This is a genomic window from Terriglobia bacterium, from assembly GCA_036496425.1.
In the GTDB taxonomy this organism is placed as follows: domain Bacteria; phylum Acidobacteriota; class Terriglobia; order 20CM-2-55-15; family 20CM-2-55-15; genus 20CM-2-55-15.
Window position 1 is genome coordinate 1 of sequence record DASXLG010000039.1, and the last position, 55,521, is coordinate 55,521.

The window sequence follows — 55,521 nt, forward strand, 5'->3', positions numbered from 1 at the left end:
TCACACGCCGTGTTGGGTTACAGGATGTGACGCCCTCCATCCACATGAATCATTTCACCTGTGATGTAATCGTTTTCAATCAGGAAAACGACCGCATTCACAATGTCCTGAGGTGAGCCGGGCCGCTTGAGCAAGGTACGTTCGACCGCGGAATTTTTCTGTTCTTCACTGTAGTACTCGGGGAACAGGACCGGACCCGGCGCGATCGCGTTGACTTGAATTTCCGGCGCGTAGGCTTTTGCCAGGCCGCGGTTGACGGCGATCAACGCGGCCTTCGAGACGCTATACGGTAAATATCCCGGCCAGATCACCTCTCCCGCCACATCCGCAATATTGATAATTTTCCCCGCGCCATTCCGGCGCATCAGCTTTGCCGCATGCTGCGCGATAAAGAACGGCGCCCTGGCGTTCGTGTTCATTTGCGCATCCCAGTGATCCGGAGTCGCATCATCCGCGGTGGCGGAAGAAAACACGGATGCGCTGTTGACAAGAATATCGAGCCCGCCGAACACCGCGTCGATGCCGCCGAACATTTTGCCGAGGGCCAGATCGTCCGTCAGTTCCGCCTGGAATATGGCTCCCGATTTTCCGGCCACACTCCGGGCTTCCGCTTCACCCGAGCGATAGTGAACAGCAACCCGGCCGCCCTTGCGTTGTAGTTCAAGCGCAATCTCCCGCCCAATGCGTTTTGCAGAACCTGTGATTAATGCTACCTTGCCTTCTATGTTCATGAATAAGGTTGCCATTATAACCGGCGCGAGCAGAGGAATCGGCCGCGCCATCGCCAGAAAACTCTACGACGGCGGCGCGAGCGTGGCCCTGTGCGCGCGAACCGGAATCGACGATTTCCCGCAGGATCGCTCCCTGATTGTTCCCATGGACGTGCGGGACCAGAAAAATGTCGATGCCGGTATTCGCCGCATCGTCGATCGTTTCGGAAAAATCGACATCGTGGTCAACAATGCGGGAATCTCCGCGGTTACTCCGGTTGACGCCGCAGATACTGCCCCCTGGCTGGACATCATTCAGACCAATGTGATGGGCAGTTATTTTGTAACACGTGCCGCAACACCCCATATTCCGGATGGCGGCCGCGTCATCATGATTTCGTCGGTGCTCGGGAAATTCGGCGTTCCCGGCTACACGGCTTACTGCACCGCCAAAACCGGCCTCATCGGCTTTACGCGCGCGCTCGCCCTGGAGCTCGCGCCGCGCAAGATCGCTGTGAACGCTCTGTGCCCGGGCTGGACAGACACAGAAATGGCGCGCTCGGGAATGCGCGATATTTCGAAAGATCTCGGCATCCCGGTCGAACAGTTCTACAAAGAGGCCATGTCCCGCGTCCCGCTGGGCGAAATGGTCGAACCGGCGGAAGTGGCCGATCTGGTTGCATTTTTGGCCGCCGAAACCGGCGGCAAGATCACCGGCCAGGCCATCAGCATCTGCGGAGGCTCAACCTACGCATAAACCTGGCCGGGAACCATTGCATCATTGCATCACTGCAAGTTTCTTCATTGCATCAACTTGAAGCAATGAAGAAACGTCGAAATGATACAACTTCAATTACGTTCCCTGCTCTGGCCTACTCGGGTACGTCCAATAGGGCGAGTGCGTACCACCTGCTGCGTCTGGTCAAAAACATCCAGATCACGCGGAGCGTCGTCGTTAGCGCATAGCGGCGGGGAGGGCCGCCTCGGGTCGTTCCCAATCTTGTCCCGTCCGCCCGCGTCAAATACCTGCGAGCCGCATCCTGGCCGAAAAAGCTGAGAATTTCCCGGACCTCGAATCCCGTTTCCGCAAAGAACTCGCGCTCCCTTTCATCAGGGATTCCGAAGATCCAGGGCTCTCCCCAATGCGTGGTGTAGTCGTGCTGCGACAAGTGCCTGAACTTTCCGAGCATGTCGATGATCGCCTGCTCGGCAAAATCCATCACCAGAGAGCTCCCGGAAGCTGAATTCTCAACAATCGTCCGCAGCGTCTGGCGCACCGCGCTCTCCGAAAGGTACATACTGACGCCTTCCCAGATGAAGAAAGTCTTCTCTTCCCGCCGATACCCTGCCTTTGCAAGCACGTCCTGAACCCGGTCGCGGCGGAAGTCGATTTCAGCCAGACGGACATTGGACGGCAGCGCGCCGATGGCTCCCTGCAACCTTCGTTTCTTTAATTCCTGAGTGGAACGATAGTCGACTTCGATGACCCGCTTGTTCGCCAATAGTTTTTCAAATCGATATGCCCGTGTATCGAAACCGGCGCCAAGAATGACGAGCTGGGTTGCACCATTTTCCAGCGCGCGTTGCAAGTGTTCGTCGATGAAACGCGTCCTTACGAGCAAGAGATTCGACATGCCTGCAACTTCTCTGTTCGCGCGGCCCTTTCGATAGTCTTCGCCGAACGCGCTTGAAATAGGATGCTCCGCGATTAGGCTCAAGTCTTCCGGCTTAACCAACCGTTCCGCGAGCCAGTCCGGATTTCGAACACTGGGATCCGGCTCGCGCGCACCGAAGGCGCGCAGCGCCGCCACGACAATCGAAGTGCGGGACGGCTGATCCGGTCCGAATTTGACTGTGGGACTGTTCATCGGCATAGTGTATGGAATTCAGTCAGGAGGCGCCATGATCAGTGCGTTGGCTCTGGGGTTTGCCGCCATACTCGCGCAGCAAAGCTCATGCGACAATTTGAAGACCGTTTCAGTCCCGAACACGAAAATCACTTCAGTCGAATTCGTGCCTGCCGGCCCATACCGCACGCAGGGCCGTGGAGGACAACAGCAGAGCGGTCCTCAACTGCCGGCGCATTGCCGCATCGCCGCAGTGCTTACTCCATCCGCGGACTCGCATATCGAAATGGAATTGTGGCTTCCGGCCGATGGGTGGAACGGGAAATTCCTGGCTGTCGGCAACGGTGGATGGGCCGGAAACATAGAGACCGGCGCAATGGCAACGGCTTTGAGCAGAGGTTATGCGACCGCCTCCAACGACACCGGGCACAAAGGCGGCAGCGCCTCGTTTGCGGTCGGACATCCGGACAAGATTATCGATTTCGGATACCGGTCGATGCATGAAATGACAGTGCAATCCAAGGCTCTCATTCAGGCGTTCTACAGCCGTGCGCCGCAGCTCTCCTACTACCAGGGCTGCTCGACGGGCGGGCGGCAGGGATTGATGGAGGCCCAGCGCTATCCCGAAGATTTCGATGCGATCATCGCCGGCGCCCCGGTGTATAACCAGGTACACCTCAACACCTCGCAGGTACCGTTGCAGGTCGAGATGCTGAAAGATCCATCCCACCTTGTGCCCCAGGCAAAGGTTGCGCTGTTTGCGAAGAGCGTGATGGCCGCCTGTGATGGGAAAGACGGAGTCAAAGACGGCATCGTCAGTGACCCGCAATCGTGCAAGTTCGACCCTGCTTCCCTGATCTGCAAGGAGGGCGATGGTCCGGACTGTCTGACTGCCGCGCAAGTCGAGTCTGCCAGAAAAGCCTACGCTCCGGTTAAAACCAGGACCGGCGAGCTCGTTTATCCCGGACATTCCCCGGGCTTCGAATCGGGCTGGCGGATTCCTGCGCCCGGCGTCGCGCTCAACCCGCTTTTCGGCGACATGCCGCGATACCTTGCGCGGCAGGATGCAAACTGGGATCTGATGTCGTTCGATCTCGACAAAGACCTCGCGCTTGCGCTTAAGAATGCCGGATTCATTGAATCGAATGATCCCGACCTCGCGAAATTCAAGGCGCGCGGCGGCAAGCTCCTTCTGTATCACGGCTGGGCAGATCCCGGACCGGCGCCCGAAAATACGATCGACTACTACTCCAAGGTCGTACAAAAGACCGGCAAAGCCGATGGTGCTCAGTCTCAGGACTGGATGCGGCTGTTTCTGCTCCCGGGCGTCGGGCATTGCGGCGGTGGTGTCGGTCCGGACCGCGCCGATTACCTTACCGCGCTCGAACAATGGCGCGAAAAAGGGACGGCGCCGAATCAGATCATCGCGTCCCGCAATCGTGGCGGGCAAGTGGATATGACGCGGCCGCTGTGTCCATATCCGCAGATCGCAAAGTGGAGTGGATCCGGCAGTACCGACGACGCGAAGAACTTCGTCTGTACTGCAAAATAGGGATTAGCCAAGAGGAGGAAACCCTATCTCAAATTGTATCAATTGACGTTTCTTCATTTCTTCAAGTGCAGCAATGAAGAAACGTCAATTGATGCAATGATCCAATGTTGTTAGTTGCCTGGCCTACTCCACTCCGTACTCGTACACCCCTTTACCGACTTTTTTGCCGAGCCGCCCGGCCTTGACGTATTTCACCAGCAACGGACAGGGACGATACTTTTCGCCCAGTGTTTGATGAAGGAACGTCAGGATGTTCAAACGGGTATCGAGCCCAACGAGGTCGATCATTTCGAACGGTCCCATCGGATGATTGAGACCGAGCTTTAACGCTTTATCGATGTCTCTGGCGCTGGCAATCCCTTCCTGCAACATGTAGAACGCTTCATTCCCGATCAGGGCGTTTACACGCGAGGTGACGAATCCGGGCGACTCCTGGACCTCCACCGTTTCCTTACCCATCTGTTTTGAGACGGTCTCGGCGATTTGAAATGTGCCGTCGCCCGTCTCCAGACCCCGGATGATCTCCACCAGTTTCATTTTGTGAACCGGATTGAAAAAGTGCATCCCGATAAAGCGTTGCGGCCTTTTCGTCGCCGACGCCATTTCCGTAATGCTCAGCGCAGAGGTATTTGACGCGAAAATCGTATGGTCCGGACAGGTCCGATCGAGACGCCCGAACAGGTCCAGCTTGAGGTCTATCTTTTCCGGCGCGGCTTCAATCACAAGATCCGCTTCACTCGTGGCGCGTCCCATCTCCCGTTGCAGCTTCAGCCGGCCGAGCGCAGCGCCAGCATCCGCCGCGGCTACTTTCCCAATCTCCACGCCTTTCTCGAGATCGATTTGAATCCTGGCGTGGGCCCGTTGGAGAAGTTCGTCGGATACATCGTTGAGGGTTGTCTGAAATCCTCCAACAGCCGCCACATGCGCAATCCCCCGCCCCATAATCCCGGCGCCGACGACGGTGATGTTTCGGATCTCCTTCAGTTCCGTCATGCTGATCCTCTTATGCGTTCCGGATTCGAATATATGTTCATCGATCGGCCGCGCAGGAATCCGACCGCTGTCATATTAAAGTCCGCTGCAAGTTCGACAGCAAGACTCGACGGTGCTGAAATCGACGCGACAATCGGGACGCCGGCAGCCACGGCCTTCTGCGCGATTTCAAAACCCAGCCGGCCGCTGACCATAAGAATCGCGTCGCTCACCTCCAGGCCTTCCGTCAATGCGGCACCGAGCACTTTGTCGACGGCATTGTGACGGCCGATGTCCTCGCGAAGTATTCTGAGCGTCCCTAACGCGTCGAACAGGCCTGCAGCATGGATTCCGCCGGTTCTTTCGAAATTGGCCTGGGCTTCCCGCAGGCGACCAGGAAGGGAACACAGAACATCTTCAGAGATGACCACGGTGCTTGAAACCGGCTTACATACCTTCCGAATCGAATCCAGCGTGGCTTTACCACAAAGGCCGCAGCTGGAGTTCGACCACAGCCGGCGGGATGATTCGAGTTTCCGCCTGCTATCCACAAGCACCACATTGACGATATTCTTCAGATCCGGTTGTTCTTCGTCCGGACAGTAGGCAATTGTCCCGATCTCCTCACGCGAGTTGATGATTTGTTCCGTCCAGAGAAATCCAACGGCCAGATCGAAATCGTGTCCGGGCGTTCTCATCGTGACCGATACACTCTCGCCGTTGACCCGGATTTCGAGCGGCTCTTCCATCACCAGGTCGTCATCGATGCGGCGGGGCTTCCGTTCTTCGATTTTCACGATGGAAACGCGCTTCGTGTCACGCACTGTCACGATTATATACGGTCAGTCGGCGCTGTATGTGATCTGAACCGATCGTACGAACCAACCCGAAACGGCAACCACAAGAACCGCGAAACCAAGAATCAAAGGCACGCCGATCAGGGGAGACACAGGATCGATGAGGATTGCTAACGGTCCACGATCGACTTTCACGGGCAGAATCGGCAGGAGGTAATACACGACGCTCATCCTCTGCAGAATCGGAGGGAGCGCAAAGCTGAGAGATTCCCAGCCCAGCAAAAACAGAATCGGGAGACCGGGATTTTTGAAGAGCAAGCCGATCAAGAGAAAGACGGCGCCATAAGCCATCGTGGCCAGAACCGCGACAGCGACATAGCGCGTGAGGTGAAACAGTCCGGGCCCCTCGAAAAAGAATGTATTGAAAACCCCGTTCTCCGAATACCGAAGCAGAAGGGATGCAGCGGTGGAACCCGCAAACAGGACCGAAACCAGGACAACCCCGGCAATGTATTTGCCGGCTGCAATAATTTCACGGCGGACCGGCGTCAAGAGGTACAGATGCAGCGTCTTTTCGAGAATGTCGCCGCGAAACACCTGGGTAAACACAACAGCGCAACTGATGAAAACTCCGAACTGCAGGATGAAGAGCTCAAAGAGAAACGAAAAGCTCTGCGTAGCGTCTGCCATGACATCCACGTCCCTCACCCTCATGCGCGACCGGATGTACATCAGCAGTACCGGCGCCAGAGCCATCACATAGATCCCGATCCAGCGGCGCGCCAGCAGAAACCGGCGCAACTCAAATCGCGCAACTGCCAGAGTCTGCCGCAACCAGTGGCCGATCATGACGTCAGTCCTCCTGCGTTTCCGAGCAGGTATTCGTAAACCGAATGGACGTTCTCATCGGCGGGAGCGACCGCCTCTACCGAAATGTTGTTATCGAGCACAATCCGATTAAAAAGACGGTAGAAGTTGTCGGCGTTCCGTGTCGCAACGAGCAGACCACCCCCATCGGCATGAATTTTTACCTCCACCACCGAATCCTGCTGAAAGATCAGGGCGGCAACCAGAGACGGATGGTCACATCGGATAAAGATCTGCATGGGATGATCTTCCATCTCGCTGCGCAGGCTCTGAATATCGCCTTCGGCCATGACATAGCCGCTGCTGAGCATGATAATGCGATCCGAAATCAGATCGACTTCATGCAGGATATGACTCGAAATGACGACGTGCATGCCCATATCCGCAAAGCCGCGAAACACTTCGATAACCTCGGCGCGAGCCATCGGATCGAGCCCGTTCAGCGGCTCATCCAGCACGAGAACCTTGGGATCGTGCGCAATCGCCAGCGCCAATTTGATCCGCTGCCGCATCCCTTTGCTGTATCCCGCAATGCGGCGATGCGCGGCATCCTTCATTCCGACCTTATCGATCACCGCGGAAGCGCGCTCCCGGGCCGTGAGGCGGTCATAACCGTGAACCGCCATCAGTGAGGCAATCAGTTCGTATCCGGTCACGCCCTTCGGAAAAGAATCGAACTGCGAACAGTACCCGACAATTCCATAGAAGAGCTCCGGCTGGGATGGCTTTATGCCGGTCACCCGAATACTGCCCTTGGTAGGCTGAAGCAATCCCGTCATCAAATTCATCAGCGTCGTCTTCCCGGCTCCATTCGGGCCGACAAGACTGGTAATGCCCGGCTCGATCGAGACGTTCACCCGATTGACGCCAAGGACCTCGCCATAGAACTTCGAAACGTTCTCAAAAATGATCAACCGGTCTTCAGCCGCCATCAGCGCACGACCTCGCAAGCCCGAATCTTTTTGATCAGAAGGCCGAGCGCCAGCACGCAAAAGAACAACAATGCGAGCGGACTGACCCAGGCAGGCACGTGAGAATCTGAAAGCCTGCCGCGCAGCGACGTCAGACCATATGTGGTTTGACCGATGAAGAGCCAGCTCCACAGAGTCTTCATCGTGGCATTCAAGTCAATAACGAGGCCGAACGCCGGATCCAGGTCCAGGATCGTATTGGCCATCCGGCCGAAAGCTCCGGTGATAAAGAAAATGCCGAACAGCGCAAAGATCGCCGCCGGCCGCATCTTGACCCAGGCTGAAAGAGCCAGCGCGATCAGAGAGATCGTCACAATCCAGATGAACGAGCCCGCCAGAACACCCGCCGGAATTCTCAAGTTATCCCCCAACCACGAGAGGCCGGCTTCATTGCTTTGAACGGCAATGAGCAGCAGTCCGGGTACCCAGGTAATCAGCGACGTCAGAATGAGCAGGACAGACAGTTTCCCGATGATGTACTCGCGTTTCGAAAATGGACGGCTTAAGTAAATCGGCAGCGCATTGTTCGCCAGATCGGGCGCAACCAGACCAGGGCCGACAAATGTGACCAGGAAGAGAGACAAGTAGGTTTCGGCTGTGAACAGACCGAGGAAAAAGCTCCCATCGATCTTCAGCAACTGAAGAAATCCGAGGTTCAAGCTGCTTAACGCGCCGGAGTTATATTTCAGGTAGATGAGTAATAAGGCAACCAGGTGCGGCAGAAAACAAAAGCTGAAGAACGTGATCATCAGTTTCGATTCGAGCACGGTTTGAAACGAATAGCGAGGCAGGATGGTAAATCGCCACATCTGGTCCGTCAATGGACCTTCGAATCTCTTGTAGTTCCTCTTATAGACGGCCATTTGAAGGCTCCGTCAATTCCATCGATTTGAGGAAGATGTCCTGCAACGAGTCACGCTTGTAGTCCAGACGCCGGATCTGAATGGCGTGCGCCTCGGCAACTTCATAGAGATTCCGAATTTCAATGCGCTGCGGCAGGATCATCTTGATGCGATGGGTTCGCGAATCCACCGCGCACTCGCACCCCAGTTGCTCGATAGCTTGCAGAAAGCCCTGGCTCTCACCGCGAATTTCAACCTGAAGGAACTTCCGGTTGGTTCGGCGCTGCTCCTCGAGATTGCAGTAATTGACGATACGTCCGTCTTTCATGATCATCACTTCGTCGCAGCATTCCTCGATATCCCGCAGAAGGTGCGACGAAATGATCAGCTGGACCTCGCCCGTATCGCGAATTTCCCGGATGAGCCGGATCATGCGCAACCTGCCCGGCGGATCCAATCCGTTGGTAGGCTCATCCAGAATCACCATGTGGGGACCGTGAACAACCGCGACGGCCAGTTTGGCCATCTGTTTCATGCCCAGCGAAAAGGTGCCCAGCTTGCGGTACCGCGCTTCGCCAAGGCCCACATAGAACAGCGTTTCATGCGCGCGCTCCATCGCGGCTTCAGGAGGCAGCCCGGCGAGTTCTGCCATCATCCGAATGAAGCGGATGGCGGTCATGCCGGCGATGTAGGAATCCGTTTCCGGCATGTATCCGATCTGGTGCCGCAGTTCCCGGATGTGCGTACGGACATCGAGATCAAAGATGCGTGCCGTGCCCTCCGAAGGATGATGAAAACCCAGCAGCGTCTGCAGCAGCGTCGTTTTTCCAGCTCCATTCGGACCAAGCAGGCCGATGCACCGTCCGGCAAAGGCGCCGCTCAAATCCTTCAGGATCGGGCGGCCGCCGAGCCGTACAGTCAGGCCTTCAAGTTGGATGAACGACATTCGTTATCTATTTCTGAATCCTGCGAAATCCAGCATGCCTGTCAGCCCGGCAATACTTCCCACATTGGTGCCGAGCGCGCCCTTGCTCGACATCACGATTTGATCGGGTTCGCCATAAAAAGCGACCAGCGAAGGAAGTGTATTCGCAGATTTGGTCAATGCCTGAACATTTTGATAAATGAACGCCGATGCATTGTCCCGTCCGTCCGCCGGAAGCTGGGACCGGAAAGACGCCGAGCGCGCGATGGAATTGCCGTTATCGTGATTCTGAATCGCTTCCAGGAGCATGGCCTGCGACGGAGCCACAATCATGTAACCGGACCAATACGTGTAATCGATTTCTACCGGCAGATTTCCGCCCTTGAGGGAATAGAACGTGTACCCGCCCGAGGTGCTGCTGGATAGCGTCAATACCGGCAACTGGCGGGCGGCGGTGGGGGCGGTGGCGGCCGCTTCGCGATTCATATCATTAATGGTCCATTCGATCGTATTCTGCAAACGCGCAGCATCATTGACTTCCACTACAATTCGCCAACCCGGCGTTGGCAGCACCGGACCGTCGATGGCGATCAAAAACTCATTTCCCAGGGCCGCCGCGAGGTCCCGGCGTATATCTACGCGATGTTCCGCCTGATAGTTCTGAAAATCCTGCCAGGTCTGCAAGTTTTTCTGCAGAACCGCGGCGACATCATCGAACATCGAAGCGGCGTCCTTGGTGACGGCTCCGGCAACGCCGTACGCCGCAGGTGAAATGAACTCGAGGGCGCCCATCGGCGCAGGTTCGGCAAGCCACGCCGCAATTCCAGTTCGCGGATGATTGAAGCCGACGGCAGCGCGATACTCTGCCCCACCCGCTCCGCTCTTTTGCTCGACCAGCAACTGGCTCACACCGGAAGGTGTATCTCCGACCAGCGACTGTAGATCGGCAGCCAGCAGCCAGGTGATGCCATCGTTATACGCCTGCACCAATTTCCCATACAGGGCTGTGGATAGAAACGGGTTCGCGGAGGGCTGCGAACGGAATTGCAGGCTGCGCAGAACCTGGCCTGCGTCGGTGGAAGCGATCATGAGCCCGTCGCCCACATAAAAGATGACTCCGGACGACGACGCCAGCGTCTGAACGTCCGCGGCGCTGCGCGCAACGCGGGCCTGGGCGCTGATCAGTAGTGCAGCCAGCTGGTCCGGATTGGCGGTATCGGCCAGTAATACCGGAGCTTCCGTTTTGGAATTCGCCGGAAATGCAAAGACCACTTCAGCGCCAAGAGCGCTGCCGACGGTTGCCAGGCGGTTCACGATCTGGTCCAGTATCGGCCCCAAACCCGAAGAATTGCCTTTTTGCTGCCACCAGCCGGCAAGCTCGGGATTCTGGGCAACGCGCTGTTTGAATAGTTCATAGGATGCGGCCAGGGGTTGTGAAATATTGGGCAGCGAGGCAAAAACCGCCGTATCGCCCGGAACCAGCGGGACAAGATCCGAGGTGTGCCGCGTCTCAATCGGGCTGGCGTTCTGCGCCGCATCCTGCACCGCATTCAAGAGCGCCGCGTAGGTGCCGACTTCCCGGCTCCAGTTGATTTCCTCCGCCGGCGTGACTGCGCCCATGGCCGCGCCCGCCGAAAATTGCTGGCCGGGCCGGAGCGACTTCGCCGTCGCACCCTGCTGAACCCGGACCTCTCCTTCGATGACCGTCACGCGCGATCCGCGAATTCCGGCAGTCACCTCAAAAACAGTGCCGACAACCGAAACACCGACATCCCTGGTCGCCGCGTATAAGTGGCCGCCGTGTTGTTTGGCAGCCGTCACGATGACCTTTCCGCGATTCACATTGATGCGAACGCCGTCCCGGGCGCTGTCGAGCCACAATTCCGAGTGCGCGTCCATTTCGATCCGTGAACCATCGGCAAGGTCGAGTACAGCCCTTGCCCCATCACCCGTACGAACGACCTGAGAGCGCTCGATCCGCTGTCCGGCCGCAACAGGCTGCACCGTTGGACCGGACGCCGTGTAGAGACCGCCTTCGGCGGTTTGCACCATCGCGTGAACGTCGATCGGCCAGAACAGGTTGTGTATGGGAGTTATCTGGAATGCGATCAAAACAACGGCAGCCATGGCCGCAAGCCCCACGACCCGGACCAGCCAGCGAAAATGGGGGCCTCGTGCGGTCTCGACATCCGAAATCGGGGCATCTCCCCGCTTTTGCGACTCAGCCAGCGCGCTCCGGCACGACACACACTCGTGAAGATGGTCTTCCATCAGAAGCATTCGAGAAGAGGTCAGGCTGGACGAAACATATCCGGGAATTAACGCCTGAAAATCCGCGCAACCGCTAAGACGATGGCTGCCGGCCCCATCCGCCTCCGGGTACGGCACAACTTTCGCGCATTCGGCGCGCAGGTGCTCGAGAACGCGGCCGGCCGAATCGGCGGCTTGAGCTTCCGGCGCCGTCCTGTCGCGCATCTGGCGGACCGCCGTGTCCAATATAACGTTTGGATTTTTCCGATCTTCATGCATGGCTTACTCCGTTTTCTTCAGCTGGCCGCGTATCGATTTCTTTAATCGCACGCGCGCCCGAAAAAGCAGGACCGCGACAACGCCTCGCGTGGTCCCGATCATTTTGGCGATCTCGCCGTTGTCATAGCCTTCAACGTGTTTCAATACGAACATCTCCGCCAGCTTCGGGGATAACCCGGCAAGGGCCGCTTCGACCATTTCGAGAATTCCCGCATTGTTGTGCCGGCTGTTCTGTCCTGGCGTGTGTTCGTCCGGAAGAACAGTCCGCTTGCGGAGGCGAACGATATCGAGGGCAATGTTGACGGCCGCCCGGTGCAGATAGCCTTTGGGATTGGCCTCCAGATCCAGAGGTTCGCTGCGCCGCAGCAGCCGCACAAAAAGCGTCTGGAGAACGTCTTCGGCATCTTCGGCGTTGCCGGTAATCCGGTAAGCGGCGCGATAGATAAGACCGTGGTGTTCGCGGAAGAGTTCCTCGAACCCCTCGGGAAGCGATCGGGCATTGGTTCGTTTCGCGGCTGCCGTCATATTGCTCCTCGTCTACAAAACGACCGGAAGAAGGGTACTATTAACACATCTGAAGTTTTTTCCAAGGAGACCTCATGTCGAAAACAGCCAGCGGCGATCTCAAGGCAGGCCAGAAAGCTCCGGATTTTACAGCACTGAATGACAAAGGGGAGAAGGTCAAACTGTCGGATTTAAAGGGCAAGAAAGTCGTCCTCTATTTCTACCCAAAGGACGATACGCCCGGGTGCACCAAAGAAGCCTGCGCCTTCCGGGACGGCATCGACGAGATCAAATCGCACGGGGCTGTCGTGCTGGGTGTGAGCGCGGACTCGGTCGACTCGCACAAGAAATTCAAAAGCAAGTTCGACCTGAATTTCCCGTTACTGGCGGATGACGACAAGAAAATGGTCGAAGCCTATGGCGTCTGGAAAGAAAAGTCGATGTATGGGAAGAAATATATGGGCATCGAGCGGACCACCTTCATCATCGATGAGAACAGCAAGATCGCGCATATTTTCCCCAAAGTAAAGGTCGACCAGCACTACGACGAGGTGCTCGCAGCGCTGGAAAACAAATAGCCACAGAAGCGGCAGCAAGCCGCAGATGACGCAGATTTCGCCGAAACATCGGCGTCGTCCGCGTCATCTGCGGCCAGGGTCAAACGGATCTAGATCGCGATCCGCGTGACGGATTCACTCCAGTCGGTATAACCGGCCTTCGTGACGGCACGGGCCTGAAAAGCGTAGGCCGTGCCCGGCGTCAACCCGCTGACCAGCGCCGGCGGACGTATCGTACCCACCGGCTGTTCGATCCAGGTGCCGGGCATTCCGCCCGGAGCGGCCGGCGCCCGGCGCAATACATAACTGAGCGCGTTCGCCTGGACCATGAGCGTTACCAGCATCTGGCCGCTGTTGGCGCCCGGAACGATCTTCCGGAACGAACCGGACAACGGCGTAGCCGGAACCCGCGTCGAAGAGACCGCGTTGTATCCGCTCTTCAGAAAAATCGTCATGTCGTCTTTGCAGTTCTCCTCGACGTAGTGTCCGATTTGACGCAACGACTTGCTGACAACTTCCCTTTGATGTTCCCGTTCGGCAATGGCTTTCCTGCCGCCGTCCAACGCCGCTGAAATGCCGGCCGACAGTGCGTCGGCTTGCGATTTCAGGGTCGCCTGATCGATGGGCGGATTCGGGTAGTCGCCCTTATCCGTGAATACCCCACCGAGGACCGCGTTTACACGCGCCAGGACATCCTGGGCTGAGGTTTGCTTGAAACCCAGCGAGGCTTTGATCGGTATTGTCTGTGTCATGGCTTCCTCCTTTCTGCGGGCCGCAGCCCGCGATTAAACTCCGTAACGAACGCGGTCCTATATCGCACGGGCGGTGCCATTCGATGGTTCGGACGCCATTCCTTACAAATCAACAATTTGCGAATTCGAGCGACGGGGTGGACGATGAAAAACGCAACCTATAGGTTGCGGTGCGCAACTTACAGGTTGCGGACGTCTCATCTGCGCGGGAGATTTCGCTGCTACGCAACAAATGCGGGACTAACACTGCTAAACGGTTTGCAACACTGCAATCGCCGAAGCAGCATTGCTGACTCATTTCCAGGCCTGCAATCGAAAGAGCAACGCTGCTCATCCAACTCCAAGGCTGGAATCCAAACAGCAGTACTGCTAATCCGGCTCCAAGGCTGGAACCGAAACAACAGCACTGCTAATTCAACTCCAAGGCTGGAGTCGAAACAGTAGTGCTACTAAATCGGCTGCAAGGCTGGAGCGGCAACACCAACACCGCTAATCCGGCTGCAACGCTGGAGCCCAAACAGGAGCGCTGCTAATCCGATTGCGACCCTGGAACCCAGTCAGCAGCACTGCTAAATGAACTCCAGAATTGGAATCGCGAGAGCAGCACTGCTGATTATTCAGCGTGCATCCCGCTCAAACCCAATAGTCGAATACGATAACGGCGCCGGGCTCAGCTCAGCAGAGCCGTTTCCCTGGGCTATACCGGCGGGAACCGGCGTTTCTTAAGGGCGGGTGAAGATGGACTTGTACTTGTCCCAGTAGGCGTATCCCAGGTATGCCGTCATTACAAAAACGATTCCACCGATCCACAGGAATGAAGGGATCAAACGCGCGTTAACAATAACGATCCCGATCACGTCCGGAGCAAGGAACAATGTCGCCAATGCAGGGAAAATACCGAACAGAAGCATGAAGCCGGCAACGATCTCCGTCACCTTGACCATCTGAAAAATGCCGGCCTGCCAGAACAGCTGTGTGAACGCTACCATTTGCGGCGGCACGCCTTGCGTCGAATTGCCCATCAACAGCCCGCTGACGCCGCTGGCCAGCATGACGAAACCCAGCAGCGTTCGAATTGTTGTGACCAGATAACGGTGGCGTAAGCTCATGACTCTAAGACTCTACTTCAAAATTAATCTAATTTACCGAAATCACATAAACGAAACCGTGAATAATCCTGAATTGCTTGCGGCAGCGATCATGGCAAGTGGCCCACGCGCCATGGGCGAAAAACTCTTGTGTACAGCATTTATCAGACTTATAAGTCGTAGAGATTCGTGTTCACAAACATCAATATGCGGTGATGTAGCAGATACGGTGACGGAGGTGAGCCGGATGAGCTTCTGGACATGTGTCATAGCTGTTATGAATTGCATTCAGTTGCAGTCAGCATATGCAGAGCCGCAAGCACCCCCGGCACGCCTCCAAGGTACAGTCGTCGATGCCGTTACAGATCAGCCGCTACAGAACCTTAATATTCGCCTGCGGGGCACGTTCCTTGAAGCGGTGACTGACTTCGACGGCCGGTTCGTTTTAGGAGGCATTCCTCCCGGCAGCTACATTCTCACCACCGAGCGCGCGGGATATATGCAGGTCAGAGCCGCCGGCCGTAAATTGCCCGAACGCACCGGGCTACCTCTCATTTTGGAAGATGGTGAATTGCGGCGCGAATCGATTCGCCTGTATCCCGCAGCAATCGTATCCGGCCGAATTTTCGATGACATGGGGAGTCCGATTCCAAACGCAGTCGTCGTTCCGTTTCGGCGGAGTTTTGATGAAGACGGTCGTCCGGCATTAAAATTCTTGGCCGCCGGAAAACCCGACGACCTGGGCCAGTTCCGCTTCAACACAGTCGAGGCTGGAGAGTACGGTTTCCGGATCACGCCGCCGTCTTCGAGCCGGCAGGATGCACTGACTCCAAGCCTGACTTTTTCGACCATTTACTATCCAAACGAAGCAGAGCCCAAGCAGGCAGCAATTATGAGGGTCGAGGCGGGACAGCAACTCCGGCTGGACGATGCATACATTCGCACGATGCGCGGCCACGTTGTACGGTATCACGTGGTTGACGAGACCTCGAAAGTGCTGTCCGTTCCGGCAGCCGTATCTCTTCGCCGAGTCGGCGACACGGAAATCATTCATGGCGCCGCAACAGGAGCGAGCGTGCTCGGGGAATTCAGCTAGGAATTGGTAGGAATTCAGACTCTGGAGGTTCTATTCACAATGCCGCAATTGAATCACATTTGTTTCGCGCCGCCGTCAGAAGCCATCCGGAATGTAAGAATTTTAAGGCAGGTGGCGCGGACGGAATGGGGCGGAAAAGTCCAAGCCGCAGCCGCGGATTGATCCGTACACGATAAGATACGTTTATGCTCTTCATTCTTTTCCGCGCCGCCAATGCGGTTTTTGCGGTCGTCGTCGCGATTTTGATCTCGACCCGGTTCGGCGAATCGGCCGCCGGAAAACTTCTTACCGTCGGCATCACCACCGGCGTCGTCGCGCTCTTCGAATGGCTCCTGATCTGGCTTCCCAAACATTCCACGAGAGCCCGGCGGTTCCTGGACCCTCGTTCCCTCTTCGCCGGCGTTTGGATACAAGACGTCAAGCGTGTCCATGGCAGTGAAGGCGTAAAGCTGGAATTTCCGAATCGCTTCGCCGTATTCACTATCCGCTATAGTTCGGAGGCCGATAACTACAAGGTTGAGGGAACCGCCTATACCCCGTCCGGCGAGGAGCACGCCCGATGGGATTCCACGGAGGTCGTTCATTTCGCAAAGGACGGGCGTTCGATGACCTATGAATGGTCCGGCTCCATCACCGACCCTGCGATCGGAGCTGAAGATCCGCTCCGCAAAGGCTTTGCCTACCTCGAACTGCCTTCCGATAAGGGAGGCCGAGGCCGCGTGGACCATGTGGCCTTGAACGTCGTTTTGATGTTCAACCTTTCTCGCGTTACATCGGAGTGGTTGGCTGCGAATCAACTGAGCGAATTCAAGCCCGCGGAACTGTACAGCCCGGAAGATCGCGATCGGTTCGCAAAGGCTTTCGTAAAGAGCTTCGCAATCCAGCAGTAAGCCCGGTCCGATGACTCCGCGAAGATCTCGATGCTTCGATGCTTCATCGGCCGAAAAACTCGCGTTTCCGGTCCTGCCGTTACCCTGAACCGATCACGTCCAAGCGGCGCGGTGTCGTTATTCGACGCGCAGATGCAGGAAGGATAAGTGATGCCTGTCGAATGTCGTCCGCTGTGCAATGGAGTTGTTTCGATAGCCCATCTACCCGCCAGCCTGCTTGTAAATTCTCCTGACTCATTCTATCGCGGCGAATGATAGGTACTCTGAGCGGGGTCGCCGTCGTTCCGGCAGAGCGTTTTCCGCGTAGAAGAGCCATTATGTAAACATAGCCCCCCGCGGCCAGAAAGCCGAAAAGTCACGCGAAACTCGAAATTGCCGCGAGGCCAGGTCACATTTCCATTCAATAGATTCAGAGCGGGGCGGCTAGGTACCACAGCTATAGATTCTTCGGTTCGCTACGTCGCATCTCCAGTTCCAGTTGGAGGACTGTGAAAGGAGTCATAAGTCACAGCTTGTATAATGTCGAAAGTGGCAATTTTCAACATCGCAGTTTTGCCGATTATCATCATCGTTTTCGGCGGCTTCGTGTGCTTTTTCCGCCCGCCGCGTGCGGTGAGGACCATAAGTTTCGGTGCCTTCGCTGCACTTGCGTTTGTTTACGGATACACGTATTGGACTGATCATTTCGGGCCACTGCTTCCCGTTGGACAGGATACGGTCGTATCAGAGCTTATTATTGGCGTCATCGCTGGAATTGTCAGCGCGCTATTGGTCTGGGTCTTTACAGTATTCTTTAAAGACAGCCTTTTGCCACGGTTTGAACAGCTTGTCTACCGTGGAATCGATATCAGCGGCGAGTGGTTCCTACAACCTGATACGAGACGTGACTCGAAATATGGGGAACTGGCGCAAAGTCAGGATCTACGGATCGATCAGCACGGGCACAAGTTGAGTGGCACCGCCCACCTGAGTCCAATGAGTGGAAATAAGCTTGAGCCACGCACTCTCGATCTGACAGCCGAGATTGCCGACCGCCTGGTGTCGGGCACGCTTCATTACAAGGATCATTCTCGAATCGGTCTGATCGCATTCCTCGGTCAGGTCGAGGGCGATGGCCGAAAAATCAGCGGTCAAATGGTCTTTTTCGATATCGCAGACAGCGAGATAACGGCGGACCCATTCGTTTGGGTAAAGCGATCCGACAAAAACTACGGTCTTATAGCTGAATAAAACGGATCGCCCAGATTGTCACCATCGTCGAAGTGGCGGCAGGACTTGTTCTCAAGGTGGGATATGCGATTGGATCTCATCACTACATTTCGATTTCCGTCAAATTCAAGATACTCCGTCGGACAAGGATCCCCGTGCCACGGGCAAAGGAGTTGCATTCTATTACCCAAACGTTTTGTGGCTCACCGATGAGCGCTAATTCATTTGTAGCTCATTTTTTGGCTTTTGTGAGCCACAACGCTGACATGCTTGACGCGGATTAATTTGCCAATTCCGCCAATTAATCCGTGGAATCAGCGGAATTTGCGGCTGTTTCCCGCGTTCGGCTGGGGAGTGCCGATCATGAGACCAATTCAGGAGCAGAATTCACACGTTCAGCGGGCCTGGAACGCCAATGCGGAGTTCTGGGATGGCTGAAGGAAACGACTTTCTCAATCTGCTGGTGTGGCCGGCTGTAGAAAGGTTGTTGCGGCCGCGGTCGGGCGAACGCCTGCTGGGTGTGGCATGCGGAAACGGAGTGACCTCACGGCGGCTGGCAAACGCCGGCGCGAGCAATCACTGCTTTTGATTTCTCAGAAGCGCTGATTCAACTCGCGAAGAAGCGGGGCTGCCAGACCATATCGACTATCGCGTCATCGACGCGACAAATCGCGCAGAGTTGCTTGGACTCGGAGCTGCTTCTTCGTTCGACGCGGTGCTTTGCAACATGGCGCTCATGGACATGGCGGACATCGATCCGCTGATGAATGCTCTACCCTCACTCCTTCGAACCAACGGATCGCTCCAGTCGGTGAAGAATGATAGGTATTCCGCGCTGAAAAAAGATCTCAGGTTGATGCCTTACCCATAAGCAGCAATAACTGGGTGATATGACTACCCAAGACCGAGACCGCTTAACTCTTCTCCAGGGACTCTCGATCTTTTAATACTCCGCACGCTGGTCCTCGGCCCTCAGCATGGCCAAGGTGTCGCGCGGGCGATTCAGGAGAACTCCGACAATGAATTACTGGTGGAACATGGAGCGCTCTATCCCGCACTGCAACGCCTTGAAGAACGGAAATGGATTGCGGCGGAGTGGGGAGTCTCAACCGGCGCGGCCCACTTTTACAAATTGACCAAAACCGGCCGCCATCATCTCGCCGAGGAGACTTCGCGCTGGAGACGGTTATCGTTGGCCATCGGCCGCATTCTTGGACCTGAGAAGGCGTGAGGCTCTGATGTTCGAAAAGCGGGATCCTGACGACTTTAATTTGAAAAGAAAGAAGGGGCCAATCACTTTGTCGTCTCGCGACAATTTTGGACGCTTCGCCTTCAGACGAAGGAAGGTTATTACGCATATTGACGCCGGTGTGCCATCCCGGATCTCCAATTTCCAACCTCCAATTTCGAATTTCCAATAGCCAGGAAAGTCGTAGATCCGTCACATCACTGTCACTCTTCTGTTACACACACTTGTTATTCAACGGAGGCGGGGTTTTTCAGACTCCGCTAATCTAAAAATCAGGAGTTTCAATGGTGCAAAACCGATTCTACATACGCTTGTGTGCGTTGTTCCTCGTTGGAACGTTGGGCAGCCTGAAGGCTTCCGCCTCCGATATCAAGAAGGTCTTCGTGATTGCCCTGGAGAATCACAACTGGACGCAGCCGGTCAGCAACCCCGGCGGGATCCAGCCGGTCTTTAACAATCCCATCAACGCGCCGTTCATCTACAGTCTCGTGAATGGGACGGCCACAGCGGTGATTAATGGCGCAACCGTTAACATCAGCCAGCAGACCTCCTATGCCAAGGCCTACTACAACGCCCTGGCCACTCCAACCGGAAACAATCCTTCGATTCATCCATCGGAGCCCAACTATCTGTGGGCCGAAGCCGGCACCAACTTCGGCGTTCTTAACGATAACGATCCCTTCGCGAGCAGTGGCGGGACGAATCAGAATACGGTACGGCACTTGAGCGGTTTTCTACAGGTCGCCGGCAGGACATGGAGATCGTACCAGGAAGACGCGGACCTGCTTACGACCGGCATGACGAATATGCCCGGGATGCTCACCAACACCCCTCTGCCCCGGGCAAGTTGGACCGTTCCTGCGACCAGCTTCTCCGGAAATTTTGTTTCTGGCTTCAATGCTTATAACGGATCAAGCCAGTACAACTATGCGACCAAACACAATCCCATGGCCTACTTCACAGATACGAACGGCGGCCCCAATTTTGGTCCCAGCAACCCGCTGTCCCAGAGCCACGCGCCTTTGCAACAGTTGCAGTTCGATCTTGCCAGTAATACGGTGGCCGACTACAACTGGATTACGCCGAACCAGTACAACGACATGCACACGGCGCTCAGCGCCAGCGCACCCATTAAGGGCACGGAAGTGATTGCAGGGTTCACCGGCGACGGGCTCCAGATCAAGCAGGGCGACGACTTCCTGAAACAGTTGGTTCCCATGATCATGGCATCACAGGCATACAGGGATCACGGCGTGATTATTATCTGGACGGACGAAACCGAACCCGCAGGCGCAGGCGACACACCGTCCCAGAACGACTTCCAGCACACGCTGGCCGAGATCGTCATCTCCGCGGACGCTCATGCCAACGTGAACGGCCTCCCCTACGGAAGCCCGGTGGTTTACACGCATTCTTCGGACTTGCTCACCATGCAGGAAATCTTCGGTGTGGGACCGGCTATCGGCGATGCAGCGAACGCCACCGATCTGTCAGACCTGTTCAATCCGGGCGTCATCTCGGATGACAACGTCAACGTCAAGGGAAACCTCACTATTTCTGCGGGTCAGTCCATAACCCTCAGTCAAGGCGCGGTCGTGAACGGCAACGTCATGGTGAACGGCGGCACGTTATTCCTGACCAACGGCTCGCGTATCGGCGGCAACCTGCAGGTTTCGAGCGGCGATGTTACGGTCACGAACAGCACGGTTGGCGGAAACGCGCAATTCAACGGCGGCTCCTTCTCGATCGGATCCGGCACCGTCATCCAGGGCAACCTCCAGGCTAATGGCCTGCCGGGTGGCAGCGCAATCCTCAATCTGGTGTGCGGCGCCTCGATCGGCGGCAACCTGCAGTATCAGAACAACGCCGGCGCGGCCGTGATTGGCGGCCCGACAGTGCTTGCCACGAGTACTTTCGCGAGTTGCCCCGGAAACGTCGTCAATGGAAATATGCAGGTCGACAACAACTCCAGCCAGATTCAGGTGTACAACAACAAAGTGAAGAACAACCTGCAATGCCAGCAGAATTCCTCCATCCAAGGCGGAGGTGATACAGCCAGGAACCAACAGGGGCAGTGCTCGGCGTTCTGATTCATTCCTCGTACTGACCTGTTCCCTCCGGGTCCGATGCCTTCAGGCATCGGACCCGGTCAGCGTTGACGGGACGCGGGCAGCACCGTCAGTTTTCCGAATTCACCATCGGACTCGCTGTTTGGACCCGCCGTGAAGTAGAGCGAATTCGCATCGCCGAGGCTGACGCCATTGCCGAACACCAATCCCCATATCCCGTCGATCTTGATCACATCGCCACGCTCGTCTCTCAGGTTGCCTGTGAAGTTGCCGGTTTTGGGATCGAAGGCGGCAATGGTTCCGTCACCGAAATTGGACACCAGGAGGTCACCGCCGAATTTGCCGAAGGCGGACGGCGCAATCGCCATGCCCCAAGGGGAGTTGAGCTTTCCCTGGTCTTTGAAATCCTTCACCAGAGTGCCATCCTCATTATATTCGACGACATGACCGTTGCCCGGGCCGTCCTTCTGTTCCATCCCTTCATCTCCGTCGGGATTAAACATGGCGTAAGCCACATACAAATGGCCGGCTATGCCGGCAATGTTGTATACGTGCAGTCCGCCAACGTCTTTAGGCGTCTGGAAGTGAAAGGACGAGGTGATGTCCCGCCACTGATTATTAAATACCTGGATGGCATTATTCCGGAAATCCGTTGCGAACAGGAGGTTTCCTCCCGCACGGGTGTAGGCCGGAGTGTTGTAAACATTAACGGTCATCGCCGCGCCGCTGAAAACGCAGTTGGCCTTGTAGGGGTAGTGGCCCGTCTTGGAATAGTCGATGATCACCGGCGCGCTGGTCATAGAGACTGCGGTACTCAAGCGCCAGGCATTGATGGCGCCATCTTCCGTGACGAAAGCAAATTTAGCCGCCCCGGATGTTCCCCCGGAAATGGGTTGGGGCGGGTTGGTGGAATAGTTGAGCGCCGGCCCGGAGACCGGGAATTCGATGGGCTGTCCCGGTATGTCGCTGGCTGCGTTATAAGCCAGGCCGGTGACGGTCGCAAATCCGTGATCGGTAAACCCAGGCGTATCGAGCGTCACGCTCTTTAAGCCATCCTGATGCAGGGGATTGCCCTCGACGTCCCCAATGTATTCCACCGAATTACCGGTTTTGGCGTTGTTGATCCAGAAATGGCCGCCCGCGCCCGGCGGACGGACGGCGATCCCCCAGGCATTGAGCATCGTCTTGTCCACCATCTTGGGCTTAAGAGCCGGATCGTTGGCAACAAGAATGGTCTGCGCAAACCGGTTGCCCTGCGCTGACGCCGGAATCCCAATGCTCTGTGCCAGTATCGTAAAGGCAACAACCTTTATTAGCGTTTTCATAATGTCGACCTCCGGGAAACAAATGAAAACTGCATTTTCTTAGACGCCGTATGTATTTTCTATGACAGATGAATGACTTTTCTGTGTAGGTGCGGTCTATTTGTTCTTCCACTGGGGAGGCCGCTTCTCAAGGAATGCCGTCATCCCCTCCGCCATATCTTCTGTCCGGATGAGGTCGCGCACATAAAGCTCGTGCGCGCGGTCCAGCGCGCTTTCGAAATGGCGGCCGGCGCCTTCGCGAAGGGCGCGTTTCGCTAAGGCAAGAGCAGCAGAGCTCTTCATGAGAAGCTTGTCGACGTAGGAGTCTATGGTTTCGGTCATCCGCTCGCGCGCGACAACCTTATTGACGAGGCCGAAACGTTCGGCGGCGGCGGCGCCGACGGGTTCGCCGAGCAGGATCATCTCCGAGGCGCGGTGGAACCCGATCGCACCCGGCAAATAGGCGACCGCAACCGGAGGATAGCAACCCAGTCCGATCTCGGGCTGGCCGATTTGCGCGTTATCCGCCGCGACAATTAGATCGCACATCATCGCCAGTTCGGCTCCGCCGCCGAGCGTGTGGCCGTGAATCGCGGCGATGCTGATGCAGTCCGATTTACGCATCCGGAGGATGAAATGGTGAAACTTCTCCAGAGCGCTTTCAATCCGGGCAGGCGCGTGATCGGCAACATCGACGCCGGCCGAGAACCCGCGATCGCCCGCCCCCGAAATAACAGCGACCTGGGCTTTCAAATCCTCGACTTCCGACCAAGCGGCGTTCAGCTCGTCCAGCATCTGAAGATTGATCACATTCAATGGAGGCCGATCGAGAACGATACTGGCAACGCGCGGCCCGGGATGAAACCGAATCGTCGAATATTCCATGCTATTTCGGCTGCTGGCCCGTTCCGAACGAAGAACCTCCCAGCGGGCCGAATGCCGACGACGTTGGCGTCTGGCCGGAGGACTGCCCGGTAATCGGATTCGGCGCCTGTCCTGGCGTCTGACTTGAAGTCTGAAACGGATTGGTTGATGTTTGCCCGTTTGCGGGAACTCCGCCTTGCGGATTCAACTGTTGCGGATTGAGCTGGCCCTGTTGTCCGAGAATGGCGACGAATTCCCACTCCCTGTATTTCTGGCGGTTGTTATAGATTTTGAGCGATGGCTTGTCGGAATCGGAGGCGACTCCGACAATTCCCCGGCTGACCCCGGTCGTCTGGCTCAGAGTGTTTGCTCCCTGAAGGCCTTGCCCCGGTTGCGTATTCGTCGATTGGCCCGGCTGCTGTGCGGATTGCTGCCCGAATCCCTGCTGTTGCCCGGCCGGTGCACTGAATCCCGGCGTGGTTGTGGACGAACTGTTGCCGGTTCCAAACCCGGTTCCAAAGCCTCCGCCGGGTTGCTGCGGGTTCTGCGTCTGGGACTGGAAGGGCTGTTGCCCGATTTGAGTTCCTGTCGAGGTGTTGCCGAACAGGGGCTGATTATTCATGTTCTGCTGAAGTATCGTGGAGCCGTTCAGACTCCCGTCGGGATTAAGCGTAATCAGCCGGAAATCTTTGCCCGTGATCGGGTCCTTGTACGCATGCCGCAAAAAACGCAAGCCGTTGGTTGAAAGGAGCTGATCGACGGAGGTCGGATACACTCCCAGCTTGCGCTGATATTTCTGTATGGCGCGAGTGTATTCACCGCCGCGGAAAATCAATTCTGCTTCCTGTTCCCGCTTCATCTGTGTCTGGTACGCAGGGATCGCCGCAGCGATGAAGATCGACGTGATGGTGGCAAACATCACAATTGCGGCAAGCGAAAAACCGGCGTCGCCGCGGTGAGTCTTCTTAGTCATTTCGCGAGGGGCAGCGATTGCCGGCGGTTGTACGCAAGATCTTCGACATCGACAACCTTGTCCGTAATCGCCAGAATCCGGTAGCGGCCCATCAATACTTCGCCAACCGTAACGTTGTAGTGTCTGGTGTCGTCGCCAATAACTGCGGTGAACCCGCCGGTCGGCGTATCCAGCGTCAGATAGCCCTGATACTTGAGAGGAATCGGCGGCGGCCCCGGCGGAGCAACCGGCGCCTGCTGGCGTATCCCGCCAGGAGGCACGCCAAAACCGCCCGGCTGCGAAGACCCGGGCGAAGAGAGCCCCCGCTGCACCGAAGGAGGTGGCGGCGGCTGCCTGTATTCGAAAATATTCTTCCTTCCGACGTCTGCATCTCCTTCGGACTTATCCAAAAGATTCATACGGATACTGGCGTCGCTCGGCGCCGGGGGATTCGCCGAGGTCTTTGTTTCCGGCGGCTGCACGGCAGCGGTCGTCGCCGGCTGATTCATCCAGTAACCCATCACGAGAATGAGCCCCAAAACAGCCAGAAGGACAACCAGAATGCTGAGTTTCCGCCGATCCTGTTTACTCATTGATAGAAGAACGTTTCCAGATTCAATGCCATTACCAGATCCCGGGTCGCGGTCTCCGAACCGCCTTGAACGTCGATAGAGTTGATAATGAAAAATGTCTGGGACTCTTCGAGCTCTTTGAGCAGGTTGACGACGTTTTGATAAGGTCCGGTCACCGGTAATCTTATTTTAACGGAATACAGTCCATATTGCGGAGCCTGATCGATGGTGTAATCCTGATGCAGATTTTTGACCCCGGTCTTTTGCACGGCCTCTTCCAGGAGCGGCAAAAGTTCGGACCAACCCGGGGTTCGCGGCAGAAAATGCATTGTGATCAGTTGAGCGCGGTCCTGCGCTGAGGTTTCGAGCTGCTTACTGAGTTTATCCAGCCGGTCGATCTTTTGCCGGCGGGTTGTCCCCTCGACCCGTGTTTTCTGAATCGAATCCTGCAGCCTGAAATACTCGGAGCGCACCGGACGATAAAGAATCACATAGAAGAGAATGTTCACGACGGCGATCGTCCCCAGCACCCCGGCGAACAGATAGTGTTGCCGCTGACGGCGATACGTTTTCATCGGACATCCCTCTGCGGGTAGTAGACGGCCGCCAAAGTGATGTCCACATCACTGGAAAGCGAGGGCTCCTTTTTTTCCTCTGCGGAAACAACGACATTTTCGAAAACGGGCGACTGCTCCAGGCGTTTTATGAATACAGTGACGTCGGCGACGGTCTTCGCCTTCACCCCAAGATGGAGAATGATCGAGCCATCGCCCCCGATATTCGGCGTCAGGTTGCTCAAGTGGACGTTATCCGGCACCATCTCCTCGAGAGTCGCGAACAGCCGGGTCCATGAAAAATCTCTGCGCAGGATCAGATGGTTCAGAAAGCCGATCTCATTCAGCTTTGCCGTCGACTCCGGCGTGTCCAGGCGTGATTCCAGTGCCGACATCTGTTGTTGCAGGGCTGCCGCGTCGACACGCAATTCCTGCTCTGTCCCGCGGATCGACCGCGCCCGGCGCGAATAGCGGAGGAACCCGTGCGCCTGCCAGGCGGAAACGACAATAAGAACGACCAGAATCGCCGCCAGCGCGATATTGGCTGCGCGGTAGGCCGGAAAGGGGCGGTTCGAAAGATTCAGGTCGAATTCGGCGCTCACAGAACGCTCTCCGGCTTGAGATGGACCGCGCCGAGCGCCGGCTTGAAAATGTCGTCGACACTCTTTGGCTCCATGCGCTGTGCGGCAAGTTCCAGTTTCTGCTGGATCTCCTCGACGGAGTTCTCCAAATCCGAGTCGTAACCGCACAGGACGAATTGTTCCAGCGACCGTCCGCCGAGTTTGTCCTGGTAGTACATGATCGTCGGATATACCGCGTCGTACAGCGGCAGGTCCGTCACGCGGCGATAGAACCGAACCTGCCGGTTCTGAAACACCGTAGTCGTAATGCAGTCCGGCGCGACCTTCACAAACAATGCATCGGTCACCGGCGGAACGAACAGGTTAAGGGCCGCCAGCGTGGATGGCAGGACCATGCCTGCGTGAATATCGAGTGAGTCGAACAGTTTCTCGTACTCTTCGACAACCGAACGGGGCGACACCGCGACCAGCATGTCCACCCCCGATCCGCTGCGACTGGGTCCGACGATTCGATAGGCAACCTGCGCGGTATCGACGTCAAAAGGCACCGTCTTTTTGAGCTTCCACCGGATGAAGGCCCGCTGTTCCTCCGGAGTTTTCGAAGGATTCTCTGCCGTGATGAACGAGATTCTTGCCGTCTCATCCGGAACGACAACGGCAATTTCCGAGCCCTTGAACCCAACCTGCTCCAGCGCCTGCCGCACCTGCGGCCGCGCCGCAGCGATCTGGATGCCGGTGGGCAGTTCCATCGTCCACTTGTCCGAAATCTGTGTCCGGCGCGAATTCAAGCCGGCCACGATCAGATGTCTGGACGTCAGTTCGCAAGCCCACAGCGGCACCTGAGGCTTGAAAATCTCGGTGACGGTTGCCAGAAGACTTTTATCCAATGAACGTCACCTTATTAATTTCTTTCAGGGTCGTCGTGCCGGAAAATACCTTGTCGAGCGCGTGATCCCGGAGGAAAGTCATGCCCTCCTCATGTGCGGCACGCTTGATTTCCGAGGTCGGCCTACGCTCGATGATCATTTCGCGGATGCGATCGGAAAGATCAAGCAGTTCGTGGATGGCGGTGCGGCCGCGAAAGCCCGTTCCGTTGCACTCGAGGCATCCTTCGCCTTCATAGAAGGTGAAATCGCGATATTCATCGACATTCAAACCCGCTTCGATCAAGGCCTGTTCGGGCAACCGAACCGGTTTGCGGCAATTGGCACATATCATCCGGACAAGGCGTTGCGCCAGGATGCAATTCAAGGCCGACACGAAGTTGTACGGGTCGACGCCCATATTGAGAAAGCGGCCAAGAACGTCGACGACATTATTGGCGTGGACGGTGGTGAATACCAGGTGTCCCGTGAGCGCGGACTGAATCGCGATCTGCGCCGTTTCCACATCACGTATCTCACCGACCATGATCTTGTCCGGATCATGGCGGAGAATCGACCGCAGGCCGCGTGCAAAGGTAAGACCCTTTTTCTCATTGACCGGAATTTGAGTGATACCCCGGATCTGGTATTCGACGGGGTCTTCGATCGTCAGGATCTTGTCTTCTTCGTTCCTGATTTCCATCAAGGCCGCATACAACGTCGTGGTTTTGCCGCTGCCTGTGGGCCCTGTGACAAGCACCATTCCGTAGGGTTCAAGAATGTATTTTCGGAACTTCTTGATGTCGGACTCGGAAAAACCGACAACTTCCAGGCTCAAAGTACGGAACTTTTCGCTCAGGGATTCCTTATCGAGAATACGGATGACGGCGTCCTCGCCGTGGATCGACGGCATGATCGAGACACGGAAGTCGATCGAGCGGCCTTTGTATCGCGTTTTGAATCGTCCGTCCTGTGGAACACGGCGTTCGGAAATATCGAGCTCCGACATGACTTTGATTCGCGAAATGATCGTCGAGTGATGCTCCTTGGCGATCGGCGCCATGGCTTCGTTCAGCGAGCCGTCAATCCGGTATTTGACGCCGACTTCCGCATCCCGCGTCTCGATGTGAATGTCACTCGCGCGCCGCTCGAGCGCCGTGAAAATGATCGTATCGACGAGGCGAATGATCGGGCTCGATTCTCCCTGAGTGATCTTCTCGATCGTGATCGTCTCTTCGCCGCTTTCGTTTTCCCGGATAAGGTCGAGCTTGAAGCCTTCGGTCGCCTCATCCAGCATGCGCTGTGAAGATTCCGATTTCTTGAGGAGGTCCTGAATTTCGGCCAGCGCCGCAACTTTAATGGTGAGCGGCCGGCCGAGCAGCGCTGCAACTTCGTCGACAACGACAAGGTCGCTGGGATCGGCCATCGCGACAACCAGAGCGTTTCCCTCGACGCGCAGCGGAACGAAGTTGTAGCGAAACATGAGATCGGCCTGAATCGAGCGAAACAGCTCGAGATCCAGGTGAGTTCCCTTCAAATCGACGAACTCGTAGCGATAGCGCTCCGCAAGCTGCTTCGCAACCGACTGCGCCCGCTCCTTGTTCTCTGCAACTTCTTTCATCCCTGTACCGCACTCCCCAGGCTGAATATCGGCATATACAGCGAAATCAATACGAAGGCGATGAACACGGCGACGCACAAAAGGATCACCGGTTCAACCCAGCTCAACAGCGCCGTCGATCGGATGTTGACGTCCTCGTCATAGAAATCCGCAACGTGGTTCAACATGTCCGGCAGCGAGCCGGTCTGCTCTCCGACGCGAATCATTTCCAGCGCCAGGTCCGGGAAGTGTCCCGTACGATCCAGACTTTCAGACAATGCCTGACCCTCCCTGACCTGACCGATCGCGTTGCGGATCGAATCGCCGATGACTCGATTTCCGGACGCATCGCGCGCAACCTCCAGCGCGGCAACCAGTGGAATACCACCCTGCAGAAGCGTCGCCAGCGTCCGCGACAGCTGCGCCATCGAAAACATCGTCCAGATATGACCGACGATCGGCACCGTCAATTTCAATTCGTCCAGCCACTGCTGCCCCCGGCGGCTGCCAATCCAGATCTTCAGCGCAATAAGGCCCCCGATGATTAACGGCGCCACCAGAGCGAGGTTACTCCGGATCGCGTCCGAAAGCCCGATCAGGAACCGGGTTGTAAACGGCAGCGGCGTGTTCAAGTCAGCATACAGTTCGCCAAACTTCGGGATGACGTAGGTCAAAATGACCCCGATCATCACTATTGCAAGGACAATCAAAAATGCCGGATAGATCAATGAATTCAGGAACTTTTTGCGAACCGTGGTGATTGTCTTCTGATATTGGACGTAGCGGTTGATAACTTCGACCAGGTTCCCGCTGCGCTCTCCTGCAAATATCGAGGCAGTATATACGGTGGGAAAGACCTCCTGGGCACGCAGCGCCTCCGACAGCATAGCGCCCGAAAATACACGCTCCCGTACATCGCTCATGTGCTCTCGCAGCAATGGGTTAGAGATCCGATCCTTAAGCAGATCCAGAGCTTTTATAATCGGCAAACCGGCGCGGATCAGCGCGACAAACTGCTGGTTGAACATGATGAAATCGTCGGCTTTGATCGTCGGCTGCCGCTTCCGGCGCCGGATGGACACCGATAAGCCTCGCGGCCGCACATCAATCGGCAGAAGTCCTTGTTCTTGAAGGTGATGGCGGACTTCTTCCATACTCTGGCCGACCAGAACAGTCTTGACGATCTCGCCCGTAGGCTTGGCGTATTTGCAGCTGAATTCCATGAAATGGAGGCAGAACTACTGCCCGATCCCCTGTACGACCTGTACACCGGCAGGTATTTTGAAATCAAAAAGATCGCTCTTCAGGCCGGTGTTGATCCGGATATTCGAAAAGATGAATTCGGAGGTGGAACCGTCGGTGTGGTCAAGTATGAGCCGTCGAATCTGGTAGTTGGCCGGATCCACTTCCATAACCACGTCCTTGATATCGGTTTTGCGCTTGGGGTACATCCGAATGACCTCGGTTCCTTGCAGGAAGGGCTTCGTCGTAAGCCCTTCAAATTGAGTGAACTCTCCGCTTAGATTCGACCGCCCGACCAGGAACATCAGCGGCATGCGTTCATCAAACGTCTCCTTCACCGCTTCCTTATTGACCTGATGATCGGCTGGGAAATAGAAATACACCGTTTTTCCATCCGAAACGAACAGTTCCTCTTCCGGACTCTTGTATTCCCATCGCATCTTCCGCGGCTTCATCAGATATAAATGACCCGAGGCCTGATGGTTTCGGTTCAAAGGATTTTGGTCAATTTGAACAAAATCCGCGTTGAAGTCCTTCATCTGGGCGAATGTTCGTTCCACACCGTGAACCAGGTCGTAGACCTCATTCAGCCGCTTGGCCTCGTTTGTCCCCTGTGGGTGCAGGAATGTCAGGAACAGGATCAGGGAGAGATACATTTCTAAAGGTTAACAAAAAACCGGGGGAATGTTGACCAAGACGCACCCGAAAACGATTATGCAGTCGCGGCCCGGGACTCCATTTCCGACCATCTATTCACCTGTTGCATGGCACTGATGCTAGAGTAGCGCCGCGATGTTGACCTTTTTGGTGGCGGCCCTGGTTGCCGTCAGCGCTCTGGGCAGCGAGGGGACACAGCCTTTAATCCTTTTGCTCTACCGCTCCCTCCTCTTTGCGATCACCTTCTGGTGCGGCCGTCAGCTTTACCGCAACCGGTCCTTCCCGGTCTGTCCAAAGTTTCTGGCCGCCGGCTTCGCGGCATGTCTCCTGATGCTCTCGTTCCTGCGAAGTCCTTCGCCGTTTGAAGGGTTCTATTATTGGTACCAGTTCGTTCTGTTCGCCGCGGCATTCGTGGTGTTTGCCGCCTACAGCAGAAGCCGGCCGGCCGCCTGGAAGATGCGGATCCTCTGGCTGGTGGTTGCAATCCAGGCTGCTTATCTGATCGCTGGGCTCGCTTCCCGCACGCGCCCTATCTACGCCGGTTTTGCAAATCCGGACTATCTGGGCTCCTTCCTGCTGGTCGGTTTTTCCATCTGCCTTTCCATCGCACTATTTCGAACCGAACGACTGCAACGCGCTGTTGGCGCCGCCGGCTGTTGTTTTTTTTATTTTGGAATCATTGAAACTTTGTCCCGCGGTGCAACGGTCGCGGCTTTCCTGGTCGTCATCGCGGCTGCCCTCCGCTTTAACCACGGAGCATGGATCTCGAAATTCGCCGGACTTGCCGTGCTGGGAATCCTGCTGGCGGCCGGAGTGATCTTCAGTCCCTCCCTGGTACAGAAATTCACCGACGTCGGCAGCAGCAACCCCTATAACTACATGCGGCCGAAAATCTGGGCGCAAACCCTGCGCTTGATCCGGGACCATCCGGTGTTCGGCGTCGGCCTCGGTCAATTCGTGCACGTTTCGAGGAGATATGCTCCCGCGCTCGAAAGCGAACGTGCCGCCCGGTATGCCCAACGGCCCGGGATCGCCCATTCGGAGTATCTGCAATATGCCGCGGAGACCGGTGTGCCGGCGGCGCTCCTCCTGCTGAGTCTTGCGGGATATCTGATGTGGCTGGCCATCAAGCGGGCAGAAACCTGCACAGTCGAGTCCCGCGCCATTCAGGAAGCGGCCATCCTGAGTACCGTCGGTTTAGCCGCGCATGCCCTGTTCGACAACAACTGGGTTGTTCCGGTAATGGCCGCGTGGACGGTGATTTTCGGCCTCGCAGATGTTCTGCCGGATGCGGATTGGAAGCCGAATCTCAACTGGACAACCAGCGGAAAAGTGGCTTTGGCGATCCTGACTCTGATCATCTATGCGCATTCAACGCTGATACCCGGCATCGGTCTCCGCTTCAATCAACTCGGATCTCAAGCCTTCGCCGCCAACGATTTGGATAAAGCCGAAGCGGATTACCAGATTGCGGCCGACATCCTTCCGCTGCACTCCGCACTGTTGGATGATCGCGGAATGCTCTGCCTGGCCCGCTATGAGCAGACCCACGATCGGCGCTGGATCGGCGCGGCGGAGGATTTCTTTGCCCACTCGGCAGACGCAAATCCCGACTCAAAGGAGCCTTGGAGTCACCTCGAGCGGGCTCTGATTTTGAGCCTGACGGGCAACCCGGATACCGACCGGCGAATCCATCCTCAGATTGCGCTGATCGACCGCGACATCTTACGCGTCGATCCGTTTGATCCATTTGTCCGCAAGAACCTGGCAGAAGCTCTCTATCGCGGTGGGCGAAAACAGGAAGCGCAGGAGGAACTCCGGCACGCAATAGAGATCGAACCAAACTATGTGGCGGCGTACCTGACGATGGCGGATTGGGCGAACGAAGCCGGCAATATCGACGGCGCCGCTCAATATCGGCAAAAAGCAATGGACATCGACACGAAGTATCCCGAGGCCAGAAGAAACGGGCCGTATGAACACCTGTTGCTGGCGCGCCCGGAGGCGGTCCATTGATGAAAGAGTAGCCGGAACGCAAATTCGCACCGTCGATCCACGCGAAGGCTTTGCTTTATAGATTTCGCGGCGGCACGTAATCGGAATAGGATGGATTAACACAGCTGAAAGAGGGTCCCATGGTTCGACGGAAGGTCGCTAGACTCGAGCGCCGCATTCGCGAGTTGGAAGAAGAAGCTGCCCGGAAGACCGAAGCCTCGGCACAGGCGATTCGCGAAAGCGAAAAGCGCTTTTTGTTATTCATGGACAATATGCCGGGGCTTGCCTGGATCAAGGACATCAAGGGCCGGTATGTCTACGCCAACGAACCTGTCCTTAAAGAGGTGCCCCCATTTCGCGGGGAATGGCTCGGCAAAACCGATGCAGAACTATGGCCGCCGGAAGTTGCTAAAGAATATTGCTCGAACGATAAGTTAGTCCTCTCTTCATGCCGGCCTTTGCAGACCGTCGAGCATTTCATCAAGGACGGCGAGATGCGGCATGTCCTGGCCCACAAGTTCCCGATGATCGACGAAAGCGGTTCGGTCGTCATGATCGGCGGCATGAGCGTGGACCTTACGGAGCGGATAAAGGCGGAAGAATCGCTGCGAGTTCGTGTAAGACAGCAAGACGCCATCCTTCAATTTAGCCGGCAGGCTTTGGCAGGTGGCGACACGTCTTCACTGCTTCACGAAGCGGCTGCGGTTGTGACGAAGACCCTTCGCGTCGACTATTGCAATATTATGGAGTTAACCCACGATGGCACTGGTCTGATCCTTCGTACCAGTACAGGCTGGGACCCTGCGCTCGTCAATCAGATAGCCCTTCCTTCAGGTGCCCAATCTGCCGGCGGATATGCGGTCCTTCACAATGAAGCAGTGGCCTTCGAGGACATTGGCAGTGAAACCCGGTTTTCAGCTACCGCCATTTACCGGCGTTACGGAATCTTCAGCGGCGGCGTGGTTCCCATACCGCTGGTCGATCGCCCCTTCGGCGTCATCAGCGCCTTGACGACAGTCCGTCGAGTCTTCTCGGAAGAGGATATGCGGTTCCTGCAGTCTCTTGGCAACATTCTGGCAGCGGCTCTACAACGGCGTTTCCTCGAAGGGATCGTCATTGAAATCGCCGAGAGAGAACAGCGGCGTATCGGACAGGAACTGCACGATGGGGTCTGTCAAAACCTGGTCAGCATTGGATTGTTCGCGAAGAGTTTCCAGACGCGGCTTGCCAGGAGTTCCATACATCAGTCGCGCAAGGCTCGGGAACTGGTGGGCCTGGTCTGTGATGCTGCGTCGCAGGTGCGCGAAATCGCACGAGGTTTGATTCCCGCCGACCTGGACGGGCAGAATCTCATTGCTGCTCTTCGCGCCCTGGCAGGAAGCATAGAAAAACGGACCGGAATCAGCTGCAGATTCCGGCGCGTTGGCCAGGTGGTGATCCCGGAAAATGTAACCGCCTATCATCTGTTCCGTATTGCGCAAGAAGCCGTCAACAATGCCGTGAAACACAGCCATGGGAAACATATATGGATCGTCATGCGGACCGACGATAACAGAATCGCGCTGTCCGTCCGGGACGACGGCATCGGTCTTCCGGCCGAGCCTGAACGCTCCAAAGGAGTAGGGCTCCAGACCATGGCGTACCGGGCGAGCCTGATCAATGCCTCGCTATGGAGCGGGAGCGTACGAACGGCCGGCTCCAAGGGTGCGAACGTTGTCTGTTCGCTGCCTCGCGAAGCTCGCAGGTCTTCAAACAGCAAATCGGCAGCCGCATCCTGAGCGCTGGCTTTGCACTGAGCCTGAATAATGTCAGTGGTGAAAAAACGAAGCAGCAGCAGGATACAGAATGCCGAGACCAGAGCCGCTACGAGTACGAGAACCCGCGCAGACCATCGCGGCCGGGAAAGCTCCAGGGTTTCGATCGCTTGCTTCGCGATCCTGCGGTCGATCGATTTCGACTGAGCGGCGAGGCCGGCAGTCAGACACCGTTCGGCGAGGACGTTGATCAATCGGGGCGTCCCGTTCGAGTAACGATGGATAAGCCGAAGGGCTCTGTCGTGAAAAATCGACGCGGGCTGGCCATCTGCAGCAGCTTTTGCTGATGCGTTTCAAGATTGGAAAGAATCCGGATCTGCTCCAGTGTCGCCACTGGAATGTTCTGCGCCTCATCGATGATCAGGAGTGCCCGGCGGCCGACCGACACCAGCGATAGGAGAAAGGTGTTCAGGTGCGCAATCAGGTCGTCCTTGGAAATTCTTGGATTCTTGTCCAGTTCCGCCTGGGAAATCACCGTATGCGGCAGGTTTTCGAGAACAGCCCGGCACAAGGTCGTCTTGCCGGTTCCGATGTCACCGTAGACAACGATGAACCCTTCGCCGCGATGCAGTCCATACCGAAGCAGTTCATATGCACGGATGTGCGATTCGCTCCTGAAAAAAAATCGCGGATCGGGCGTCAGGCTGAAAGGAGGTTCACGAAGGCCGTAGAATTCTTCGTACACTCACTGCCGGTCGCGCTGCGATGTGATCATGCCGGTCGAGCCTGCCTCTGACCAGCATTTTATCGCATTCGTCTAATTTCCCCGCGTGGGAAAGCGAATGTCGTAGAACCCGTCCTCGTATCCGGCTCGCCACTCTTTCGGGAACCGCCCTGCAAACCAATTGAAACTTTCGTTCTTCTCGATCAGCAGATCGTCGGCCTGGAACGTTGAAAGCGGGATCTGCGAAGGATCGAGAGGACGTTCGTAAAACTCCACGATGCCGACACGCCTGCTTTCGTCGTGAGTCAGGAACACAACCACGTCTTTGTCCCTGGAAACAACGCACAGGACGCGCCGGCCTTGACGAGCGAGGCGCTCCGCACCTTCCCCGACACGTGTCGCTGCAGAGTTAAAATAGATTGAAGCCACCTGCGAGTCGACCGATCCGAAGAAATAGTCATAGTCGCCGGCAAACCAGATCCAGATCAGTAAAACAATCAGGCCGGTTCTGGCTGCGGGAACCCTTGTCACGAGCGTCCAGAAACCCAAAGACGCAAGCACCAGATAGACCGGAAGCACGATAAAAAGCCGCGTCAGGCTCGGACCCGCAACACCAAGGATCAAAATGGCCGAGATCCACGACACCAGCAGGAACACGAAAGCGGGCTTGACGATCCACCGCTTTGTCTGGATAAGCCCGAGAATCAATGGCGCAATCAGCACAATGCGAAGGGGACTGTGACCTTGTGCCGTGAGGGCGGCGCTGATGGAATCAAAGAAAAAGCCGGGGCCCGCAATGTCGCGGTAACGATCCGGATAGTAAAAAGGCAATAGCGCGGTTGAAGCGACATTCACCAGCTTGTCCCACGCGCTCCCGACCAGCACATAATCGCCCCTTGCCAGGAAGTCCTGCGGCCGCATCGCCAGAAACAGCAAGTTGGGAATGGATGTGGCGAATGCCGCTGCCGCGATCACCAGGTATTTCCGTCTGAAAGATTCCCTTTTCTCCGGCTCGCTCAGGCAGCGGACCATGGCATACACGACGAATGCAATCGGCAGCACGCGGCAGGCGGTATATGAATAAACACTCAGGCCGAGAACGGCACCGCAGAGAATACTTCTCCAGGTTTCTGCCCGCCGTTCCGCTCCATCCAGCAACATAGCAAACAGTGCCAGAAAAAACGGTGCGGCGATGGCCCTCAATCCGCTGCGGGCATAATGAAAGAGCCAGAGCGAGGAAACGGCTGTCAGAGCCGGAACCCACAGCGGAATCGTTTCGCTGATGCAGGTGGTCAACCGGCAGATGAGATAGATAATGGCGAGCGCGAAGAGCCAGCTTGTCAGCTGGATCGCTATGGTCGTCGGACCAAATGCCGACACCATGCCGCCGACCAGATACAAATATAAGGTCTCCGCAGAATTCCCGATCGAAGAGGTAATGACCTCGAAGTGTCTGCCCTGAACCAGATAGATGCCGCGGAGCGCTTCCTGCGCCGTGTCGCTGAACAGTCCGTCGGGCATGATATCGCGCCGGACCACAAGGCTTGCAGCATATATCGACAGTATCGTAAGAACTGCGATGCGCGCCGGCCAGCGATCATTCCTCATGACGGAGTTCCCGAAGTTTCGCCTGGATACCCTGGTTTTCCGGGTCTACGATCGCCGCGCGCTGGTAAGCGGCGGCGGCGGACTGTTTCTGGCCCGTCTCCTCGAGGGTGCGGGCCCAATTGAAGTACAGTGTTGCATCGGGATAGGGTATGGAGTCGATAGCCATGCGATACATGGCTTCAGCCTCTTTCATCTTCCCTTCCATCATGTAGCAATCGCCCATGCGGCGGCGGGTATCGGCGTGTCCGGGATCGACCTGAAGCGCCCGTTTCAGCAGGGGCCAAGCCTGATCGCAGTTGTTGTCGTGGATCCTGGTCAGCGCCAGCGTGCTCAGCAGTTCCGGATAATCCGGGATAATCCGGAGCCCTGCTTCGAGTTGCGTGCCTGCGTCGTCAACCCGCCGTTCCTTAATCAGAGCGAATCCATAACCCAGTCTCGCCTTGGCGCTGTCCGGAACAACTCGAACCATATTCGCGAAGAAGGTGAAGTCGTTCCGGCGAATATAGTCGTGCCCGTTACAAAGAACGATCGCAATCAGCAGGCCGCCGGCAGCCACCAGCTGCCTTTGCCGGGCGTTTGCGATGGCGTTATAGGCGAACGCAAGCGCAATCGATATGCCGATGAGCGGAAGGTATAAAAACCGTTCCGCCATCAGCACACTGATGGGAACAATCCAGTTCGAGGCCGGCAGAAAAACCACAAATGCGAACAGAACGCCGAGGCTGACGATCCGGTTTCGGCGCCGGTACCACAGCGCCCATAGTCCGATCGCAACGATGAGCAGCAGGCCGAGCCAGGCATCCCAACTCGACGCATGAGCGATTGGAATCGCGTTGTAGTCATAATCCCCCGCAACATTGACCGGAAAGAAAATGAGAATCAGATAATTGATGAAAACGCGACCGGCGGTCAGAAGTCGTTCAAAATAAGTCAGCCGGCCGGCCATGTATTGCGCTCCGTGAGGAATGCCCAGGGCGCCGAGGACCGAAAAACGCAATAAAAGATAGGCTGCGGCAATGGGAACATAGACCAACAGCCGCCATATCGATTTTGTGCGGGAATCGCGATCGAAACCTCCAGCGAGCCACAGGTCGAGCACGAGGATTGCGGGCAGAACGATTGCATTTTCTTTCGACAAAAGAGCGAATGCGAACAGAAGCGCCGACCAGACGGGTTTGCCTTTACGAAACAGCAGCCACGCGGCGAGCAGAAAGCAGGCGGAAAAGAGGTCGCCTCGGCCGACAATGCTGGTCACCGCTTCGGTGTGGACCGGATGAACGATGTAGATCAGCATGGCCGCTACCGGGATGATGCCGTTGCCTGTAAGGCTCGTGCACAGCAGAAAAACCAGAAACCCATTGACGGCATGGAGCGCCAGATTCGTCAGGCGGAATCCCGGCGCCCATCGTTGCCAGATCGCGTAATCGACTGAAAGCGAAAAAACAGTGAACGGCCGGTAAATCCCCTCATACTGCTGCTGCGCCCAGTACGGCGATTTGAGGAATTTGACGGGCGTAATGGAACGAATCGCAGGATTAGACGCAACCAGTGGCGCGTCATCGAAGATAAGATCGTTCGGCAATGCATTCAGGTAGCAGATAGCCACAATGATCAACGACAAAAAGAAAGCCCTGCGGTTGCTGAGCGTCCCCGCACTTGTCCTGTTGATCATTGCTTTCTGCCTCCAGGCATTACTTGCCCTTCCCAGACTGTCTGCCACCAGCGACGAACCCATCCACCTCTCGGCCGGATACAGTTACTGGCAGACGCGCGATTTCAGGTTGAATCCCGAACATCCGCCGCTGGCAAAATTGATTGCCGCGCTCCCGCTCCTGATCATTCATCCCGCTTTCGACACCAGCCATGACGACTGGAAAGCGCCGGTGCAGGAGATTTTCGGATTTAACTTTCTCTACAGCAACGACGCCGACCGCCTGCTGTTCTGGAGCCGTACAGCGATGGTGCTGCTGGCGGCGGCCGGCATCATTGTGACGTTCCTGTGGGCGCGTGATCTGTTCGGCATCCCGGCCGGCCTCTTTGCCGCGGCCATGTACAGCTTCTCCCCGAATCTGCTGGCCCATGGAATGCTCGTCACGACCGATGTGCCTCTGGCGGTTTTCGCGGTGCTGGCGTTCTATCTTTTCTGGAAAGGCAGTGAAGTCCGTTCGTGGCGTATGGACATAGCCACCGGCCTGGCTTTGGGCGCTGCCATGGGAAGCAAGTTTTCGGGAGCTTTTCTGCCGGTGCTGATCGTGATTTTCTGTCTCGCGCGCGACCGCCGCACGGCACTGCGGCGGCTTGCCTTGATCGCGATAGCCTCGCTTGCCGTGATTCAAGCGATCTATCTGTTTTCGGGTTCCCCGCTGCTCTATTTCAGGAATGCTTCTCTGGTAAATGCAAACCACGTTCAGCACTACCCGGTTTATCTGTTCGGCCAACTGAAGCCGGGAGGCTGGTGGTACTACTTTCTGGCCGCATTTCTGGTGAAGGCCACAGTGCCGACGCTGATCGCCATTATTTTCGCGGTGCTGCACCTCGTGTCGAAGCGCTTCGTCTCGAGTTGGGGAGAAATGATACTGCTGGCTGTCATTTGCTTTTATACGGCATTGATTTCGATGGCTGCCGACCAGATCGGACTGCGCTATTTGATTCCCATATTTCCGTTCGTCTTCATCTGGACAAGCAGGATCGTTCCCTGGATTTTGTCGATGCGGGGCGGTGCGATAGTCATAGGGGCGTTGCTCGCATGGCAGGTGTTCGCGGCCGTCCGGGCGTTTCCAAACTACATTCCCTATTTCAATGAGCTCGCAGGAGGTGCTGCGCAAGGGCCGTGGTTGCTGGACGATTCGAATGTGGATTGGGGCCAGGGCGTGAAACAGGCCGCGCAATACGTGCGGGACCATCACATAACGAACCTCCGGATGCACACGTTTTCGCCGATCGACAACCCGCAGTACTACGGCCTCCCGCCGGACATTCCATTGCCGGAATCGTTCCGTCTCCTGGTGGCTCAAAGGCCCGCCCCTGGCGTCTATATCGTCAGCGCGCATTATGTTGCGAGAATGAGAGGCGTAAGCCGCGAGTGGCAGACGTACACGCCGGTTGACCGCATTGGCGATTCGTTGTGGGTCTATGCATTTTAGTTGGCTGCCCCCATCTGGCTCAGCTTCATCTTGATTCCCGGGTCGGTTGGATCAATAAGCGCAGCCCGCTGGTAAGCCGAAATCGCCGCCGGAATTCTGCCGATCGCTTCGAGCGTATGCCCCCACGAAAACAGCAGCTTCGCATCCGGATGGTCGGAATTCTGGATTGCCAGGCGGTAGCTGTGCTCCGCCTGTTCCGTTTTGTCTTCCATTGAAAAACAGTCCCCCAGGACCCAGAGGCTTTGCCATTGTCCCGGCTCTGCCCTGAGAGCTTGCACGAGCAAGGGGCGGACGCGATCGCACCGGCCATCGATGCGGAGTGTCGCGCTTGCCAACCCCGCCAGCAGAGGTGCGCTTCCCGGCTTGATTTTCAAACCGGCCTCGAATTGCTCTTTCGCCTCCGCTGCTTTGTCCACTCGCATAAGGGCGAAGCCGTATCCCAGGCGGGCCCGGGCATTCTGAGGAACGAGGCGTACTGCGTTTTCATGAAACGTCAGAGTGTTCCGCCAGACGTAATTGTGTCCTATGCACAGGATGACAGCGATGCCGACGATCCCGGTTGCGGCGATGTAGCGGACTTCGGCACGCGGAATCGAAGCCCAGCCAATTCCGGCGAGCAGCGCGAATCCGAATGCAGGAGTGTAGAGAAACCGCTCCGCCATCAGCAGGGCGATCGGCATGATCCAGTTCGAAACCGGAAGCAGCGTGATAAAGAAAAACAATATTCCCAGGCTGACTGCCGGCTTCGTTTTCGCCAGCCGGAGGGCCAGGACGATCAGTCCGGCAACCAGAACCAGACCGAGCCATGCATCCCAATCTCTAAAGCCGGCCACAGGAATCGAATTGAAATCGTAGTCGCTCGGAATCTGCACCGGCATGAACAGCAGCCGGAGATACTGAAGGAAGACGCGGCCGGATGTAATCCAGCGCTGGGACAAAGTGAATTTGCCGTCGAGATACTGCCCGCTCGTGGGAATTCCCAGGCCGCCCAAAGCGTAAAAACGCAAAGCAAGATACCCCGCGCCGGCTGCAGCCAGGACTGCAAATCGCTTCCATGCCGCAATGACCTTTTTGACTCCTCCTTCATGTAAGGCCATATCGAGCATTGCGATCGCAGGGAATGTGATGGCGCTCTCTTTCGAGAGCGCTGCCAGGACATACGCCAGTGCGGACCAGCCGGTCCGGCCTTTCCGGAATGCGAGCCATGCGGTGAAGAAGAATGCGGCGGCCAGAAGTTCACTTCTTCCGACGATGCTGACCACGGCCTCCGTCTGCATTGGATGAATAACGTATACGGCGGCTGAACCCAGCGCCGCTAACGGCGACTCCAGCAAACCATTCACGAGAAGAAACACGAGCCAGCCGTTGAGGGTGTGAATCATCAGATTCACGAGGCGGAAACCTGGAGCCCATACATGCCAGATCGGATATTCCAACGAGAAAGTAAAGATGGTCAGCGGCCGGTAAATCCCGGCGTGGGTGAGATCTCCCCAATACGATTGAATCAGCAAATGGAATGGATCGATATGCCGGATGCGCTCGTTGGCTGCGACAATCAGAACGTCGTCGAGAATGAAGGCATTGGGGATTGAATTGGCATAGCAAACAGCAACCAGGACGGCGCAGACGACCAGCGCACGTCCTGGTGTGATCCAGCTATTGGACGGGCGCACCCGAGTATCCCGTGGGCGCGCGCGAGGGATCCGTCGAGAATCGGACGACGTAGTCGGGGCCACTGTAATAGTCGTAGCGGCCGCCATTGTAGCCGGCGGCGGTAGCGGTCGCCGTGTAATTCAAATTGTCCGGCGTGACCTGAACATTGAAGATATATCCCGATGTCGGCTGTGAGTACTGCAGATCCAGCAGGCCGGCCGAGACCAACGACACGATATTGCCGTACTGGCCCTGGCTGTTCGAGAGATATTGAACTTCCGCGGTATTGAGCGTTCTCATATTCGCAACCGCATGGGTTTCATTGGCACTCTGCCGCGAACGAAGCAACGATGGGATGGCGATCGTTGCAATGATCAGGATGATCGCAACCACGAGCAGCAGTTCAAGTAAAGAGAAGCCGTTTCTTTTATTCATCGTTAATCGTCGGTGAAAACCCGGCCTGTTCGGCCGCTCCCGGCATCTACCTCCCCAAGCGCCCTAACTATGGCAACTGGGCAACCATTTCGCAAGCTTATACTTATCAACCACTTATAATGGAGTCGTTATGTCAAGAATGACAAAATACAGTCATTGAACCTGCGCTTTACGTCATCCCCCGGAAAAGCAAAAACGCGGACCGCCCGAAGGCGATCCGCGTTTTTATCAAGACAGAATCGGAAAACTTCTAGCCAACCGGCGCTCCGGACTGACCCGTCGGGAAACAGTTGCCATTGGGGCCGCCGCAACCGCTCGTAGCAGTGGAGTAGCGGATGACTGCATCCGGCAAACTATAGTAGGCAAACCGGCCGGCGTTCGCCGATGTCGGCGCTGCCCCAACAGTGTAGTCCGTGCCCGAGGCGGATACGGTGAAGTTGTATCCCGAAACCGAACCCGTGAACCGGGTGTCCAGAAGACCCTGGGAAACCAGCGATATCACATTACCGTAAGCGCCCTGATTCGACGACAGGTAGGTTACTTCAGCCGTGTTAATGGTTCGAACCTGTGCGACGGCCGATGATTCCTGTGCCGCTTGGCGCGACCGCAGCAAACTGGGGATTGCGATGGTCGCAATGATCAGAATGATGGCCACCACGATCAACAATTCCAACAACGAAAACCCGCGATTACTCTTCATTTGTCTATGCCCTCCGTGTTTAAACAAAATCAATTTTTTCTCCTAGGCCGAAGTCTGTTTCGCCGGTCCGAAAACTTGGAACGGGCCACCGAACTCCCAACAGTCCCCACCTGAGGCCGCACACAGTAATGCAAACGGGTAGCCATCTTGCTGATGAAGCAATATCTATGGTTTGCGAGAACTTTAAGCCAAAAATATGACAAATTCCGTCAATAAGATTGATTAATAACGTCACTTCCGGAGAATCGCACCAATGCTAGAGTGTCTGCCATGCTGAAGCGGCTCGGGATTGAGGACAACCTGCAGTTTGCACTCACGCTTTGCATTCTGACTGTCATTGTCGTCACGACGTTGGGCAACAGCGGCGGCGCCCCCTGGGCCTTCTTCACATATCGCACTGCGCTGCTCCTGCTCGCCGTTCTGTCGATTGCAGGTTGCCGTCGGGCCGGTGAACGGATTTCTTCATTCTTTCTGGGAGCCGCCGGACTGCTCCTTGCGCTGATGGTCATCTCGGTCTTACGGATCCAGGGATCGCACTTCGAAGGTTTATATCTCTGGTACAAGTACGTGCTCTTTGCCTGTGCGTTTCTCGGCCTGGCAAAGTATTCGCGCTACCGATCGCCAATATGGAAGGGATTCCTTCTTGGTGCGATTACCGCCGTCGGACTCGTTTACGTGCTGCAGGACCTGATAACGAAGAAATATCCGGTGGCCGGATTTTCGCCCAACAATACCGACTATTTCGGCACTTTTCTCCTGATCGGTCTGGCGGTTGCATTGGCTGCAGCAGTCTTCGGTCAGGACCTCCGGTGGCGCGCCGCGGCAGGCGTTTCAGGCGCCCTTACACTCTTCGGCATTTTCAAGACGACATCGCGAGGCGCGACTCTGGCGGCCGCCGTGATGATCGTGATCCTCGCAATTCGCGGACGTAATCGGATCGCGCGGCCCGTCTGGCTGATGCTGGGGCTGCTGTTTCTGGTAGCTGCCATTGTATCCAGTCCTTACCTCATCCAGAAATTCACCGACCGCGGCGAACACGATCCATATAACTATGCGCGGATCGAGATCTGGCGCGGAGCTCTTCCGATCATTGCGCACAATCCCATATTTGGGGTCGGCTTTGGCCAATACTTCCACATCTCCAAACGCTACACCTTGCCGATCGACGGCGCCGTTGCCCGTTATTTGAAACGCGCACAGATGGCGCATAGCGAGTATCTTCAGCACGTTGCTGAACAAGGCATACCTGCCGCGCTGATTTTATTTTCGCTCCTCGGGTATTTGATTTACCTCGTCTGGAAGCGTGCCGGGAATGCCTGGCCGGAGCAACGAATATTTCACGAGGCGGCTTTATTGACAGCCGCTGGCGTGGGCCTGCATGCAGCTGTCGATAATTGCTGGACGATTCCGGTAACAGCGTCGGCCTTGATCGTGCTTTCAATGGCCGATCCCCTTCCGCTCGCAAAAAAGGAATCGTGGCGAACCTGGACGGCGCGTGAGGTTGCTCTCGCTGCTGTCCTGCTGGGTGCAGCCTACGTCGTTTCGACGCTGATTCCAGGCATGGGGCTGTACTACAACGATATGGGCCATCAGGCTTACGACAGGAACGACTATGCGAAGGCCGAACAGTACCATCTCAAGGCCATTCGTATTGCGCCCGACAATCCCCTGTTTCTGGACAACCTCGGAATGGTTTATCTGCAGGCCTCTATTGACAGAAAAAATCCCGCACTGCTTGTACCTGCCCATACTTATCTCGCGCGCGCAATCTCCGCATGTCCCCAATCGTTGGAGCCGCATATCCACATGGAGACGCTTTTATTGCGTTCGCTGTCCGGAGATCCCGCGCGCGATTCCGCTCTGTATCGGGAAATCATTCAGGTCGACAGCGAGATGTTGACAATCGATCCATACGTACCATTTCCCCGGAAGAATCTGGCCGGCGCCTACTACAACCTGGGCGACTCCGCCGAAGCCTTCAAGCAGGTCCAATTGGCCATCCATTACGAACCCAACTACGTACCCGGATATCTGCAACTCGCATCCTGGTATGCCGATAGCGGCAATGTCGTTGCTAACCGCCAATACACCGCGGCGGCGACGACGATCGTCGAGAAGTATCGCAACTTCAAACCGACCGAAATTTACGAAGCCATACTGCTCGGCAGACCGACGCTGCCGGGGGATACCAGATAGAATGCCTGAAATTCTCATCACCACGTCTCCATTCGGAGAAGGCGACGCCGCTGCACTCGAACTTCTCACAAGGAACAACATCTCCTACAAGCTCAATCCGCTTAAACGTCGGTTGAGCGAACAAGAGATTGCAAGTCTGATCGGCTCATACGAAGTGGTTATCGCCGGAACCGAACCTGTCACGGCGTCCGTTTTGGATCGCGCGCCGCAGTTGAAACTGCTTGCACACACCGGAATCGGCCTCGATAACATCGACCTTGGCGCTGCGCGTGCGAGAGGCATCGCGGTGACGTACACGCCGTCGGCTCCCTCCCCCGCGGTTGCCGAACTCGTTATCGGGCAAATGATTGCGCTGCTGCGAAAATCGGCATGTGCCGATCGCCGGCTGCGGCAAGGCAGCTGGAATCGGATCATTGGCCGGCGTCTGGCGAACATGACGGTCGGAGTGATCGGTGTCGGCCGGGTCGGACGCCTGGTCGTCCAGCATCTCCAGGGCTTTAAGCCCAGGCGCATTCTGCTCAACGATTTGGCTGTCGACGATGACTATGCAAGGCAAAACGGCTGCGAGTGGGCCGCTAAGGAAACTATCTTCCGCGCTGCCGACATCATTACGCTTCACATTCCTTTAACTCCGCAGACACGGCGGCTGATCGGCCCGAGCGAACTCCATTCGATGAAGCCCGGCGCCGTCCTTATTAACACGTCCCGTGGTCCGATCGTGGACGAGGCCGCCCTTACCAATGCCTTACGCGAACGGCCGGATTTCTCCGCCGCAATCGACGTGTTCGAAGAGGAGCCCTACAAGGGCGAACTCGCCGGTCTCGAAAACTGCCTGCTCTCGTGCCACATGGGATCCTGCACGGACGATTGCCGGCTCGAGATGGAAACCCAAGCAGCCAAAGAAGTTATTCGATACTTTCGCGGCGAACCCTTCGCTATGCCGGTGCCCGATTCGGAGTATGCCCTCCAGGCCGAAATGTAAGTGAGAACATTGGATCATTGCATCAATGATGCGATGGTTTCAAAAGAATGAACTGGCGGTTGAGACTCCTGAGTGGGAGCGCGCTTATGATACTCTCTGGGTGAGTCGAAATCGATCCGAGGTGGTGCATGGCCAAAGTCTTGATTGTGGATGATGACAGGCATGTTGTTCAGCTCACATCCGAAGTGCTCAGGCTCGGCGGCTGTGAGGTCGCTGCGCGTACCGATCCGCGCGAAGGCATAGTCGCATTCGAATCGTTCCAACCGGAGGTCTGCGTCCTGGATTTTTCGATGCCGGGAATGACCGGAGGCGACGTGTGCCGGCGGATGAAGGAACTGGATCCTACAGTTGAAGTTGTCTTTCTCACCGGCGAAGCCGATACCGGCCTCGCAGTAGAAATGATGAAACTGGGCGCACTCGACTATCTGCTCAAGCCTGTGAACATCCCGCAATTGATGACGGCGGTGTCGCGCGCTGCCGAACACCGGCGCCTGGTGCTGGAAAACATTGCGTACCGGGAACGGCTCGAAACGCTGGTTGTGGAGAGGACCAGGGCGCTCAATGAAACCCTCGACCAGCTCGGCGTGGTCCATGCCGCGACTCTTCACACGCTCGGGCTGGCGCTCGATTTCCGTGACCAGAGTACCGGCGGGCACTCCGCCCGGGTGGCGCGGCTGACCAAGGGTATTGCGGAAGAGATCGGCGTCTCGGGTCACGCTCTTCTGCAGATCGAGCAGGGCGCTCTCTTACACGACATCGGCAAGTTGAAAATCCCGGACCGGATTCTGCTGAAACCCGGGGCTCTGACCACCGACGAGTGGGCCACCATCAAGTGCCATCCTGAATACGGCCGCGAGTTCCTGGAGCGGATCGATTTTCTCGGCGGCGCCGCCGAACTCGTCTATATGCATCATGAAAAATTCGATGGCAACGGCTATCCCCAGGGCCTCCGCGGCGATGCGATTCCGATCGGCGCGCGCTGCTTCGCCATTGTGGACTCCGTCGATGCCCTCATTTACGAGAGGCCATATCACCGGGCGATCCCGTTCGATCAGGCGGCCGCGGAAATTCGCCGCTGCGCCGGGTCACACTTCGATCCCGACCTGATCGATGTCGCGCTCAATCACATTGAGAGCCGGCTTGAGAAGCGCGCAATGTCCGCCTGAAACACCAGCAGGCCGTCTGCGAACTTGTTTTTAGCCGCCAATGAGGCAAATTACGCCAATTAATTGGCGTAATTTGCCTCATTGGCGGCTAAACTTCTCTTTCGAAATTGCTGTGAATAACTATAACGGACACAAGGTCTTGATAACGGGAGGCCTTGGCTTCATTGGAAGCAACCTCGCGATTCGCCTTGTCGAATCCGGTGCGTCGGTCACCCTCCTGGACTCGAGGCATCCGACGTGCGGTGCGAACTATTTCAATATCGAGCCCATCAAAAACGACGTCGAGGTGATCGAAGGCGACAGTTGCAACCTCGAACTCATGCGTACGCTGGTTCGAGGTAAGCGCTTTATTTTCAATCTGGCAGGCCACGTCAGTCACATCGAATCGATGCAGCAACCCTTTGAGGACCTGCAAATGAACACGGTCGCGCCACTCACCGTGCTCGAAGCATGCCGGCAGGAAAACCGCGAGGTGCGCGTCGTCTATTCCGGCACACGACAGGCTTATGGGCGGCCCGAATCCCTTCCACTGGTCGAAACGCAGGTTCTGAAGCCGATCGATGTCAATGGTGTCAGCAAGATGGCGGGCGAGTGGTTTCATATGGTGTATCAGCGGGCACATGGGATCGCGGCCGTGTCGCTGCGTCTGATCAATACATACGGACCGCGGCAGCTGGTAAAACATGCCCGGCAGGGTTTCGTCGGATGGTTCATCAAGCAGGCGATCGAAGGTGAAGAGATTCAGGTGTTTGGCGACGGCCGGCAAATCCGGAGCTTCAATCACGTGGACGATGTCGTGGACGCCTTATTGATTGCGGGCTTCGACCAACGACTGGATGGCGATTATTTCAATCTGGCCGGTGTGCGGCCGATTTCTCTTGAGGAATTCGTCAAGACACTCATCGCGGCAGCGGGCAAAGGCTCGTACCGCATCGTTCCCTTCCCGTCCGACAAGAAGGCCATCGATATCGGAAGCGTCTACAGCTCCGCCGCGAAATTCAATGCGATCACGGGATGGAAAGCTCGCACGGCGATCGAGCAAGGTCTGGGTCACACGCTCGAATACTACCGTCAGCACCGGGAACACTACTGGTGATCCGGTCCATCCGCTCGACATGTTTGTGTCCTTCATGCTTCACTACCGCTCAATGAAGACGCCGAGCAAGTGGCGGGGGCTGCGCCGAAGGTTGCAAGCCGCATGGACAGGAATCACCGATCCCTTCGCCAGACTGTCATATTCGCAGGAGGGCGAAGACCTCATCCTGGAACGTATTCTCGAAGGCCGCGACAAAGGGTTTTACATCGACGTGGGTGCGCATCATCCGAAACGCTTTTCGAACACGTACCGCTTTTACCTGAAGGGCTGGTCGGGGGTGAACATTGATGCGACGCCCGGATCGATGGAGCCATTCCGAACGGTCCGGCCACGTGACCGGAACATCGAAGCCGCGATCTCAGCGGATACACGCCCGATCACATTTCATCTTTACAATGATCCGGCCTTGAACTCGGCCCAACCGGCCGAAGTCCGTAATATCGATCCGGCCAGGCATCGCGTTATCCGGCAGGTCACGGTAACGCCGCGCCCTCTCTCGGAGGTCTTGTCGAGTGTCATTACAAACGGCCAGATCATCGATTTTCTGACAGTCGATGTGGAGGGTCTGGACCTTCAGGTTCTGCGCTCGAACGACTGGCAACGGTACCGGCCTGCCCTGGTGCTTGCAGAAGAGGTACGCCGCGCTGATAGAGAGCATGAAGGCGAAATCACGGAGTTCATGCGGGCGCAGCACTACACTGAATTGTGCCGTACGATGAATACCATCTTTTTCCGGGATGATCGGGGCCGTCTGTAGCTCAAAACGAACCACGAAGGCGCCGCAACGATGCAAAGACATCACGCCAGTTCGAATACTTCCATGCATTCCAGGGCATGAACATCTGAGTAACAATCCGACCCTGATGTACCGTCGGGCCGTAAAAAAAACTCGTGGCATAGCCTCCGACGGCATAAGCCGCCAGTGTTGCCACCGCCGCGCCGCGGCCACCATATTGTGGTATCAAAGTGAAATTCAGCAGAATATTCAGTACTGCTCCGGCGGCGGTGGACAAGAGCAGGAAGGTATTTAAATTCCTTGCGTTGCAGTAAGCGCTCCGGATCAGACCCACGCCGACAAAAACCCCGGCCCACACGCTGATGGCGAGCATCGTCTGCATGCCCTCGTATTCGGCGCCGTAGAGCGCGGTAGACACCACTCCCGAAAACAAACTCAGCGGCAAGGCGAAGACATACGCCACAAGGACCATGGCGGCATAGAACCGCCGGACGGTCGAGTCCAGCCGATCCTGAGACACCGCGTTGGCGTCCACCAGCTTCGGGAAAATCGATGTGGATATAGCCACCAAAACGAAATACCAGCCTTCGGAAATGCGGACAGAGGCGGCATATTTTCCGATTTCCTGCACGCTCGATAAGCTCTTCAACATCACCTGGTCGATGCGCATATAGACCATTACCATCAGCGAGGCAAACATCAGCGACCAACTGTCCCTTAACAGCGTCCGCGCAGTGGCGAAACTCCATTGCCATGCCGGGGTGTTCACTGCCTTTGCACGATGCACGATGAGCAACATGCTGGCCGCCAACAGCAACTCCCCGGCGCCGGCAACCGCAAACGCCTTTAAAGGAGCCCGGTAAAAGATCAGCAGCAGCTTCAGCACGGAGATCACCTGGAAGGCGATGGACCGCGCAACGGTCACGTATTTCGATTGGAGAAGGGCCTGAAAATCGTAGTCAACAACGTCGGCGGCCTGGGCGATGGTTCCGGCCGCCGTGATCGCCACGAGCACTATCGTCCGGACATCTCCCGGATTGAGGACACCTGCGATCCCAGTCGCGGCCGCAAGAATGACAAAACCGCCGGCCAGCTTCAGGAGAAAGGCCGTGCCCAGGATTTGTCCCCTTTCGAGGCGCCTTGTGACCAGTTCCCGTACGACAATCCGCTCCAATCCCAGATCCGAAAGCCACGCAAAAAGCGAAACAAATGCCGCCGCATAGCTGAGCAAACCAAATTGTTCGGGGCCCAGATAGCGCGCCACCCAGATTCCCACGACAAGGCCTATGGCCATCCGAACGACCTTGTCCGCTATCAACCAGCCAGCGTTCTGCAGGGCGGAGCCGGAAGCCGGCTTGATTTCTTGCGTCGCCATAAGACAGGGCACTCATTCTATAATGCCGTCGCGGATCGAACGGGAAGATGTTGCTCAGGCCAGGAAGGGCTTCAGGAAAGACTTCAGGAATGACTTCAGCCTCCACCTCAGGCGGATGGAATTGAACCGGTAAAAGGCACGCACAATTCTCGGGTCAGGCCTGATCTCGCGAGGAAAACGGACCGCTGCGCCGGACAGGCTATTCCCGATTTCGACCGATAAACGATCGGTTACTCCGCAATGGACGCCAGTCCCATCAAATCCGATATTCCGGACCCGGGACTGCACAGGGAACACGCAGAACGCGTTATTCTGATAGTGCGCATAGCACCACCGTATCGCCCACGAATCGATTTTCCCCTGAAACTGCAGGTCGAGCATATTCGCGAGATCGTTCCCGCCACGATTGAACTGCCGGCGCGCCTGGACATCCGACTTGAAGACCGGATAGTCTTGCACATCCCAATCCACCATGCGCCAGCGATCGCGCCATGTCGCCCACCCCCACGAATTGCAACGGTAGCTGAAATACGCATCGAATGGGTACGACGGGTCGATCGCAATCGGAAAATTGAATCCGGTGACTGAAAATACGCGGCTCTCCGTTTCATACGCCGCCAGCGCCTCATTGATGAATGCGAGATAGTCCGGCGCGGTAACGATGTCGTCCTCCAGTACCACAAGACGTTCGTAGCGCTCGAACAGACTGCTGACTCCGGTGATAACAGAACGCGCCAGTCCAAGATTCGCAGACCGCTCGACAACATTCACGCTCTTGAAGCCGTCGATCCTGGCGAGCACGCGCCGCACCTCGTCGACATTCGTGCGCTCGAACTCCGTCCGCGGCGCATCCGAAAAAACGTAGAGTTCAGTCCTCGCGGCCAGGCTGTTGAGCCGCAGAGCCTCCAGGGTCTGGCGAGTGTGATCGGGGCGTTTGTAGCAAAACAGCACCACTGGCGAAGGTTCCGGCATTCATCCCTTCCCGTACTGAAATTTCCATAGATTCGATGGTTCGTCGGCAAAATAACTTTTGGTAAATGGATGAACCTCCGGATCAGAACGCAGATCCATGGCATCTACAAAACGATATGAATTGTGCTGGGCATCGGACAAAGCCAGCTTACTGTGAGGAAGGACAACCTCGCTTGCCATCACCACGTAGTGAGTATTGAAACCTGGATCTTCGAAAACATTGCCCTCATAGATATGATCGTAGATCCCCCGGAATTTCATTTCGCAGAGATCGAGTTCCAGGCCGAGTTCCTCTCTCGAGATCCTGCGAAACGCCTGCTCTGCGGATTCATTCTTGAAAATGCGCCCGCCAGGCACAAACCAGAAACCGCGCGCCGGAGCGTTCTTCCTTAATCCAAGGAGGATTTTGTTCTCGGGACTCTTCACAATGAGATCCACCGCCAGCAGAGGCGTATTTCGCACGACCGATTTGAATTCAGCAGGCTCCAGCATCAGTCACTGCCTCGATCTTTTCGAAAAACGAAAGATAACTTCTGGCCGCATTGTTCCATGAATAGTGCTCGATGTTTCGCGAGTTGGTCTCTCTCTGACGCTTGCGGTACGGCTCGTCATTCCAGATTTTGTTCAAAAGCATGGCCAATTCGTCTACGTCCAACGACTGAAAGAGATTAAGGTCCAGAATCGCACTCATTTCGACATTCGGAGGAGTGCTGGAAGCAATTATCGGCGTTCCCGCCGCGGCCGCTTCAAGAATACAGAGACTGCTCGATTCATAAAGCACTGAAGTAATCATGAAGCGCGCCGTTCGATACAGGCTTGTCAGATCCGCGAAAGGCACCTTGCCCAGGTAACGAACGTAATCCATCTTGCGTTCTTTGATAAAAGCGAAGATCTGTTCCGCTGCCGAGAATATAGCGCCCGTCAGGACCAGAGGGATTTGTAAGCCATGCGTTGTTTTAAGCTTATCCACCGCTTTTAGGACTGTTATGTGGTTTTTGTGGGGCCAAAGCTGCGCCGGGTAGAAAAGAAAATCGGCCGGCAGGTTATATTTCTCCCGGACCCGGGCGTCGGCTTCGCGGGGTCCCTGAAAGTCGGACACGTTCACGCCTTCAGGCACCACGAAAATCTGTTCCGGCCGCAATTCGTTAAAATGCGTGAGCAGATCCTGCTTGATAAATTCGCTGCTCGCCTGAATATAGTCCACATACTGTGCGCTAAGCGTGAACAGCACATGGCGTGAAATCAGTTCCTGTTTCGAGAAGAATTCCGGGTAATGGAATTGCTGGATGTCGTGCATCGAAATGACCGTTGTCTTGCGAAGATCGTAAGGAAACAGAACCGTCGTGGGCGCATAAATGATATCGGAATTTGCGTCCATGATCCGGGCGATTGCGGGAAACATCCAATCGCTCACCCGCCGATAGAGTGCGGGGACATTTGTCATCCGCGCTGCTTTCCGGATTCCTCTTTTCAGAGTCGACTGATACTCCGGAACCGCGACGATCTTGAAATTCGGCCGCTCCCGGAACCGATCGAACAACGACAGATTCGTCGGCACGGCATAAATCTGGAACTGGTGCTCCGCGCCGATCGCAGCAAAACCGGAAAGGAGGCCGAATGTGTAGGTGTTGATTCCGCCGCTGTAACCCGGATCGACGTCCAGGCAGTTAATTCCGATCCGCATAGAAGTCCCGGATCCTGGAAATGACAAATGCCTGATCTTCGTCTGTCAAATTGTAAGACGAGGGCAGGGAGAGCCCCTGATCATAAATCCGGCCGGCAACGTCGAACGAACCGCGCAAGTCGACTTTGCTCCTGTAACAGGGCTGCAAGTGCAAAGGGTAGAAAAACAAACGGGTTTCGATGCCATGTTCGCCGAGATATTTCCGCAAAGCATCGCGATCATCCGTCAGGAACGATGTGAACCAATACACCGGAGCGCACCTGGGGTCGATAAATGCCGGACGAAACCGCTTCAATCCGGCGAGTTCCTGCACATAGCGATCCCGGATTCCGGCTTTCTTCTCGATGATGCGCGACAGCTTTCCCATCTGAGCAACGCCGATCGCGGCCTGCATCTCCGTGAAGGAAAAGTTAAAGCCGATATGCTCGTGGATGAAGACACCCTTTCCATCGCGTCCATGATTCTTGAGACGGTAACTGAGCTGGCTCAGGCGTTGATCATCCGTCAGGATGACTCCGCCCTCGCCGCACGTAATCGTCTTGTTACCGTAGTAAGAAAGTATACCCATGTCGCCGAATGTCCCGACATGACGTCCGTTGAAGCGAACACCCACGCCCTGCGCGGCATCTTCGATAATCCTGAGTCCGCGCTGCGCCGCGAGTTTACCCAACGCATCCATGTCTGCCGCCTGTCCGTATAGATGCACGGGCATGATGGCCTTGGTTCTGTTGCTGATGAGGAGTTCAGCTTTTTGAGGGTCCAGACAAAAGGTGTCTTCTGAAACGTCGCAGAACACGGGAGTGGCGCCGGCCATGATCACTGCATTTGCAGTGGCGATGAACGTCAAATCCGGGACGATCACTTCATCACCGGGACCGATTTCAAGGGCCTTGAGGCAGCAATAAAGCGCCATTGTCCCGTTCGTTACGGCAATAGCGTACCTGGCGCCGGTCAGTTGGCGAGTCCGCTCTTCAAACTCCCGGGTAAGTTCCGCTTCGACAACGAAGGTGGAGGCGACAACACGTTTAAGCTGGATAAGTTCTTCTTCGTCGATCCATGGCTGAATTTGCCTGATCGTTTTAGTCCCTGTTGCCATCCTGCTCAACGATTGTGCCTGAAATAATCACCGAAGGCATCAATGACAAAGTCCACTTCCTCTTCCGTCATGTAGGGATGACAGCCGAGATAAAAGGAGGAGTGATTGATCCGCCTGGCTACCGGGAAGCGATCTTCCAGATCATCTCCATAGAGCCGCCGGTAAATCGGCTGGTTGATGAGGGGAAGTAAATCGCGAGTCTCGATATTGAGGCTTTCCAGGTGATTGACGAGCTTTACCTTTGTGTCGTTCCTTACGGTGACGCCGTAAAGCATGTACGAGTGCGTTCGGTCAGGCGGGCAGGTCGGCAGCTGGATCTCGCCGCTGAACCTGGCCAGCCGGCTGGTGAACTTATCGGCAATCTCCTTGCGCCGGCGGATGATTTCATCCGCACGGGCGAGTTGTCCGATTCCGATCGCGGCCTCCATCTCCGTGCACCTGAAGGAATGCCCCACCTGAACGAAGGAAAAACGCCGCGCCACGATCTTTTCGAGCATGCTTTCAGTAACGTTCTGATCGTCGGTACAACTGATGTAAATCGTGTCGCGGCCGTGATTCATGAGGCTGCGAATATCGTCTGCCAGTTCGGGGTTGTTCGTCGTACAAAAACCGCCCACGCCAGTAACCAGAAAGTGAGCCACATACGTAGAGAAAGTTCCGACGTCGCCGATGCTGCCGACAAGTTGTCCGTTATACCGGGCAAACATGGTCTCGCAGGAATCCTCGATCACTTTAAGACCATGCTTTTCCGCCAGAGCCATAATCGGCCCCATCGTTGCGGGAAGGCCCAGCAAATGGACAGGAATGATGGCACGGGTCCGGTTCGTGATTTTCCCTTCAATTTTGTTCGGGTCAATGTTGAAAGTCTCTGCTTCAACATCGACGAAAACCGGGACCATGTTGTTATGGAGGACGATGTTGCTCGTCGCGACAAATGTGACCGCCGGAACGATAACCTCATCACCGTCGGACCACCCGTAACGCACCTTCATGGCCTGCAATGCCAGGTGCAGCGCAGATGTGCCGCTGTTCAAAAAAAGCGCATGCTTGCAGCCATGCCGGGCCGCGAAACCTTCCTCAAACGTCTTTGTCATCGGTCCGTAGGTCAAGCGGCCGGAGTCGAGCACCTGGTTGACGAGCTTCTTTTCGCAATCGGTTAACACCAACCCGCCGACGCCGATCTGGTGAGGGTACTTTTCCACTACTCTTTTCCCGCCTTCAAAATAGCCACTGGCCGTGGGTATTTAACCAGATAGGCGCAAACCGGACCAAGAAATAATCGCTTCAGCGAAGTTGAAATCGCGGCGTCATTCTATAATGCCGTGTCGAATCAAATATGAAGAGCGCACTCATCACTGGAATCACGGGGCAAGACGGCTCATATCTGACGGAGCTGCTTCTCAATAAGGGCTACACGGTTTATGGAATGATCCGGCGGTCCAGCTCCTTCAACACCGAACGCATCGACCATATTTATCAGGACCCCCACGACCCGAATCCGAAGCTGCGGCTGGTTTACGGGGACCTGAATGACGCCAGTTCGCTTAACAAGATCATCCGGACCGTGCAGCCGTCGGAAATCTATCACCTG

52 protein-coding genes are annotated in these 55,521 nt (G+C 56.2%); 18 read left to right on the forward strand and 34 right to left on the reverse strand.

Annotated elements, in window-relative coordinates; translation table 11 throughout:
- Positions 1-17: 17 nt before the first annotated feature.
- Entirely contained in the window at positions 18-731 is a 714-nt protein-coding gene (locus tag VGK48_02880) for an SDR family oxidoreductase (GenBank protein ID HEY2380105.1), read from the reverse strand.
- Here VGK48_02880 and VGK48_02885 point away from each other — a divergent pair.
- Entirely contained in the window at positions 724-1,467 is a 744-nt protein-coding gene (locus VGK48_02885; GenBank protein HEY2380106.1) for an SDR family NAD(P)-dependent oxidoreductase, read from the forward strand. The two genes, VGK48_02880 and VGK48_02885, sit on opposite strands and share 8 nt — an antisense overlap.
- Positions 1,468-1,582: 115 nt before the next feature.
- On the opposite strand, the gene VGK48_02890 is transcribed toward VGK48_02885, so the two are convergent.
- A complete protein-coding gene (locus VGK48_02890) occupies positions 1,583-2,584 on the reverse strand; it encodes an SAM-dependent methyltransferase (protein ID HEY2380107.1) in 1,002 nt (333 codons plus the stop codon).
- A 28-nt stretch (positions 2,585-2,612) separates the two neighbouring features.
- Here VGK48_02890 and VGK48_02895 point away from each other — a divergent pair, with 28 nt between their 5' ends.
- The gene (locus VGK48_02895) at positions 2,613-4,109 is read left to right on the forward strand and encodes a tannase/feruloyl esterase family alpha/beta hydrolase (GenBank protein HEY2380108.1); all 1,497 of its coding nucleotides are present in this window, start codon (positions 2,613-2,615) and stop codon (positions 4,107-4,109) included.
- A 123-nt stretch (positions 4,110-4,232) separates the two neighbouring features.
- Here VGK48_02895 and VGK48_02900 read toward each other — a convergent pair whose 3' ends face one another.
- Genes VGK48_02900 through VGK48_02935 form a run of 8 tightly spaced genes read right to left on the reverse strand, consistent with a single transcriptional unit; the run spans position 4,233 to position 12,537 of the window.
- Positions 4,233-5,102 (reverse strand): 3-hydroxyacyl-CoA dehydrogenase, encoded by an 870-nt coding sequence (locus tag VGK48_02900; GenBank protein HEY2380109.1) that lies wholly within the window; start codon positions 5,100-5,102, stop codon positions 4,233-4,235.
- A complete protein-coding gene (fdhD, locus tag VGK48_02905; protein ID HEY2380110.1) occupies positions 5,099-5,905 on the reverse strand; it encodes a formate dehydrogenase accessory sulfurtransferase FdhD in 807 nt (268 codons plus the stop codon). Before fdhD ends, VGK48_02900 begins: the two co-directional genes overlap by 4 nt.
- An 18-nt stretch (positions 5,906-5,923) precedes the next feature.
- Entirely contained in the window at positions 5,924-6,727 is an 804-nt protein-coding gene (locus tag VGK48_02910; protein HEY2380111.1) for a hypothetical protein, read from the reverse strand.
- Complete coding sequence (locus VGK48_02915) at positions 6,724-7,677, reverse strand: ABC transporter ATP-binding protein (protein ID HEY2380112.1); 954 nt, start codon at positions 7,675-7,677, stop codon at positions 6,724-6,726. Before VGK48_02915 ends, VGK48_02910 begins: the two co-directional genes overlap by 4 nt.
- Positions 7,677-8,579 carry a hypothetical protein gene (locus tag VGK48_02920; GenBank protein ID HEY2380113.1) on the reverse strand — a complete coding sequence of 301 codons (903 nt, stop codon included), beginning with the start codon at positions 8,577-8,579 and terminating at the stop codon, positions 7,677-7,679. The genes VGK48_02915 and VGK48_02920 overlap by 1 nt, the downstream gene beginning before the upstream one ends.
- Positions 8,566-9,504, reverse strand: coding sequence for an ABC transporter ATP-binding protein (locus tag VGK48_02925; protein ID HEY2380114.1), 939 nt, complete (start codon positions 9,502-9,504; stop codon positions 8,566-8,568). The genes VGK48_02920 and VGK48_02925 overlap by 14 nt, the downstream gene beginning before the upstream one ends.
- Positions 9,505-9,507: 3 nt before the next feature.
- On the reverse strand, positions 9,508-12,012 hold the full coding sequence (locus VGK48_02930; protein HEY2380115.1) for a FecR family protein: 2,505 nt from the start codon (positions 12,010-12,012) through the stop codon (positions 9,508-9,510).
- Between the two features lie 3 nt (positions 12,013-12,015).
- Positions 12,016-12,537 (reverse strand): RNA polymerase sigma factor, encoded by a 522-nt coding sequence (locus VGK48_02935; GenBank protein ID HEY2380116.1) that lies wholly within the window; start codon positions 12,535-12,537, stop codon positions 12,016-12,018.
- Positions 12,538-12,611: 74 nt separating this feature from the next.
- Between VGK48_02935 and bcp the strand changes: the two genes are divergently transcribed.
- Positions 12,612-13,094 carry a thioredoxin-dependent thiol peroxidase gene (gene bcp, locus VGK48_02940; protein HEY2380117.1) on the forward strand — a complete coding sequence of 161 codons (483 nt, stop codon included), beginning with the start codon at positions 12,612-12,614 and terminating at the stop codon, positions 13,092-13,094.
- A gap of 89 nt (positions 13,095-13,183) precedes the next feature.
- Here bcp and VGK48_02945 read toward each other — a convergent pair whose 3' ends face one another.
- Together VGK48_02945 and VGK48_02950 are read right to left on the reverse strand one after the other, a co-directional pair.
- On the reverse strand, positions 13,184-13,825 hold the full coding sequence (locus VGK48_02945) for a fibronectin type III domain-containing protein (protein HEY2380118.1): 642 nt from the start codon (positions 13,823-13,825) through the stop codon (positions 13,184-13,186).
- 722 nt (positions 13,826-14,547) lie between these two features.
- Entirely contained in the window at positions 14,548-14,934 is a 387-nt protein-coding gene (locus tag VGK48_02950) for a hypothetical protein (protein ID HEY2380119.1), read from the reverse strand.
- On the opposite strand from VGK48_02950, the gene VGK48_02955 reads away from it, so the two are divergent.
- The 6 genes from VGK48_02955 (at position 14,933) to VGK48_02980 (ending at position 21,447) form a co-directional block, all read left to right on the forward strand.
- Positions 14,933-16,009, forward strand: a complete 1,077-nt coding sequence (locus VGK48_02955; protein ID HEY2380120.1) for a carboxypeptidase regulatory-like domain-containing protein — start codon at positions 14,933-14,935, stop codon at positions 16,007-16,009. The two genes, VGK48_02950 and VGK48_02955, sit on opposite strands and share 2 nt — an antisense overlap.
- Before the next feature lie 185 nt (positions 16,010-16,194).
- The gene (locus VGK48_02960; protein ID HEY2380121.1) at positions 16,195-16,899 is read left to right on the forward strand and encodes a hypothetical protein; all 705 of its coding nucleotides are present in this window, start codon (positions 16,195-16,197) and stop codon (positions 16,897-16,899) included.
- Between the two features lie 528 nt (positions 16,900-17,427).
- A complete protein-coding gene (locus tag VGK48_02965) occupies positions 17,428-18,129 on the forward strand; it encodes a hypothetical protein (protein ID HEY2380122.1) in 702 nt (233 codons plus the stop codon).
- 409 nt (positions 18,130-18,538) lie between these two features.
- Positions 18,539-18,697, forward strand: coding sequence for a hypothetical protein (locus VGK48_02970; GenBank protein HEY2380123.1), 159 nt, complete (start codon positions 18,539-18,541; stop codon positions 18,695-18,697).
- Between the two features lie 369 nt (positions 18,698-19,066).
- A complete protein-coding gene (locus VGK48_02975; protein ID HEY2380124.1) occupies positions 19,067-19,339 on the forward strand; it encodes a helix-turn-helix transcriptional regulator in 273 nt (90 codons plus the stop codon).
- Positions 19,340-19,641: 302 nt separating this feature from the next.
- On the forward strand, positions 19,642-21,447 hold the full coding sequence (locus tag VGK48_02980) for an alkaline phosphatase family protein (GenBank protein ID HEY2380125.1): 1,806 nt from the start codon (positions 19,642-19,644) through the stop codon (positions 21,445-21,447).
- A 59-nt stretch (positions 21,448-21,506) separates the two neighbouring features.
- Here VGK48_02980 and VGK48_02985 read toward each other — a convergent pair whose 3' ends face one another.
- The 10 genes from VGK48_02985 to lolA all read right to left on the reverse strand — a co-directional run bounded on the left by VGK48_02985 (position 21,507) and on the right by lolA (position 30,614).
- Positions 21,507-22,751, reverse strand: coding sequence for a TIGR03118 family protein (locus tag VGK48_02985; protein HEY2380126.1), 1,245 nt, complete (start codon positions 22,749-22,751; stop codon positions 21,507-21,509).
- A gap of 96 nt (positions 22,752-22,847) precedes the next feature.
- Positions 22,848-23,615, reverse strand: coding sequence for an enoyl-CoA hydratase/isomerase family protein (locus VGK48_02990; GenBank protein HEY2380127.1), 768 nt, complete (start codon positions 23,613-23,615; stop codon positions 22,848-22,850).
- A 1-nt stretch (position 23,616) separates the two neighbouring features.
- The gene (locus VGK48_02995; GenBank protein HEY2380128.1) at positions 23,617-24,567 is read right to left on the reverse strand and encodes a hypothetical protein; all 951 of its coding nucleotides are present in this window, start codon (positions 24,565-24,567) and stop codon (positions 23,617-23,619) included.
- Positions 24,564-25,139: a hypothetical protein gene (locus tag VGK48_03000; GenBank protein HEY2380129.1), complete on the reverse strand. Its 576-nt coding sequence runs from the start codon at positions 25,137-25,139 to the stop codon at positions 24,564-24,566. Before VGK48_03000 ends, VGK48_02995 begins: the two co-directional genes overlap by 4 nt.
- Positions 25,136-25,693, reverse strand: coding sequence for a type 4a pilus biogenesis protein PilO (pilO, locus tag VGK48_03005; GenBank protein HEY2380130.1), 558 nt, complete (start codon positions 25,691-25,693; stop codon positions 25,136-25,138). The genes VGK48_03000 and pilO overlap by 4 nt, the downstream gene beginning before the upstream one ends.
- Entirely contained in the window at positions 25,690-26,274 is a 585-nt protein-coding gene (locus VGK48_03010; GenBank protein ID HEY2380131.1) for a PilN domain-containing protein, read from the reverse strand. Before VGK48_03010 ends, pilO begins: the two co-directional genes overlap by 4 nt.
- Positions 26,271-27,140 carry a hypothetical protein gene (locus VGK48_03015; protein ID HEY2380132.1) on the reverse strand — a complete coding sequence of 290 codons (870 nt, stop codon included), beginning with the start codon at positions 27,138-27,140 and terminating at the stop codon, positions 26,271-26,273. Before VGK48_03015 ends, VGK48_03010 begins: the two co-directional genes overlap by 4 nt.
- Positions 27,133-28,737 (reverse strand): GspE/PulE family protein, encoded by a 1,605-nt coding sequence (locus VGK48_03020; GenBank protein HEY2380133.1) that lies wholly within the window; start codon positions 28,735-28,737, stop codon positions 27,133-27,135. The genes VGK48_03015 and VGK48_03020 overlap by 8 nt, the downstream gene beginning before the upstream one ends.
- Positions 28,734-29,939 (reverse strand): type II secretion system F family protein, encoded by a 1,206-nt coding sequence (locus VGK48_03025; protein ID HEY2380134.1) that lies wholly within the window; start codon positions 29,937-29,939, stop codon positions 28,734-28,736. Before VGK48_03025 ends, VGK48_03020 begins: the two co-directional genes overlap by 4 nt.
- 15 nt (positions 29,940-29,954) lie before the next feature.
- Positions 29,955-30,614 (reverse strand): outer membrane lipoprotein chaperone LolA, encoded by a 660-nt coding sequence (gene lolA, locus VGK48_03030; protein ID HEY2380135.1) that lies wholly within the window; start codon positions 30,612-30,614, stop codon positions 29,955-29,957.
- A 136-nt stretch (positions 30,615-30,750) separates the two neighbouring features.
- On the opposite strand from lolA, the gene VGK48_03035 reads away from it, so the two are divergent.
- Positions 30,751-32,631 carry an O-antigen ligase family protein gene (locus tag VGK48_03035; protein HEY2380136.1) on the forward strand — a complete coding sequence of 627 codons (1,881 nt, stop codon included), beginning with the start codon at positions 30,751-30,753 and terminating at the stop codon, positions 32,629-32,631.
- 119 nt (positions 32,632-32,750) lie between these two features.
- Positions 32,751-34,388 carry a PAS domain-containing protein gene (locus VGK48_03040; GenBank protein ID HEY2380137.1) on the forward strand — a complete coding sequence of 546 codons (1,638 nt, stop codon included), beginning with the start codon at positions 32,751-32,753 and terminating at the stop codon, positions 34,386-34,388.
- 226 nt (positions 34,389-34,614) lie between these two features.
- Here the strand turns inward: VGK48_03040 and VGK48_03045 are convergent, their stop codons facing one another.
- From VGK48_03045 to VGK48_03055, 3 genes are all read right to left on the reverse strand, one after another.
- Positions 34,615-35,109, reverse strand: coding sequence for an AAA family ATPase (locus VGK48_03045; GenBank protein ID HEY2380138.1), 495 nt, complete (start codon positions 35,107-35,109; stop codon positions 34,615-34,617).
- Positions 35,110-35,181: 72 nt separating this feature from the next.
- Positions 35,182-36,696: a hypothetical protein gene (locus VGK48_03050; GenBank protein HEY2380139.1), complete on the reverse strand. Its 1,515-nt coding sequence runs from the start codon at positions 36,694-36,696 to the stop codon at positions 35,182-35,184.
- Positions 36,686-38,278, reverse strand: coding sequence for a tetratricopeptide repeat protein (locus VGK48_03055; GenBank protein ID HEY2380140.1), 1,593 nt, complete (start codon positions 38,276-38,278; stop codon positions 36,686-36,688). The genes VGK48_03050 and VGK48_03055 overlap by 11 nt, the downstream gene beginning before the upstream one ends.
- 25 nt (positions 38,279-38,303) lie before the next feature.
- Between VGK48_03055 and VGK48_03060 the strand changes: the two genes are divergently transcribed.
- A complete protein-coding gene (locus VGK48_03060) occupies positions 38,304-39,839 on the forward strand; it encodes a glycosyltransferase family 39 protein (GenBank protein HEY2380141.1) in 1,536 nt (511 codons plus the stop codon).
- Here VGK48_03060 and VGK48_03065 read toward each other — a convergent pair.
- The 3 genes from VGK48_03065 to VGK48_03075 all read right to left on the reverse strand — a co-directional run bounded on the left by VGK48_03065 (position 39,836) and on the right by VGK48_03075 (position 42,627).
- A complete protein-coding gene (locus VGK48_03065; GenBank protein ID HEY2380142.1) occupies positions 39,836-41,512 on the reverse strand; it encodes a tetratricopeptide repeat protein in 1,677 nt (558 codons plus the stop codon). The genes VGK48_03060 and VGK48_03065 overlap by 4 nt on opposite strands.
- Positions 41,496-41,927: a type II secretion system protein gene (locus VGK48_03070; protein ID HEY2380143.1), complete on the reverse strand. Its 432-nt coding sequence runs from the start codon at positions 41,925-41,927 to the stop codon at positions 41,496-41,498. Before VGK48_03070 ends, VGK48_03065 begins: the two co-directional genes overlap by 17 nt.
- 250 nt (positions 41,928-42,177) lie before the next feature.
- Positions 42,178-42,627 carry a prepilin-type N-terminal cleavage/methylation domain-containing protein gene (locus VGK48_03075; GenBank protein ID HEY2380144.1) on the reverse strand — a complete coding sequence of 150 codons (450 nt, stop codon included), beginning with the start codon at positions 42,625-42,627 and terminating at the stop codon, positions 42,178-42,180.
- A gap of 270 nt (positions 42,628-42,897) precedes the next feature.
- On the opposite strand from VGK48_03075, the gene VGK48_03080 reads away from it, so the two are divergent.
- The 5 genes from VGK48_03080 to VGK48_03100 all read left to right on the forward strand — a co-directional run bounded on the left by VGK48_03080 (position 42,898) and on the right by VGK48_03100 (position 48,824).
- On the forward strand, positions 42,898-44,823 hold the full coding sequence (locus VGK48_03080; protein HEY2380145.1) for an O-antigen ligase family protein: 1,926 nt from the start codon (positions 42,898-42,900) through the stop codon (positions 44,821-44,823).
- Between the two features lies 1 nt (position 44,824).
- Positions 44,825-45,805: a phosphoglycerate dehydrogenase gene (locus tag VGK48_03085; GenBank protein ID HEY2380146.1), complete on the forward strand. Its 981-nt coding sequence runs from the start codon at positions 44,825-44,827 to the stop codon at positions 45,803-45,805.
- A gap of 128 nt (positions 45,806-45,933) precedes the next feature.
- A complete protein-coding gene (locus tag VGK48_03090; GenBank protein ID HEY2380147.1) occupies positions 45,934-46,971 on the forward strand; it encodes an HD domain-containing phosphohydrolase in 1,038 nt (345 codons plus the stop codon).
- A gap of 112 nt (positions 46,972-47,083) precedes the next feature.
- On the forward strand, positions 47,084-48,067 hold the full coding sequence (locus tag VGK48_03095) for an NAD-dependent epimerase/dehydratase family protein (GenBank protein ID HEY2380148.1): 984 nt from the start codon (positions 47,084-47,086) through the stop codon (positions 48,065-48,067).
- 52 nt (positions 48,068-48,119) lie between these two features.
- Positions 48,120-48,824, forward strand: coding sequence for an FkbM family methyltransferase (locus tag VGK48_03100; protein HEY2380149.1), 705 nt, complete (start codon positions 48,120-48,122; stop codon positions 48,822-48,824).
- 1 nt (position 48,825) lies between these two features.
- Here the strand turns inward: VGK48_03100 and VGK48_03105 are convergent, their stop codons facing one another.
- Genes VGK48_03105 through VGK48_03130 form a run of 6 tightly spaced genes read right to left on the reverse strand, consistent with a single transcriptional unit; the run spans position 48,826 to position 55,132 of the window.
- Entirely contained in the window at positions 48,826-50,178 is a 1,353-nt protein-coding gene (locus tag VGK48_03105; GenBank protein ID HEY2380150.1) for a flippase, read from the reverse strand.
- A gap of 54 nt (positions 50,179-50,232) precedes the next feature.
- Positions 50,233-51,150 (reverse strand): sugar transferase, encoded by a 918-nt coding sequence (locus tag VGK48_03110; protein ID HEY2380151.1) that lies wholly within the window; start codon positions 51,148-51,150, stop codon positions 50,233-50,235.
- Positions 51,151-51,642 (reverse strand): GDP-mannose mannosyl hydrolase, encoded by a 492-nt coding sequence (locus tag VGK48_03115; GenBank protein HEY2380152.1) that lies wholly within the window; start codon positions 51,640-51,642, stop codon positions 51,151-51,153. It abuts the gene before it with no gap.
- A complete protein-coding gene (locus VGK48_03120; GenBank protein ID HEY2380153.1) occupies positions 51,626-52,834 on the reverse strand; it encodes a glycosyltransferase family 1 protein in 1,209 nt (402 codons plus the stop codon). The genes VGK48_03115 and VGK48_03120 overlap by 17 nt, the downstream gene beginning before the upstream one ends.
- Positions 52,818-53,930, reverse strand: a complete 1,113-nt coding sequence (locus VGK48_03125; GenBank protein ID HEY2380154.1) for a DegT/DnrJ/EryC1/StrS family aminotransferase — start codon at positions 53,928-53,930, stop codon at positions 52,818-52,820. The genes VGK48_03120 and VGK48_03125 overlap by 17 nt, the downstream gene beginning before the upstream one ends.
- Positions 53,931-53,935: 5 nt before the next feature.
- Positions 53,936-55,132 (reverse strand): DegT/DnrJ/EryC1/StrS family aminotransferase, encoded by a 1,197-nt coding sequence (locus tag VGK48_03130; GenBank protein HEY2380155.1) that lies wholly within the window; start codon positions 55,130-55,132, stop codon positions 53,936-53,938.
- 134 nt (positions 55,133-55,266) lie between these two features.
- Between VGK48_03130 and VGK48_03135 the strand changes: the two genes are divergently transcribed.
- Positions 55,267-55,521: GDP-mannose 4,6-dehydratase (locus VGK48_03135; protein HEY2380156.1), on the forward strand; the 255-nt coding region annotated here is incomplete at its 3' end.

Coding starts and splice junctions, on each gene's coding strand:
- VGK48_02885 (HEY2380106.1), top strand. CDS start 724: ATGTTCATGAATAAGGTTGCCATTATAACCGGCGCGAGCAGAGGAATC.
- VGK48_02880 (HEY2380105.1), bottom strand. CDS start 731: ATGAACATAGAAGGCAAGGTAGCATTAATCACAGGTTCTGCAAAACGC.
- VGK48_02890 (HEY2380107.1), bottom strand. CDS start 2,584: ATGCCGATGAACAGTCCCACAGTCAAATTCGGACCGGATCAGCCGTCC.
- VGK48_02895 (HEY2380108.1), top strand. CDS start 2,613: ATGATCAGTGCGTTGGCTCTGGGGTTTGCCGCCATACTCGCGCAGCAA.
- VGK48_02900 (HEY2380109.1), bottom strand. CDS start 5,102: ATGACGGAACTGAAGGAGATCCGAAACATCACCGTCGTCGGCGCCGGG.
- VGK48_02910 (HEY2380111.1), bottom strand. CDS start 6,727: ATGATCGGCCACTGGTTGCGGCAGACTCTGGCAGTTGCGCGATTTGAG.
- VGK48_02915 (HEY2380112.1), bottom strand. CDS start 7,677: ATGGCGGCTGAAGACCGGTTGATCATTTTTGAGAACGTTTCGAAGTTC.
- VGK48_02920 (HEY2380113.1), bottom strand. CDS start 8,579: ATGGCCGTCTATAAGAGGAACTACAAGAGATTCGAAGGTCCATTGACG.
- VGK48_02925 (HEY2380114.1), bottom strand. CDS start 9,504: ATGTCGTTCATCCAACTTGAAGGCCTGACTGTACGGCTCGGCGGCCGC.
- VGK48_02930 (HEY2380115.1), bottom strand. CDS start 12,012: ATGCATGAAGATCGGAAAAATCCAAACGTTATATTGGACACGGCGGTC.
- VGK48_02935 (HEY2380116.1), bottom strand. CDS start 12,537: ATGACGGCAGCCGCGAAACGAACCAATGCCCGATCGCTTCCCGAGGGG.
- bcp (HEY2380117.1), top strand. CDS start 12,612: ATGTCGAAAACAGCCAGCGGCGATCTCAAGGCAGGCCAGAAAGCTCCG.
- VGK48_02945 (HEY2380118.1), bottom strand. CDS start 13,825: ATGACACAGACAATACCGATCAAAGCCTCGCTGGGTTTCAAGCAAACC.
- VGK48_02955 (HEY2380120.1), top strand. CDS start 14,933: ATGACTCTAAGACTCTACTTCAAAATTAATCTAATTTACCGAAATCAC.
- VGK48_02950 (HEY2380119.1), bottom strand. CDS start 14,934: ATGAGCTTACGCCACCGTTATCTGGTCACAACAATTCGAACGCTGCTG.
- VGK48_02960 (HEY2380121.1), top strand. CDS start 16,195: ATGCTCTTCATTCTTTTCCGCGCCGCCAATGCGGTTTTTGCGGTCGTC.
- VGK48_02970 (HEY2380123.1), top strand. CDS start 18,539: ATGGCTGAAGGAAACGACTTTCTCAATCTGCTGGTGTGGCCGGCTGTA.
- VGK48_02980 (HEY2380125.1), top strand. CDS start 19,642: ATGGTGCAAAACCGATTCTACATACGCTTGTGTGCGTTGTTCCTCGTT.
- VGK48_02985 (HEY2380126.1), bottom strand. CDS start 22,751: ATGAAAACGCTAATAAAGGTTGTTGCCTTTACGATACTGGCACAGAGC.
- VGK48_02990 (HEY2380127.1), bottom strand. CDS start 23,615: ATGGAATATTCGACGATTCGGTTTCATCCCGGGCCGCGCGTTGCCAGT.
- VGK48_02995 (HEY2380128.1), bottom strand. CDS start 24,567: ATGACTAAGAAGACTCACCGCGGCGACGCCGGTTTTTCGCTTGCCGCA.
- VGK48_03000 (HEY2380129.1), bottom strand. CDS start 25,139: ATGAGTAAACAGGATCGGCGGAAACTCAGCATTCTGGTTGTCCTTCTG.
- pilO (HEY2380130.1), bottom strand. CDS start 25,693: ATGAAAACGTATCGCCGTCAGCGGCAACACTATCTGTTCGCCGGGGTG.
- VGK48_03020 (HEY2380133.1), bottom strand. CDS start 28,737: ATGAAAGAAGTTGCAGAGAACAAGGAGCGGGCGCAGTCGGTTGCGAAG.
- VGK48_03025 (HEY2380134.1), bottom strand. CDS start 29,939: ATGGAATTCAGCTGCAAATACGCCAAGCCTACGGGCGAGATCGTCAAG.
- lolA (HEY2380135.1), bottom strand. CDS start 30,614: ATGTATCTCTCCCTGATCCTGTTCCTGACATTCCTGCACCCACAGGGG.
- VGK48_03035 (HEY2380136.1), top strand. CDS start 30,751: ATGTTGACCTTTTTGGTGGCGGCCCTGGTTGCCGTCAGCGCTCTGGGC.
- VGK48_03040 (HEY2380137.1), top strand. CDS start 32,751: ATGGTTCGACGGAAGGTCGCTAGACTCGAGCGCCGCATTCGCGAGTTG.
- VGK48_03050 (HEY2380139.1), bottom strand. CDS start 36,696: ATGAGGAATGATCGCTGGCCGGCGCGCATCGCAGTTCTTACGATACTG.
- VGK48_03060 (HEY2380141.1), top strand. CDS start 38,304: ATGATCAACGACAAAAAGAAAGCCCTGCGGTTGCTGAGCGTCCCCGCA.
- VGK48_03070 (HEY2380143.1), bottom strand. CDS start 41,927: ATGAATAAAAGAAACGGCTTCTCTTTACTTGAACTGCTGCTCGTGGTT.
- VGK48_03075 (HEY2380144.1), bottom strand. CDS start 42,627: ATGAAGAGTAATCGCGGGTTTTCGTTGTTGGAATTGTTGATCGTGGTG.
- VGK48_03080 (HEY2380145.1), top strand. CDS start 42,898: ATGCTGAAGCGGCTCGGGATTGAGGACAACCTGCAGTTTGCACTCACG.
- VGK48_03085 (HEY2380146.1), top strand. CDS start 44,825: ATGCCTGAAATTCTCATCACCACGTCTCCATTCGGAGAAGGCGACGCC.
- VGK48_03090 (HEY2380147.1), top strand. CDS start 45,934: ATGGCCAAAGTCTTGATTGTGGATGATGACAGGCATGTTGTTCAGCTC.
- VGK48_03100 (HEY2380149.1), top strand. CDS start 48,120: ATGAAGACGCCGAGCAAGTGGCGGGGGCTGCGCCGAAGGTTGCAAGCC.
- VGK48_03105 (HEY2380150.1), bottom strand. CDS start 50,178: ATGGCGACGCAAGAAATCAAGCCGGCTTCCGGCTCCGCCCTGCAGAAC.
- VGK48_03110 (HEY2380151.1), bottom strand. CDS start 51,150: ATGCCGGAACCTTCGCCAGTGGTGCTGTTTTGCTACAAACGCCCCGAT.
- VGK48_03115 (HEY2380152.1), bottom strand. CDS start 51,642: ATGCTGGAGCCTGCTGAATTCAAATCGGTCGTGCGAAATACGCCTCTG.
- VGK48_03120 (HEY2380153.1), bottom strand. CDS start 52,834: ATGCGGATCGGAATTAACTGCCTGGACGTCGATCCGGGTTACAGCGGC.
- VGK48_03125 (HEY2380154.1), bottom strand. CDS start 53,930: ATGGCAACAGGGACTAAAACGATCAGGCAAATTCAGCCATGGATCGAC.